The organism is Bacillus sp. JCM 19034 (assembly GCF_001310635.1).
In the GTDB taxonomy this organism is placed as follows: Bacteria; Bacillota; Bacilli; order Bacillales; family Bacillaceae_D; genus Halalkalibacter.
This window is the reverse complement of sequence record NZ_BAXR01000017.1, coordinates 1-56,433: the sequence shown is the minus strand read 5'-3', so window position 1 is coordinate 56,433 and position 56,433 is coordinate 1. Positions and strand designations below refer to the sequence as shown.

52 protein-coding genes and 3 pseudogenes are annotated in these 56,433 nt (G+C 34.3%); 8 read left to right on the top strand and 47 right to left on the bottom strand.

All coding sequences use genetic code 11. From position 1 onward, the window contains the following. The 14 genes and pseudogenes from JCM19034_RS24265 to JCM19034_RS16790 all read right to left on the bottom strand — a co-directional run. The coding region (locus tag JCM19034_RS24265; RefSeq protein ID WP_269431722.1) for a DUF2252 family protein at positions 1–419 on the bottom strand (419 nt) is incomplete at its 3' end. Between the two features lie 10 nt (positions 420–429). Beyond that, the gene (locus JCM19034_RS16845; protein WP_062051570.1) at positions 430–3,096 is read right to left on the bottom strand and encodes a leucine-rich repeat domain-containing protein; all 2,667 of its coding nucleotides are present in this window, start codon (positions 3,094–3,096) and stop codon (positions 430–432) included. Between the two features lie 643 nt (positions 3,097–3,739). Continuing rightward, the gene (locus JCM19034_RS22420) at positions 3,740–3,916 is read right to left on the bottom strand and encodes a hypothetical protein (RefSeq protein ID WP_197276434.1); all 177 of its coding nucleotides are present in this window, start codon (positions 3,914–3,916) and stop codon (positions 3,740–3,742) included. Between the two features lie 223 nt (positions 3,917–4,139). Next, positions 4,140–4,356 (bottom strand): annotated as a pseudogene (locus tag JCM19034_RS25275) (methyl-accepting chemotaxis protein); the annotation flags it as partial. Between the two features lie 549 nt (positions 4,357–4,905). After that, positions 4,906–5,286 (bottom strand): hypothetical protein, encoded by a 381-nt coding sequence (locus JCM19034_RS16835; RefSeq protein WP_062051565.1) that lies wholly within the window; start codon positions 5,284–5,286, stop codon positions 4,906–4,908. Positions 5,287–5,298: 12 nt separating this feature from the next. Further along, a complete protein-coding gene (locus JCM19034_RS16830) occupies positions 5,299–5,676 on the bottom strand; it encodes a carboxymuconolactone decarboxylase family protein (RefSeq protein ID WP_062051563.1) in 378 nt (125 codons plus the stop codon). Positions 5,677–5,699: 23 nt separating this feature from the next. Next, positions 5,700–7,352 carry a thiamine pyrophosphate-binding protein gene (locus tag JCM19034_RS16825; protein WP_062051561.1) on the bottom strand — a complete coding sequence of 551 codons (1,653 nt, stop codon included), beginning with the start codon at positions 7,350–7,352 and terminating at the stop codon, positions 5,700–5,702. A 334-nt stretch (positions 7,353–7,686) separates the two neighbouring features. Then, entirely contained in the window at positions 7,687–8,649 is a 963-nt protein-coding gene (locus tag JCM19034_RS16820; RefSeq protein WP_062051559.1) for a carbohydrate kinase, read from the bottom strand. Positions 8,650–8,771: 122 nt separating this feature from the next. After that, on the bottom strand, positions 8,772–10,193 hold the full coding sequence (locus JCM19034_RS16815) for a glycoside hydrolase family 32 protein (RefSeq protein ID WP_062051557.1): 1,422 nt from the start codon (positions 10,191–10,193) through the stop codon (positions 8,772–8,774). A 15-nt stretch (positions 10,194–10,208) separates the two neighbouring features. Further along, entirely contained in the window at positions 10,209–11,099 is an 891-nt protein-coding gene (locus JCM19034_RS16810) for a carbohydrate ABC transporter permease (RefSeq protein WP_082394157.1), read from the bottom strand. Continuing rightward, the gene (locus JCM19034_RS16805; RefSeq protein ID WP_062051555.1) at positions 11,099–11,863 is read right to left on the bottom strand and encodes a carbohydrate ABC transporter permease; all 765 of its coding nucleotides are present in this window, start codon (positions 11,861–11,863) and stop codon (positions 11,099–11,101) included. The genes JCM19034_RS16810 and JCM19034_RS16805 overlap by 1 nt, the downstream gene beginning before the upstream one ends. A gap of 187 nt (positions 11,864–12,050) precedes the next feature. Next, a complete protein-coding gene (locus JCM19034_RS16800; protein WP_062051553.1) occupies positions 12,051–13,298 on the bottom strand; it encodes an ABC transporter substrate-binding protein in 1,248 nt (415 codons plus the stop codon). 159 nt (positions 13,299–13,457) lie between these two features. After that, positions 13,458–14,606: a response regulator gene (locus tag JCM19034_RS16795; protein WP_062051551.1), complete on the bottom strand. Its 1,149-nt coding sequence runs from the start codon at positions 14,604–14,606 to the stop codon at positions 13,458–13,460. After that, complete coding sequence (locus JCM19034_RS16790) at positions 14,607–16,247, bottom strand: sensor histidine kinase (protein ID WP_062051550.1); 1,641 nt, start codon at positions 16,245–16,247, stop codon at positions 14,607–14,609. Between the two features lie 351 nt (positions 16,248–16,598). Here JCM19034_RS16790 and JCM19034_RS16785 point away from each other — a divergent pair. From JCM19034_RS16785 to JCM19034_RS16775, 3 genes and pseudogenes are all read left to right on the top strand, one after another. Further along, positions 16,599–16,975: pseudogene (locus JCM19034_RS16785) on the top strand (GrpB family protein); the annotation flags it as partial. A gap of 274 nt (positions 16,976–17,249) precedes the next feature. Continuing rightward, entirely contained in the window at positions 17,250–17,780 is a 531-nt protein-coding gene (locus JCM19034_RS16780; RefSeq protein ID WP_062051548.1) for a GNAT family N-acetyltransferase, read from the top strand. 138 nt (positions 17,781–17,918) lie between these two features. Further along, complete coding sequence (locus JCM19034_RS16775) at positions 17,919–18,635, top strand: NAD(P)H-dependent oxidoreductase (protein ID WP_062051572.1); 717 nt, start codon at positions 17,919–17,921, stop codon at positions 18,633–18,635. 293 nt (positions 18,636–18,928) lie between these two features. On the opposite strand, the gene JCM19034_RS16770 is transcribed toward JCM19034_RS16775, so the two are convergent. From JCM19034_RS16770 to JCM19034_RS16745, 7 genes are all read right to left on the bottom strand, one after another. Next, entirely contained in the window at positions 18,929–19,963 is a 1,035-nt protein-coding gene (locus tag JCM19034_RS16770; RefSeq protein WP_197276433.1) for a glycoside hydrolase family 3 N-terminal domain-containing protein, read from the bottom strand. 29 nt (positions 19,964–19,992) lie between these two features. Next, positions 19,993–20,526 carry a fibronectin type III-like domain-contianing protein gene (locus tag JCM19034_RS16765; RefSeq protein ID WP_269431721.1) on the bottom strand — a complete coding sequence of 178 codons (534 nt, stop codon included), beginning with the start codon at positions 20,524–20,526 and terminating at the stop codon, positions 19,993–19,995. A 44-nt stretch (positions 20,527–20,570) separates the two neighbouring features. Beyond that, on the bottom strand, positions 20,571–21,761 hold the full coding sequence (locus tag JCM19034_RS16760) for a glycoside hydrolase family 3 C-terminal domain-containing protein (RefSeq protein WP_062051542.1): 1,191 nt from the start codon (positions 21,759–21,761) through the stop codon (positions 20,571–20,573). Between the two features lie 392 nt (positions 21,762–22,153). After that, a complete protein-coding gene (locus JCM19034_RS16755; protein WP_231687006.1) occupies positions 22,154–23,038 on the bottom strand; it encodes an ATP-binding protein in 885 nt (294 codons plus the stop codon). A 151-nt stretch (positions 23,039–23,189) separates the two neighbouring features. Further along, entirely contained in the window at positions 23,190–23,450 is a 261-nt protein-coding gene (locus JCM19034_RS23510) for a hypothetical protein (RefSeq protein WP_231687005.1), read from the bottom strand. Then, positions 23,447–24,157 (bottom strand): LytTR family DNA-binding domain-containing protein, encoded by a 711-nt coding sequence (locus JCM19034_RS16750; protein WP_062051540.1) that lies wholly within the window; start codon positions 24,155–24,157, stop codon positions 23,447–23,449. Before JCM19034_RS16750 ends, JCM19034_RS23510 begins: the two co-directional genes overlap by 4 nt. A 702-nt stretch (positions 24,158–24,859) precedes the next feature. Beyond that, complete coding sequence (locus JCM19034_RS16745; RefSeq protein WP_197276432.1) at positions 24,860–25,093, bottom strand: hypothetical protein; 234 nt, start codon at positions 25,091–25,093, stop codon at positions 24,860–24,862. A gap of 159 nt (positions 25,094–25,252) precedes the next feature. On the opposite strand from JCM19034_RS16745, the gene JCM19034_RS16740 reads away from it, so the two are divergent. The 3 genes from JCM19034_RS16740 (at position 25,253) to JCM19034_RS16730 (ending at position 28,374) form a co-directional block, all read left to right on the top strand. Then, complete coding sequence (locus JCM19034_RS16740) at positions 25,253–26,509, top strand: sensor histidine kinase (RefSeq protein WP_062051536.1); 1,257 nt, start codon at positions 25,253–25,255, stop codon at positions 26,507–26,509. Positions 26,510–26,768: 259 nt separating this feature from the next. Further along, complete coding sequence (locus JCM19034_RS16735; RefSeq protein WP_062051534.1) at positions 26,769–27,593, top strand: VOC family protein; 825 nt, start codon at positions 26,769–26,771, stop codon at positions 27,591–27,593. Between the two features lie 19 nt (positions 27,594–27,612). Continuing rightward, positions 27,613–28,374: a MerR family transcriptional regulator gene (locus JCM19034_RS16730; protein ID WP_062051532.1), complete on the top strand. Its 762-nt coding sequence runs from the start codon at positions 27,613–27,615 to the stop codon at positions 28,372–28,374. Between the two features lie 482 nt (positions 28,375–28,856). Here the strand turns inward: JCM19034_RS16730 and JCM19034_RS16725 are convergent, their stop codons facing one another. The 26 genes and pseudogenes from JCM19034_RS16725 to JCM19034_RS16600 form a co-directional block, all read right to left on the bottom strand. Next, positions 28,857–29,411: a hypothetical protein gene (locus tag JCM19034_RS16725; protein ID WP_062051530.1), complete on the bottom strand. Its 555-nt coding sequence runs from the start codon at positions 29,409–29,411 to the stop codon at positions 28,857–28,859. 19 nt (positions 29,412–29,430) lie between these two features. After that, positions 29,431–29,862 (bottom strand): hypothetical protein, encoded by a 432-nt coding sequence (locus JCM19034_RS16720; protein ID WP_062051528.1) that lies wholly within the window; start codon positions 29,860–29,862, stop codon positions 29,431–29,433. Positions 29,863–30,134: 272 nt separating this feature from the next. Beyond that, a complete protein-coding gene (locus JCM19034_RS16710) occupies positions 30,135–31,715 on the bottom strand; it encodes an AAA family ATPase (RefSeq protein ID WP_062051524.1) in 1,581 nt (526 codons plus the stop codon). A 105-nt stretch (positions 31,716–31,820) separates the two neighbouring features. Next, positions 31,821–32,678 carry a Dam family site-specific DNA-(adenine-N6)-methyltransferase gene (locus JCM19034_RS16705; RefSeq protein WP_062051522.1) on the bottom strand — a complete coding sequence of 286 codons (858 nt, stop codon included), beginning with the start codon at positions 32,676–32,678 and terminating at the stop codon, positions 31,821–31,823. A 1,207-nt stretch (positions 32,679–33,885) separates the two neighbouring features. Then, positions 33,886–34,644: a class I SAM-dependent methyltransferase gene (locus tag JCM19034_RS16695; RefSeq protein WP_062051518.1), complete on the bottom strand. Its 759-nt coding sequence runs from the start codon at positions 34,642–34,644 to the stop codon at positions 33,886–33,888. A 374-nt stretch (positions 34,645–35,018) separates the two neighbouring features. Continuing rightward, the gene (locus JCM19034_RS16690) at positions 35,019–35,672 is read right to left on the bottom strand and encodes an ABC transporter permease (RefSeq protein WP_062051516.1); all 654 of its coding nucleotides are present in this window, start codon (positions 35,670–35,672) and stop codon (positions 35,019–35,021) included. Further along, positions 35,665–36,027, bottom strand: coding sequence for a hypothetical protein (locus tag JCM19034_RS16685; protein ID WP_062051514.1), 363 nt, complete (start codon positions 36,025–36,027; stop codon positions 35,665–35,667). Before JCM19034_RS16685 ends, JCM19034_RS16690 begins: the two co-directional genes overlap by 8 nt. 95 nt (positions 36,028–36,122) lie before the next feature. Further along, a complete protein-coding gene (locus tag JCM19034_RS16680; RefSeq protein ID WP_062051512.1) occupies positions 36,123–36,578 on the bottom strand; it encodes an ATP-binding cassette domain-containing protein in 456 nt (151 codons plus the stop codon). Between the two features lie 75 nt (positions 36,579–36,653). Then, positions 36,654–37,505, bottom strand: coding sequence for a hypothetical protein (locus JCM19034_RS16675; protein WP_156324033.1), 852 nt, complete (start codon positions 37,503–37,505; stop codon positions 36,654–36,656). Positions 37,506–37,521: 16 nt separating this feature from the next. Beyond that, positions 37,522–38,241 (bottom strand): SagB/ThcOx family dehydrogenase, encoded by a 720-nt coding sequence (locus JCM19034_RS16670; protein WP_062051508.1) that lies wholly within the window; start codon positions 38,239–38,241, stop codon positions 37,522–37,524. Beyond that, positions 38,242–38,463, bottom strand: a complete 222-nt coding sequence (locus JCM19034_RS25270) for a hypothetical protein (protein ID WP_156324035.1) — start codon at positions 38,461–38,463, stop codon at positions 38,242–38,244. After that, positions 38,445–39,044, bottom strand: a complete 600-nt coding sequence (locus JCM19034_RS16665) for a lantibiotic dehydratase C-terminal domain-containing protein (protein WP_062051506.1) — start codon at positions 39,042–39,044, stop codon at positions 38,445–38,447. Before JCM19034_RS16665 ends, JCM19034_RS25270 begins: the two co-directional genes overlap by 19 nt. A 66-nt stretch (positions 39,045–39,110) precedes the next feature. After that, positions 39,111–40,460: a hypothetical protein gene (locus JCM19034_RS16660; protein ID WP_062051503.1), complete on the bottom strand. Its 1,350-nt coding sequence runs from the start codon at positions 40,458–40,460 to the stop codon at positions 39,111–39,113. Then, a pseudogene (locus tag JCM19034_RS16655) lies at positions 40,438–41,304 on the bottom strand (YcaO-like family protein); the annotation flags it as partial. The gene JCM19034_RS16660 and the pseudogene JCM19034_RS16655, both read right to left, overlap by 23 nt. Before the next feature lie 223 nt (positions 41,305–41,527). Continuing rightward, on the bottom strand, positions 41,528–42,160 hold the full coding sequence (locus tag JCM19034_RS16650) for a hypothetical protein (protein WP_062051499.1): 633 nt from the start codon (positions 42,158–42,160) through the stop codon (positions 41,528–41,530). Then, positions 42,153–43,781, bottom strand: a complete 1,629-nt coding sequence (locus JCM19034_RS16645; protein ID WP_062051497.1) for a hypothetical protein — start codon at positions 43,779–43,781, stop codon at positions 42,153–42,155. The genes JCM19034_RS16650 and JCM19034_RS16645 overlap by 8 nt, the downstream gene beginning before the upstream one ends. A 16-nt stretch (positions 43,782–43,797) precedes the next feature. Beyond that, positions 43,798–44,580 carry a hypothetical protein gene (locus JCM19034_RS16640; RefSeq protein WP_062051495.1) on the bottom strand — a complete coding sequence of 261 codons (783 nt, stop codon included), beginning with the start codon at positions 44,578–44,580 and terminating at the stop codon, positions 43,798–43,800. Between the two features lie 74 nt (positions 44,581–44,654). Continuing rightward, positions 44,655–46,325 (bottom strand): hypothetical protein, encoded by a 1,671-nt coding sequence (locus JCM19034_RS16635; RefSeq protein ID WP_062051493.1) that lies wholly within the window; start codon positions 46,323–46,325, stop codon positions 44,655–44,657. A 128-nt stretch (positions 46,326–46,453) separates the two neighbouring features. After that, positions 46,454–46,846, bottom strand: coding sequence for a hypothetical protein (locus tag JCM19034_RS16630; protein WP_062051492.1), 393 nt, complete (start codon positions 46,844–46,846; stop codon positions 46,454–46,456). A 44-nt stretch (positions 46,847–46,890) separates the two neighbouring features. After that, positions 46,891–47,397, bottom strand: coding sequence for a hypothetical protein (locus JCM19034_RS16625; protein ID WP_062051491.1), 507 nt, complete (start codon positions 47,395–47,397; stop codon positions 46,891–46,893). 226 nt (positions 47,398–47,623) lie between these two features. Then, positions 47,624–47,839: a hypothetical protein gene (locus JCM19034_RS16620; RefSeq protein ID WP_156324032.1), complete on the bottom strand. Its 216-nt coding sequence runs from the start codon at positions 47,837–47,839 to the stop codon at positions 47,624–47,626. A gap of 536 nt (positions 47,840–48,375) precedes the next feature. After that, entirely contained in the window at positions 48,376–50,073 is a 1,698-nt protein-coding gene (locus JCM19034_RS16615; RefSeq protein ID WP_062051487.1) for a hypothetical protein, read from the bottom strand. Between the two features lie 37 nt (positions 50,074–50,110). Beyond that, complete coding sequence (locus tag JCM19034_RS21945; RefSeq protein ID WP_156324031.1) at positions 50,111–50,287, bottom strand: thiopeptide-type bacteriocin; 177 nt, start codon at positions 50,285–50,287, stop codon at positions 50,111–50,113. Between the two features lie 21 nt (positions 50,288–50,308). Continuing rightward, on the bottom strand, positions 50,309–50,776 hold the full coding sequence (locus JCM19034_RS16610; RefSeq protein WP_062051485.1) for an SDR family oxidoreductase: 468 nt from the start codon (positions 50,774–50,776) through the stop codon (positions 50,309–50,311). 32 nt (positions 50,777–50,808) lie between these two features. After that, the gene (locus JCM19034_RS16605) at positions 50,809–51,018 is read right to left on the bottom strand and encodes a hypothetical protein (RefSeq protein WP_062051484.1); all 210 of its coding nucleotides are present in this window, start codon (positions 51,016–51,018) and stop codon (positions 50,809–50,811) included. A gap of 30 nt (positions 51,019–51,048) precedes the next feature. After that, positions 51,049–52,203 carry a hypothetical protein gene (locus JCM19034_RS16600; RefSeq protein ID WP_156324030.1) on the bottom strand — a complete coding sequence of 385 codons (1,155 nt, stop codon included), beginning with the start codon at positions 52,201–52,203 and terminating at the stop codon, positions 51,049–51,051. 269 nt (positions 52,204–52,472) lie between these two features. Between JCM19034_RS16600 and JCM19034_RS16595 the strand changes: the two genes are divergently transcribed. Further along, on the top strand, positions 52,473–53,570 hold the full coding sequence (locus JCM19034_RS16595; protein WP_062051480.1) for an aspartate aminotransferase family protein: 1,098 nt from the start codon (positions 52,473–52,475) through the stop codon (positions 53,568–53,570). Between the two features lie 637 nt (positions 53,571–54,207). Further along, positions 54,208–56,433 (top strand): G5 domain-containing protein (locus tag JCM19034_RS16585; RefSeq protein WP_197276431.1); only part of this gene is annotated, 2,226 nt, incomplete at its 3' end.

The following is a 56,433-nucleotide window of genomic DNA, read 5'->3' as shown; positions in this document are numbered from 1 at the left end:
TCGTTGTTGTCTTCCTCAGTTCCATCTCCTGCGTTATTGTCTTCTTCGGTTCCTTCCTCGTTGTTTCCATCTTCTATATCTCCCGGTTCATCAAATGCTTGTTCATTATAAAGTGCTTCATATATTTGATGATCCTTAATCACTTGTGCATAGTATTTCAAAGTTATTTCTGCTAACTCCTCATCAAATGACTGTACTTCTGTACCGAAGGCTTGTAGTAAATCGGCAGCAAAAGATTCATATCCTAACACAGATGCCGCACGACTATGGGCGTATGCCGTAACTTCTGCACTAGCCTTTACAAAGTTATCGAGATCTTCTATCCCATTAAAGTCCGTTGGCCCTACTTCATCTTTAAAAGGCGAACGTTCCTTAACTAAAAATGATTGGTTATCAGTTTCTAACGTTCCCCAATGAATATCTGGGAAATTATGCAGTGCACGTACCCGCTAATAGTCCGACTAGCATGAGTAGGTATACAGAACTATCAAATAAACCAGATAACTCAACAGCTGACGGTCCTTGTGCCTTAATATCTAAAATGATATCGTCTACTCCTGATTTTGTTTCACCTTCGATTAAAACATAAAAACGATCATAGCCTAAACTGCCTAACCCCGCATTAATTCTTCGTGCTATGTCTTTAATCGTGAAGTAGTCTTTCCCAACATTTTCGATGATTTCTTCATCTAAATTCTCAACATAAGAATCCCAATGGCGTACCAGCTCATCCCATTCATCTACTGTTACTTCCGTCAGACGATTATTCGTTAAATCAAAGACACGATTTTCACCTTGCATCGTTGTCCAAGTCGCTAATTGATTATTTAACGGCTCATTACTCACTTCTTTTGCAAACTCACCAATAAATCCATCTAACTTATCCGCTGTAAAATAATGCTCTTGAACATCAACGGAACCATCGGCTACATTTGCTAGTGCCTGCCGATAATAATAACCATATGCTTCAACGATCCCAACGATCTCCTCAGCACTTACCTGTAAATTCGGTGCAGCGTCATTCAGAAGATAGAGACTTGCCCCATAGTTCAGTAAATCGAAGTAAAAAGGTGCGATTGCAGCTTCATCAAAATCATTTAATTCAAAAATAGCTTCCTTATTTCGATTACCATAAAATCCGATATTCTCAATATGAAGATCACCCGTGATCCACGTATTTGCTTGATTTAGGACTGTCCAATTTTCTGGAATGTTTACAACCTGGTTTTTGACATCAAGGAAAAATAAAGCTGCAGTCCCTCGATAAAAGGCAAAAGGGCTGGCTGCTAACTGCTCAAGCTTGCTGTCTTTTACAAAGTGATCATCAATATGCTGATTTGACCGATTGATTTCGTTCTTGATTGTTTCAATTCTCTCTAGTCCATCAAGTGGATTTAATGCTTCAAGATCAATCGTTGTTTGACCAGGTATTACAAAATCAACATCTTCAATATCATCATAATAATGAGCAATTGGTGAAAAATCGTTTATCGAGTTGCCGTCAAGATTTAGGCGAACACGTAGGTGCTCCAAATTTCGTAACGGACTAATATCGGTTATGTTATTATCACGAATATTCAAATCTTCTAAAACAACTAAATACTGAAGTGGTGAAATATCAGAAATTTCGTTTCTTCTTAATACTAGTCTTTCTATTTTCGTTAAGTTTGTTAACGGTGTTAGATCACTAACTCGGTTTGAATGTAAGTTAAGATCGGTTAATTCAGTAAGATTTGTTAATGGCGTCAAATCGGAAATGCCATTATTTCTAGCACTTAATTCTTTTAATTGAACTAAACCTTCCAAAGGCTTTATGTCTATAACGCTATTATCACGAATATCAAGTACTTCAAGTGCAACTAATTGTTTGACAGGTTCTAATGAGACAATCGAGTTAACACGTACATCGAGTTCAATTAGATTCGTTAATGTTTCGATCCCATCAAGTTTGGATATATTATTTTCTCTTAAATCAATTGATTCTAATTTCGTTAATGTTGAAAGCGGCGTTAAATCTGAAATATTATTTGAACGCATTTCTAATTCTTTCAAATTAGTTAATAGCTCAATCCCTTTTAAGCTTTCAATTCCTAAATTTCTAACATTTGTTAACTTCTCTACTTCCGTCAATGCTTCATACGTTAATTGAGAGTGACCATTCGACTTAACCATTTCATTTATCACTAGAAACAAAGCCTTATCTTCAAATAACCGTTCAATTTCAGCTGACTCACCATCTAGCTCTTCTTCATCTGTTTGGATAGGTAAAGAAAAATCAACATCTTCAATCTCATAGTAATAGTGAGCAATAGGTGAGAAATCGTTTATCGGGTTACCATCTAGGTTTAAACGAACTCGCAACTTCTCTAAATCCCGTAACGGGCTAATATCAGTAATATCATTATCGCGAATATTTAAATCCTCAAGAACGACTAAATATTGTAACGGCGAAATATCCGTTATCTTGTTGCCTCTTACAATGAGTCTTTCTATTTTCATTAAGTTCATTAAAGGTGTTAAATCGCTTACGTTGTTTGAATGGAGATTAAGCTCAACTAGGTTCGTAAGCGGTGCTAACGGTGTTAGATCAGAGATATGATTGTCTCTTGCACTTAACACTTGTAACTGAATTAAGCCTGCTAAAGGCTGCAAATCAGTAATTTGGTTGTCGCGAATATCTAGCTCAACCAAATTCGTTAACGTCTCAATTCCCTCCAGAGAGGAAAGACTATTTTCTCTTAAATCAATTGACTCCAATTTCGTTAACGTTGAAAGCGGTGTCAAACCAGAAATGTTATTTGATCGCATTTCTAGCTCTTTCAAATTGGTTAGAAGCTCTAATCCTTTTAAGCTTTCAATTCCTAAATTTCTAACCTTTGTTAGCTTCTTAACCTCCGCTAACGCTTCAAACGATAATTGAGAGTGCCCCAAAGATTTTATTTCATCTTTTATTACTTGCAGTAAAGCTTCATCTTCGAATTCCTCCTCAATGCTAGTAGCCTCATCGACGTTACCTTCTGCACCAATTTGTTGAAGCGGGATAAAATTTGAAAAAATGATAAGTACTATTAAACATACATGCATAACTCGTTTCATGGTTTTCCTCCTTATGTTCTAAACTTGTCCACACATAGTTAAAAATAGCATTTTTCACTTTTATCAAGGCTGAATTAACATAACTTTTACAATGAAATTACACTACATTCACACTAATGGTAGTTGTTTGAATTTAGTGTAATTCGAGGATTTTATTCAAATACTCTTTAAATGAGGAAGAGTTAAGCATGGGTTGTATTCAAGCAGGATTTTTGAAGATTTAGTTGGGTATATTTATTAAATTTGGTCTGGTTTTGTCAATGAGAAGGATTGATTATGTAGGAGACTTTTCTTCTTTACAAGAAGACGTAGAGCCTATGGAATACTTAAGGTAGAGGAATTGTAAGAAAGAAGAAATTTTCAGTGGATTTCTGCATAACCATTTTATCGCCTTTTGCGTATGTAGGTTTATGATAAGAGTGTTGAAATTATCGATTAGAAAATTAAAATAACTCATTTCCTTATAAAAAGCTTTGTATAAATGGCCGTCTCCTTGTTGAAAAGAGTAGCCATTTAACAAAGCTTATTACGTTCTCTAACTATGTGTAATCCTTCAATAATCTACATCATATGTAAATTTCCAAATGCATTCTTTTAAAGGTGATATATATCACAAACGTACATAGTGATCTTGTTTCTCTTATTAGTTCACCTTATCATTTAAATGATTTGCAATATCTGACAACATGTTTGCTACACCTGATACTTCTTGCATAGAAGCATTTAGCTCTTCAATAACAGCTACAATATTCTCGATATTGCCGTTTGAACTGCTCACTTCCTCTGACACTTTTTGAATGGATTGTGTCACTTGATTCATATTGTCAGTTATATCATTTATTGCTGCTTTTAAGTCTTGGATAAATTCATCGACCTCATCAATATTACTTGCAATATCGTTGAAAACGTCCTTAACTTCTTCATTTAAGTTTGCACCGTCTTTAATCGATTGTCCACCCTTTGAAATGACCTCTGTTACTTGGACTGTACTTTCTTGAATCTCTTGAATTAACCTTGTGTTTTATTCGTTGCATTATTCGTCTGTTCAGCCAATTTCCTAACCTCATCTGCAACAACAGAGAACCCTTTTCCGTGTTCTCCCGCACGAGCAGCTTCAATCGCCGCATTTAATGCTAACAAGTTTGTCTGATTAGAGATGTCTGTAATCAACGATAAAATATCGCCAACCTCATTTGTTTTTTGATCAAGCTGATTTACCACTTCAATGGATTGATTGACTTGATCGCCAATGAGCTTCATTTGATCCATAATCCTTTCAACAGCCGCATCACCATTTTTCGATTGGTTTATCGCTTGCTTAGATGTTTCAGAAACAAAATTAATGCTTTCCACTAATTCCTGTAAGCTAAAAAAGATTTGACCTGACGTTTGATTCACTTCATGGATTTCATTCGCTTGTGTTTCAGTACCAGCAGCCATTTCCTGCATCTTTGATGAGATTTCCGCTACAGCTTCACTTGTTTCTTGTGTTGTTGACATTAGTTGTACAGCTGTTGCTGCCGTCTGAGCTGAAAGTTCTTTCGTATCTTGGTCGTGATCCGATTCTTTCATTACCGTCTCATCTGTTGCCCTCACTTCCTTTAAAGCAACCGGCTGTAGCCTAATTAACAGAAAGGCCAAACCAATCGTTACGATGAGAAGTACGATAACACTTATTACAAAATAAACACTTGTAATAGAAAAAGATAAAAGTTCCAACACAATAACCATAGTCAACATAGACAATAGAGCAATTATTAACGAATATACAATGAGAAGTCGTTTCGTATTTTTCATCATTTATCTTCCTTATTTAACATCCATTTCTTCCACATCGAGGAATTTCAATGCTTCATCTAAACTCGTAAAGGCCTTAATGCTATCTTTCGTTCCAGAAGAGCGAGAAAGGCGATTGAGCTGCATTTTTAATGTCACATTCGGTGTAATGTTTGCATTTTTCTCAACGTACTTAGCTACGTCTTGCATCAGTTGTCCCCACACTTCATTTACCTCTGGTTTAGCAACCGTTTGAATTAAACTATTATCATTCAAGAACTTCTTAATTTGCGGCTTTTGTAATTGTGCTCGCACAAAGTCAGCCTGCTGCTTCGCTTCCTCGACTGTAGCTGCCATCTCTTTATACTTGAAATAAAACACATCTTTGTATTCTTTTGATTCATATGTACTCATCATGAATTCCTCCTATTTACTTGTTTCATATTGGTTTAACACTTCTTGAAATATATGTAACGCGTGAATCGCCTTTGGAAAGCCTGCATATGCACTACAATGATTAATAACCTCTAAAATTTGTGCCTGCTCAAGTCCGACATTTAGTGCCGCTCGAAAATGATAGTGCAAGCCTCTTCCTGCATCGCCTTGTGTAATCAGTGATGATAATGTCACCAGTGCTCTTTGCTTTAGATTTAAGCTGTCATCATCGTAAACATCTGCATAGCCAAATTCCAATGCAAGCCTAGCTAAGCGAGGAGAATAACTTTCCATTGTTTTCATGGCTTCAATACCTTGCTGACCCGCTAATTCCTCTATTTTCTTCCATCCTAATGCTTGCTTATCCACTTTGATCACTCCAATAAAAATAATTAACCCCTTTTCAATGTAGGTGGAACCTCGTCCTTACATGTTAAAATTTCGACAACCGCCGGACCATCCGTTTTAAGTGCTTGCTTAACGGCTATCTCCACTTCATTAATGGTTTGACATCTAGTACTTTCAATGCCTAGTGCCTCACCAAATTTTGTAGCATCAATTCCATAACTGTAAGTCGTTCCTACCGCTTTACCTAGACCATGTTTCATCCCTTTGTCCACCATATCAAGCATGCCATTGTTAAACACTACAAAGGTAATGTTCGCCTGTTGATCGACAGCAGCTGATAGCTCCATGCCATGCATCATTAAACAACCGTCACCAACAAAACAGACAATTGGTTGATCTTGCTTGACTAATGAAGCACCGATCGCTAATCCAAGGCCATGTCCCATCGCTCCAAATACATCATCAAAATAAAAGGTTCCTGGGACCATTGTGTCAAAATACTTAATACCATAAAACGTATGGCTACCATCATCACCAAAGACAACTGTATCATTTGTCAAGCATTCCCTTAGCTTTAACATAACGGTTGCAGTTGATAGCCGACTGTCTCTCGGCTCGTTCATTGCTACTAATTGTCTTGTTTTCTGTTCCTCTACCCAGTAAGAGGAGAGATCCAGTTTCTTTATTGGACAATTTGGAGCATAGTTAGCTACTAGCTGGGATAAATTTTGCTTGGCATCACCTTTAATGAACGTCGTGTCAAGTAACAACGTTTTCCCAACAAACGTTTCATCTTGATCAAATTGTATGAGGTGCTTAGGGTATAAATCAGGTACTAGGCCAGCCGTTGACATATCGGATAACCGTGTTCCAATAACAACCATTAAGTCAATGCCTTCTTTAACATACATCTCTGCCGCCGCGGTACCTCCTAAACCAAAGCTACCAAGAGATAATGGATGCTGAGTTGGAAAAGTCCCTTTGCCTCCTGGTGTGGTCATAACAGGGATCTGCCAGCTTTCTGCAAACTGCATAAGCTCTTCATAGGCCTTTGCTCGGTGCACACCTTTCCCAACTAAGATCACGGGCTTATGTGCTGTTTGCAACAATTCTTTCACTTGGCTCAAATTAGACGAAATTGTGTTATCAACTATCTCCCAATTAGGCATGTCAATGCTATCCATCTCTTGAGTTAGTACATCAAGAGGAATAGATAGGTGGACAGGCCCCATCTTACCTGTTAGTGCCTTTTGCAAAGCATGCTGCAAATAGCTCGAGAGAAGGGAAACGTCATCTACTCTAGCACTAAAAAGAGTCAGTGGTTCAAATAACTCAACGAGATTTGTTCCAAAAATACTTGAATCTTGACCAAGTGCTTTACCACTATCTTTCAAAGGTGGATGACCAGTAAGAAATAACACTGGTGCATTAAATGCCTTTGCTTGACCAGCAGCAGTTAGTAAATTGGTTCCACCTGGACCAGACGTACCGAGGGCAACACCAAGTGATTGATTTTGTAATGCATACCCCGTCGCCATGTAACCAGCCCCACATTCATGCCGAGAAAGGACGAAGTTAACCCCTTGCTTTTCCATTTCAATAATCATCGGGGTAATTGGTTTTCCAGGAACACCAAACGCCTGCTCACATCCTAATTGCTTTAAAATTTTCACTAGATTAGTAGCCAAACTAACCAATTAATCTCACCTCCTAAAATAGTCCTATGACTTATATCGACAAGATCTATAAAAATTTAATGATTTTCTCGAAAAAAGTTATTTTTTTCTATATTTATAGGACTATGAAACCGCATACATAGAGACTATTGACTATCCCCCTTGAGTTACATCTTCTACAATTTTTATACTTTCTTATTTTTCTAAAAAAAGTTCTTGTATACCTTTTGTATGAAATTTTAAAAATATAGCTACTCAATCACTTAACAAGAAATAAAGTTTTAAAAATAAAAAAACTGTAGCACTATCAGCCATTTTTTGGCAAATAGTCCTACAGTCATATCAAATAGTAACATTATACGTAATCTACATCACCCATTGTAGGGATCGCTGTAATCGATCCAACCTTCGTACATGTGAGAGCTGCCACCTTATTACTTAGTGCTGTGATTTCCGTTACTTGATCAATATTTTTGATCACTTTTTTCGGTTCATTTTCCTTTGCTAATTGATAAAGCATTGCCCCTACAAATGCGTCACCAGCACCAGTAGTGTCTATTGCTTTTACCTTAATACTTGGGATCGTCTCTTGTAATTGGCCATTGGAAATAAACGTTCCTCTACTTCCTAACGTTACTGCTACAAGCTTAGCTCCATCGTGATGAAAAGCCTCGACGCCTTCTTTGATTTCCTTTACGCCAGTAATAAGTCGCAATTCTTCCTCACTGACTTTTACGAAATCAGAATAAGCAATCGCTTTTCTTGCCAAGTTAACAAACTCACGTTGATTTTCTCGCCAAAGATCTGAGCGATAATTAGGATCAAAGGAGATAAATTGGCCTGTTAATTTGGCCTTTTTCATTGTGTTTAAATAAGTCGTTTGAAACGGGCCATTCAGTAAGGCAGTTGCAGAACCGAAGTGTAAAATTCGAGCACTTTCTATTTTCCCCTTATCTAGATCTTCTTCTGTTAAAAAGGCATCTGCTCCGCGATTAAAGACAAAATCTCGTTCCCCATTCTCCTGTAAGGATACGAAGGCTAGTGTCGTTGGATTCATATCATCAAATACGAGCATTGAGGTATCGACATGTAGCTCTTCCAACGTATGTTTCAAGAAATGGCCAAATGGGTCATTGCCAACTTTCCCACTAAACATCGCACTTCCACCTAATTTTACAATCGCTGCACAGACATTTGCCGGAGCACCACCTGGCTGTTTTTCAAACTTTGTCCCTTTTATTAAATCATTTCCAGTATCCGTACAGAAGAAGTCAATAAGTAACTCTCCAATACATACTACGTTTGAATGTGACTGCATTTTTGATCCTCCTTCTAACCCTACTAGTAATCAACCTTGAAAAGGAGAAAGAATCCTATGAAAAATCGACGTTTGCTTCCCCCATTTCAAATAAACTATTAGGTTCAGACTGTAGTAGGACATTACCTATCCATTGTAGCTTTTAACTCCCAAATCGATAATTCTTTTATTTCCTTTTCATTTCCCTCTACAGTAAATGTAATATCCTCCCCCGTAAAGTAAAATCTATTCGTCATGACTATTTTTCCATCGTCAATAAAAAGTTCGATACTTGAACGATCAATAAAAGCTCTTAACGAAATTTCATTTTCATTTGTTATATATCGTGCCTCGCAAAGGTCCTTTTCTCCTTGTAGCATTCCTTTACGGTCTGTTAAAACTTGTTTTCTATTTGAATCATATCCGACAGTGAGTGTCTCACCTTTCTCAGATGAAAGATGAAACCCTGCTGTTTTTGATTGGTCTTTGGATACTACCATCTCTACTTCTAAACAAAGGCTTTGTAGCTTCAGTTTCCTCGTATATTCTGATAGAACTTTGTTTTGGCGTAATTTTATCATTTCAGCTACTGGCTTCATAATTAGTTCGTTATTTTCAACCTTTAGTTCACGAGGGATTGTTAAAGCTCCTGCCCAGCCATCTGCTTGCTCTGGCATTTCTTTATTCCACATATTCATCCAGCCAATTAAAATTCGTCTCTTTTGATCATCAATAAACGTTTGCGGGGCATAAAAGTCTACACCATAGTCAATTTCCCCGCTATTCTGTGCTGCAAACTCCCCGGTTTCCTCATTCAACTTTCCAATCATGTATCGTGTTTTTGAACCTTCCATATTCATCGGAGAAAATATTAGTACATCTTCTTTGTCAGAAAGGGAGAAGAAATCCGGACATTCCCACATATCACCTTGTGTTCCGTCACTCTCTCTCATTACCCCAATATAATCCCAGCTTTTTAAATTTTCTGATCGATATAAAAGTGCTTTTCCGATTCCTGCTTTTCCTGACCCAACGACCATATTCCATAGTCCGTCTTGTTTCCATACTTTCGGATCACGAAAATCGGGCGATCCGTCTTCTGGAGGAGCCGCAATTACAGGATTTTCTTCTAATTTTTCAAAATGAATACCATCAGTTGATTTGGCTACACATTGAACCTCTTTTGGATCAAGCTCTTCATTATGTCCTGTATATATTAAATAAAGATCATCTCCTGAAACGACCGCACTCCCTGAAAAGCAACCACCTGCTTCATAGTCATATTCAGGAGCTAGTGCTACAGGCAAGTGCTCCCAATGGATCAAGTCTTTACTTTTGGCATGTCCCCAATGCATCGGTCCCCACTCGGATTTATACGGATAATGTTGATAAAAAGCATGATATTCACCTTTGTAAAAAACAAGTCCATTCGGGTCATTCAACCACCCAGCTGGCGGTGCTATATGGTAACCTAACCAGAACTTCGACCTTTTAGAAATATCGGCTTTCCTTCGCAACTCTTCATTTGCTTTTTCTAATGTGTAATTAGTTATTTTCTTTTTCATTTGATAACCTCCCTACTATTTAACTGCACCTTCAGATACGCCACCGATAATGTGTCTCTGTAGGAATAAATAAACGATAATAACTGGTAATAAGACCATTAAATATGAAGCAAATGCTAGATTATAATTCGCAGAATATTGAGATTCGAACACATACTGCATCAATGGTAATGTCCAATCGCTTGAGTCATTTAAAACGACCAATGGCATTAAGAAATCATTCCAAATCCAGATAATATTTAAAATGGCAATTGTAACGGTCATTGGTTTTAACATTGGAAAAATGATATGCCAAAACATCCGGAACACGCCACAACCATCAATTAAACCCGCGTCTTCTAGCTCTTTTGGAATAGATTTGAAATAAGCAACATACAGAAATACACTTTGGAATAAACTGTACGTTATATAAAGCAAGATTAATCCCCATTTATTTAACATCCCAATTGTGCTTAGTTGCTGAATAAGTGGTAGCATTAAAACTTGAAAGGGGACGAATAACCCACTTACAAAGAAATAGTACATAATCCGATAAAACAACTTATTCTGATTACGAGCAATTGAATACGAAACACTAGAACCTAGCAATATAATAAAAACAATGGAAATAGCTGTTATCGTAAAAGAATTCATAAAACCTTGGCCATAATTCGTCATCTTAATAGCTTCAATGAAGTTTGTAAAATTAAGTTTTTCTGGTAAAGCTAAAAACGATATTCTCGTCTCTTCTGGTGTTTTGAAAGCAGTAACAACCGTCAAATAAAGTGGAAACAAAATAGCAAGTCCTCCAGCTATTATGAAACCGTATAGACCAGACCTTTTTAATATGTTCCCAACTCTTTTTCTTTGACTTGATTGTGCTTTTACATTATCATCGTTTGTTATTGTGCGTTGTGGAGTACTCATTATAGCTGTACCTCCTTTTTGCGTAAGAAGAAGATCTGTATGAATGAAATGATAACGATCATTAAGAATAATAGAAGGGCAGCAGCTGTACCATAGCCAAATCTATTATTTAGAAACCCTAAATTATAAATCAAAAGAGTAACAGATTCTGTCGCAAAACCCGGCCCTCCACCAGTCATGGCAACAATATAGTCATACACCATTAAATGCTGCTTCATTGCTAAAATGAAACAGATTGTTATAGAAGGAACGATAAGTGGTAAAGTTATCGAAACAAACTTTCTAAAGCCTATCGCACCGTCTATTTCGGCTGATTCATATACCTCTTGTGGGACCGTTTGCAGTCCAGCCATATAGATAATGACTAAAATGGCTGAAGCTTGCCATACCGTAACAATTACTAGTGCCCAAAATACAGTATCTTGATTACCTAACAAATTCGTTTGTAAAACGTCAATATTTAATTTTTCTCCTAAATACGGAATGAAACTAAAATAGATTTGTTTCCATATGAAGCCTATGATTAACATGCTTAATACAGCTGGGAAAAAGTAGAGCCCTCTGAAAAAACTTTGAAACTTCACTTTGGATACAAGCACCATCGCAACACTTATTGCAATAATATTTGATAAAATCGTTGAAACTAGAGCGTACTTAAATGTAAAGCCTAATGAATTCAAAAATCTCGAGTCACTAAATATGGCCACATAATTAGAAAAGCCGACAAAATCTTTTGTACGACTAACTCCATCCCAACTTGTCATACTTAAATAAACACCACTTATGAGGGGATAGACATAAAAAATCCTAGAAGGATCAGTCCGGGTATTAATAGAAGGAAATAGCCACGACTCATACTTCTATAAATATTGTTATTCATGATGGACACCTCGGTATATTATAGTTGTAGGGTGGCTCAGGCTATTAGCGAGGAGCCACCCTTATGAGGAACTATTGACGATAACTAGCAAACATTTCTTCTATGTCTTGAAGGAATTGGTTTATATCTTGATGAATAAAGAAATTTTGTGAGTGGCTTCGGAAATCAGCTTCTGCTGCAGTTCCGCCAGCCCAATAATGGTTTGGCCAATTTGCTACTTGACCTGACTCGATCTGTGGCAACAATCCTTGTAAAATTGAATCGCTAATTTCTACACCTTCCACAGCACTAAATGAACCATCTAAATCGGCAAATGTTTGTGCCTCATCGATCAGGAATTCAACAAATTTTAACGATTCTTCCGGATATTCCGTATTTGCTGCAATTGATAACCCAACATCAACACCTGAGATTGTGATATTCTCTCCTGGGTTATTTGTTTGTGGAAACGGAAAGTAACCAAATTCATTATCAAAATTCGGATTCATCTCCCGAAGTGTTGGTAGTACCCATGCACCCATGAAATACATCGCTCCATCGCCATTAGCAAACATAGTGTTACCTTGGTCATAATCTGTACCCATATGATCATCCTGAGCATATTGGAGAACATCTAGCATTTTTTGAGCAGCTTTTTCCCAACGAGGGTCCCCTACAATTGTTTCATTACCGGCATTTAAGCTTTCCCAGTAATCTGCATCAAATTCCTGTGCAATAAAGTTTAAATTAAAGATTGATGTTTGGTCGGGGTTTTGGTTCCCCATAATAACAGGTACTTCCCCAGCCTCCTGCAATGTCTCCATAACCGTTAATAGTTCATCCCATGACTCGGGAACTTCGACTCCATGCTTTTCAAATATCTCTTTGTTATATAAAACACCATTTGCATTTAACGAAAGAGCTACTCCGTACATTCTGTCATTTTCAATATAACGGTCTTGAATCTCCTTGTTTACTTTCTCTATAAATGGTTCATCCGTAATATCTAATAGGTAGTCATTATTAGCCCGTAAAACATAATCTGCTTCTACTGGATATGTAATAAAGACATCCGGTATATCGTTTGCCGAGAAACGCGTTTTCAGAACTGTCATGCCATCCGGTACTGTATTTTGCTCAACCTTAATATTTGGGTATTCACCCTCGAACTTTTCAATTAATTCATTAAAAGTTTGGACAGCTTCAGGCTTCACTTGAAAGAATTCAATAGTAGTGACATCACTATTGTTTGAAGCGGTTTCATTTGAATCAGCATCCGAATCTCCACAGCCAGTAAGTAGTGCAATTGATAGTAAAGTTAATAAAATTATTTTTTTCATTTTTTCATTCCCCCTTAGATTCATCATACACAGAAGTAAACGTTTGCATAATGCTGTGTTCTTTCGGAAAATGTTTAATTTTTTTCGAAAACGCTTTAATACCGATAGAAAGTAACAAAAATAGCCTACGATGGATCATACCCCATGTAAGCTATTACATTACTCGTTACTATGATCTTTACGATACGCACTAGGTGTTAATCCCATTTTGCGTTTGAAAACTTGACTAAAGTATCGTTGGTCCTCGTATCCAACGAGATTGGCGATCAAATACGTTGGCTTTTTCGTATCTTCAAGTAATCTACATGCATGCTTGATTCGTACATTAGTTAGATGATCGATAAATGTTAATCCGTGGTATTTTTTAAATAACGTACTAAAATAACTTGGACTAAAGCCAAAATGCTTAGCCACACTTTCATTCGTTACATCTTTTTGGTAATGCGTTTCAATATACTCTTTTGCTTGTTTTAGCACTTCAGCACTATCATTTGTTAATTCTTGATAACTATTATAATCATTTACAGTGATCATTCTACTATCAACAAAGGAGCTTATCGACGTTAACTTAACAGCGAACTCATACGAGTGATTCAAATTTTTAAGTTTATCAGTTACAGTACCGACTAATACTATCGCTTCCGGAAACGTGTCTAATATTTTTTCTTTCGCAACTAATTCAATTTTTGACATTACATCTCTTATTGACCCAAAAACAATCACAACTCGGCTTTTATTTTGATGATACACATACATGAAAGTATCCTTTGTGTGAACGTCCTCTAAAGCTAGATCTTCGGAATTGACATTTTCGACAATCACCACACCATACTCATGAAAGTTAAAATCGTCTAACTGCTCGGATATATCTATTTTTCGAATTAATATCTCATAGATTTTTTGCTTATCCGTGGAATGAATCATTTGCTTTTCTTCTTCGATTTCTATAATTGCTTGTTGAATCACTTGATATAATTCTTCACGGTCAATAGGCTTTAGTAAATATTGATATGCTTTATATTTCAGGGCAGCACGTGCAAAGGAAAACTCATCGTATCCCGATAATACAATGATTTTATCAGATTTCCTTTCAGGAACAATCGATACTAGGAAATCAATTCCACTCATATCTGGCATCTTTATATCAGTAATAACGATATCCGGTTTATATTTATTATACAGCTCTATTGCTTCACGTCCGTTACTAGCAGTTGCTATCACTTGGCAATTTAAAGATTCCCATGCTATTGTTTTCTTCAAGCTTTCGACAATGATGTTCTCATCGTCAATTAACATTACGTTATACATCTACTGATCATCTCTTTCCTTCTTAATAGGAATGCTGATGCGGATGATTGTACCTTTGTCCGAGCTACATATCATCAGTCCACTTTTTAATCCATAGAACATACGTAGACGCTCATGTACATTAAGTACCCCATGTCCTTCACTTTTAGTATAACTATTCTTAGTTCTCAATCGCGTTAAGCTCTCCTCAGAAATCCCAGGTCCATTATCTTCAACAAAAATCAACATTCTATCTCCTAGTTTCTCAGCTCGAATCGTAATAAAGTTAAATGTTTCATGATTTATCCCATGCTCAATGCTGTTTTCTACAAGTGGCTGTAGAATTAACTTGAGAATATTGAATCCCTTAACATTTTCATTTATATCATTTTTGTAGTTAAATTGTTGACTATACCTTATTCTCTGAATTTCTAAATAGCTAGTCACATGCCTTAATTCTTCATCAACTGAAATTTCATAAGGACCCTTTAAGCTAATCCTTAGCAATTTCCCTAAATTCGTTACGAGTTTTTGAACCTCTTCTTTTTTATCCAAACTAGCTAATGCATTAACTACTTCTAACGTATTGTAAAGAAAATGCGGATTAATTTGGTGTTGTAATACTCTAAACTCGGCCAGCTGTTTTTGTTTTTGCTTTTCTTCTACTAGTTCAATCATGACCTTTAATTTACTGACCATCTCATTAAAACCATTTGAAACAGTCTGGAGTTCAGGCTCTTTAAAATTCGGCATCTGAACCTCTAAATTCTCCTCAGTAGTCTGAACCATTTTATCTCTTAGAAGAGTGAAGAAGGTAATAAGCTTTTGCGTAAGAACCCGATGGAAAAATGTAAATAAGATCAATAAACCAACAATAAGGATAATGGTAATATTTTTAATAGGTTTAATTTGAGCATTTACGCTTTCCCAGCTTTTAATCGAGATAAGCGTCCAATCATTAATAGTTGGTGAGTGAGTTAATAAAAACTCTTTCCCATCTCCACGTTGATACATACTTGACCCGGTTCCACCTTTATACTCCCCTTTCGTATATAGGGAGAAATCCTCCGATATTAGTTCGTTGCTAGCACTATAAATCACAGAACCTTTTTCATCTAAAATGACCCATTCACTATCGCTAGTTTGAGCTATTTGATCTGTTGTACGAAGCATTTCTGGTTTAATATGCAAAAATAAATACCCTGTTGTCTCAAGCGTATTCGGATTTAATATACTTCGTCCAATTGTAAACAACGTCTGATCTTGTCCAACTAAGTCTGTATTATTTATAGGTCCTATCCAATATGGAGCCCCTAGCTTCCTTTTTACTTCTTGGAAAAAGTCCATTGATTCTAATGTATCAACTGAAATGTGTGGTGAATGTATAAAAGAAAATGCTTCTTTATTTTTACTAATTAACAAAAAATCATAAGTATAAGGATAGCTAAAAAACAACCGTTTCATCGTGCTTTCCAACAATGCCTTCTCAGATACCGTCTCCCAATCGTCTTGATCTAAATAGTATTGGACTGCCTCCGAATAAATGATATATTCTGTAAATAAATCCACTTCCCCCATAATAGAATTAATATTTAAATTGATCGCCTTTTGTGTATCTAACATATGTTGACTGATTTGATCTTTTAAAATATTCGAGGACACTTCATATGAAATCCATCCTAAACAAATGAGAGGGATTAAAATAAGGCTTGCAAAAGCAACATAAAAACGTTTTTTATAGCCATTGTAACTCCTTTAACATATATTTCCTGTATTTTAACGTGTTTTTAGTATAATCAACGTCTGTAACAGCACTAAACTTAATTTGTAGTCAAATATATTAGATTTTTTGTTAGCTGTCTACTACGTTTAATTATGAGAGAATATTTTAATGAAGACAAAATGTCTAATAATGTATATTTGAGATGTTATTTTGCTCGATTTATATGATCATTAGGAGGGACTAATTTGCGAAAAGTGGAAGTATGTTCATACAATAAGAAATGGATTGACATGTTTATAGAAGAAGCTGAAAAATTAACTATTATTTTTAGAAATGAAATCGTAGATATTTATCATATTGGTAGTACCTCTGTTCCATGCTTAAAAGCAAAGCCAATAATAGACATAATGCCTGTTGTTAACGATATTAACAAAGTTGATAAATATAATGTAGAGATGCAAAAAATCGGCTATGAGCTAAAGGTGAAAATGGAATACCTGGAAGGAGATATTTTCAAAAAGGTGGGGTCAATCGCTCTCATCACATACATATCTATCAAAGCGGAAGTGATGAAACAAAACGACATCTCGCCTTTCGTGATTATTTAAGATCACATCCAGAGGAAATGAGGGAATATGGTGAAATAAAAGAGAAATTAGCACAACAATTTCCTTATGACATTCAATCGTACATAAACAGTAAAGATTATCTTGTTAAAGAAATAGAACTCAAAGCACTGGAATGGTATGAAAATGGCAATAATTCATAACCAACAGATAATAGAATAGAGATCTACCGGTGTTTTACTACATTAAATAGTAAAGCACCTTTTATTTAGCCAAAGGTACTTTTTAATTGATAAAGGATTATTTTTAGAGGTTATTTTTGTCTTAATATCGAAACAAGGATTATCGGATTAGTCTTTAATTGGAGGATACGTAATGCACATAAAAACAAAACGGTTATTGATTCGTAATTTTAAATTCAATGATTGGCAAGCTGTCTATGAATATACTTCTAATGCTCATGTGATGAAATATATACCAGAGGGTGTTTTTTCTGAAGAAAATGTAAAAGAGTTCATAAATACTAACATTGATGATACGGCTGAGAAGTTTGCTGTAGTATTAATAAATGAGAATATTGTTATTGGACACATCGTTTTTTTAAAGTATTTTGGTGAGCATACTTATGAGATTGGGTGGGTATTTAACCCGAAGTATCACACTAAAGGGTATGCTTCTGAAGCAGCACAAGCAATGGTAAAGTTCGGTTTTGAAAAAATGAAATTACATAGGATTATCGCAACGTGTCAGCCAGAGAATATCCCTTCATATCGAGTTATGGAGAAGATTGGCATGAGAAGGGAAGGCTATTTTAAAAAATGTATTCCAAAGGGAAATGAATGGTGGGATGAATATTATTACGCTATTTTAGAAGAGGAGTGGAAAAGAAATAGTATAAATGTATAGGTGATATTATTTAGAAATCCCTACTCTAAAATTCGTAACACTTAAGCGGTAAATATTGTAATAAAAGTCAATACTAAACGTAAAGCGAATCTCATGAAATTTTCAAATAAATTTGATACTATTGTTAACACAAATAAGATGTGTTCTAAAAAGCGTGACACACAAAAAGGAGGAAACATAAATGAATCGAGAAGAAAAAAACAAGAAATTCTTGATGCCTTTCATTTTAGACATGCTACGAAAGAATTTGATTCAACGAAAAAGATTTCTGATGAAGACTTCCAATTTATATTAGAAACAGCAAGATTGTCCCCAAGCTCTGTCGGGTACGAACCATGGAAATTTGTCGTTGTTCAAAACAAGGAATTACGAGAGAAGCTACGAGAAATAACTTGGGGTGCACAAGGGCAGCTCCCAACAGCAAGTCATTTTGTTATTATCCTTGCTAGAACAATTAAGGATACGAGATATGACAGTGAATATGTGGCTAACCTAATGTTAAACGTAAAACAGGTCCCAGAGGACATTTTTGAAAAGATGATCGATCGATACAAAAGCTTTCAAGAAAATGACCTTCATTTACTGGAAAGTGAACGTACGATGTTTGATTGGGCGAGCAAGCAAACATATATTGCATTAGCTAATATGATGACCGCTGCTGCCCAAATAGGCATCGATTCTTGTCCAATTGAAGGGTTTGATTATGATAAAGTACAAGCACTCCTCGGCGAAGAAGGCTTACTAGAAGATGGGCACTTAGCTGTTTCTGTTATGGTTGCATTCGGCTATCGTGCAAAAGAACCTAGACCAAAAGTGAGAAAACCGATGGAAGATATTGTGGAGTGGGTCGAGTAATAAAATTTTGGGAGACAACGTTGTATTTTCCCCTTGCTTTTTTAATTAATTAAATAAGGTCGTTAAGTTAACTAAAATCTCCTCTGCAGTTATTTAATTAGCAAAAAGGCATCTCTTTATAAAAGTTGGCAGTACTAAGGAAAGTACTGCCAATCTTGAATAATAATATATCTTTTTCTGATGTATCCTGTGCTATTATATTCTTGGTAAATTAAACCAATTCAAAATAGTTTGATGAATTTCCACATTCCCCTAAGATACAGTTATTTTTTTCTGTTTTAAAAGTCGTCTAGTTACAAATAAAATACCAGAAAGGCTAATAATCCAACTAAAATATTTGCACCTAATAACCAGTACTTCCACAATGGTGTTACAGGAACAACTTGTGAACTCGAAGACATACCATTCATGGCATGACTATTTACAATCGTATAAAGAATGTCCTTCGTAGACTTTCTTATATTATTTACAACAGTTGGAGTTAAATCCTCTTCGTCAAAAGTCCATAAACTAGAATCTGTATTCAACCAAAGATTCGTTCCCGCTTCTTGACCAGCTATTATATCTTGATACTCAAATACCGAGAAAGATGCCTGATCAGTAACAACCAATCCTTCAAATCCCCATTCATTACGAAGCGTTTCTGTCATTAATCCTTCATGTGCACCACTCCAACGAGCACCGATTCTATTCAAACTTGCCATAGCAGCACTTACATTTGCTTCTCGAACTGTAATCTCAAAAGGTTTTAAATATAATTCACGTATGGATTGTTCATTTGCAAATATAGCCCCACCGATTCGATTAGTATCTTGTTCATTTAAAGCGAAGTGCTTCACAGTTGTAAATGCCCCTTTAGATTGAGCACCAGCAACAATACTTGCACCCATTTGACCTGACAGAAAGTTATCCTCAGAGAAATACTCAAAGTTCCTTCCACCAAATGGTAACCGGTGAAGATTGACACCAGGTGCATACCATCCAGCTACATCAGAGTGTATGCTATCTTCACCAACTAACCTTCCCATCTCTTCTACTAGATCAACATTCCAGGTAGAAGCCAGTACAGTTTGAACAGGAAAAGCCATAGCCGATATTCTTCCTCCAGCAAGTCGATCGGAAATTCCAGCAGGTCCATCTCTATTAATAGTTCCTGGTAAGTTAATGGATGGAATTGGTACGGTTGCGTAACCACCCATTCTGACTAGTTCAGTCATTTCATCAAGTGTTATCTGATCTAAAAGCACATCCCAAAGCTCATCGTCATAATCAAGCCCTACGAACATAGCAACATTCAACTTTCCATAATCCTCACTAATTTTACCCATTTCAGGCATTACTGCGTCCGAACTCTCTTCTATCGAAGGATGATAAGATCAGCAAGCAGGTCATCAGATGCACTCATTGCTCCATCTGCATATGTCGAAGGCCATGTACCCGTCCAGTCACGTCTAGATAGGTATTCAAAGGATGAATCATAGTAATTGATATCTGCACTATCAAACTGGTTAACTATTTCATTTCCAGTTTCCTGTGAAACTGCGTATGTTGTTGAATCAAGATTTTCTACTGTATAACTAAACACATATTCAGCATTACCCTCATAAGTCATTCCATCTTCAGTTGATTTTCCTTTTGCTACTAATATATTATTCAATGCATCATGTGCATTTTCACCAACTGCAAAATAGTAATCTCCTGCATCCACGATGAATGTCCCGTATCCGAATGCATCATATGTTTTCATTTCCTCTTTGTCTACTACGATAGAAACTGTTTCCGACTCACCTGCTTCGAGTTCTGAAGTTTTTGCAAAGCCTACTAACTCTACAGAAGCCTTTTCTATGTTGTTTTCCTTATCATATTCAGTAAAAGGTGACTGCATATAAATTTGAACAACATCCTTACCGGAAACTGAACCTGTATTAGTTACTGTTAAGGAACTTCAAATGTGTCATCTCCCTCTGTAACACTGTAATCTGACCATTCAAATGTTGAATAAGATAGTCCATAGCCAAATGGGAATTGTACTTGTGATTCATAATCAAAATTATCAATATTTTCATTTCCAAGTACCACATCTTCATACCTAGTTTCATAGTAACGGTAGCCAATATAAATACCTTCCCCATAAACCATGTATTTATTTCCCATACTCACTTCGCTATTAGTAATATTGAAATCACCGAAATTAGCCATGGCAGGTGCACTTTTCACATCAAAAGCATACGTATCTACTAATCTCCCCGAAGGATTAACGCTTCCATTTAATATTTCGCCAATTGCATAAGCACCACTTTGCCCTAATGCCCCTATCCATAAGGCTGCATCAATATCATATTCATCTAAAAATCCAAGTTCCATTGGATTGGACGTATTTAATACAACAACAACTGTTTCAAAACTATCTAACGCAAATTGAAGCATTTCTTCTTCAGTATCATCTAGTTGAAGATAATGATATCCAGTTGAAAGTGATTCAGTTGTAAGGTCAGAGCTTTCATTTCCTGCTCGACCAATTACTACTACAGCCGCATCGTTGTAATCTTCTAAACTACTCATTACGTCATCTGTATAATCACTCAAAGGAACTTCATTTACAGCGTAATCTCCTTCTCCATATAGGTCTGGTAATTCCTTCCTGTAAGAAGATCCAGCACCTGTATCATAGAACTCCCAAAGTGTCTCGTTAACGTTGAATCCAGAACTATTGAGTACAGTTAATAAGTCTGGTGCCTTACTCGTATCAACTGACCCAGAACCCCCACCTCCATATATTAGATCAACAGAATTTTGACCTAACACACTAATTCTGTCTCCGGCAGATAATGGCAATGTATCGTTTTCATTTTTTAACAGTACAGCACCTTCTTCTACAATCTTCTGACCTACTTGTGCGGAGTATTCATGTACCTCATCTGAAGATTGATAATCACTTTTGTAATACTCACTATTAATAGTGTCAGCATCGTCAGAATCAACTATTTCACTGTTTGAATGTCCCAAATAGGTTGTTATAATTTGTGAATACTTATCAGCATAATAATTACCTACAGCAAGTCCCACTAACAATAGAAAACTAATTACGTATATGGTAATGGCAACCGGTTTTGATAAATTTTTCATTGTTGTTTTCATTCCTTTCTATTCATAAAAACTAAAGAAAACTAAACTACATTTTATTTATGGTCTTTACTCCTTAACTTAAGTACTATCGTACCCCCTATCATTAATTTGAGGAACTACATCATTAGACTTCAACCAATTACAACTGGAATTCTTAAGCAATTGATTTCGTTTTGTAGTAGCTATGTAAAGGCATTCATTTCAAAGCATAATTCTTCCTCATTTACGATGAAAAAATTTTAACATACATATTAACTAATACATTTCACGTGCATAAACGGTAGTTATTTTTACATGTACTGCATTAAAAAGAATAACTGCTTGGATAAATCCACATATCCAAGCAGTTTCATTTAAATCAATTTATATAAGCGTTTAACCTTTATTAATTACTATGGAATTACTATCTTTAATTCAAACCAATTGTTATTAAGACCAACTTTAACGACACCATTATACTTCTGAACCGTATAGCGAATACTTTTTAATCCATAGCCATGATAAAATTTATCCTTCTTGGTCGTGGCCGGTAGATCACCTTCAAGCTTCAAATCACCTTCAAAATAATTTTCAAAACGAATCATCACAAACTCTTTTTGTGTAAATAAGGAAACATGGATTAATCTTTTTTCTTCATTTTTAATTTTCATTTCATGCTCTATTGCATTATCTAACGCATTGCCGAAAATTGTACAGATATCTACTACATCCATATTATTAAGTAACGTTCCATCCGCTACACACGTTAAAGTAATTCCGTTCTTAATACAATACATCTGTTTACTGGCTAACAACGTATCCAATACATGATGGCCTGTTTTATTTTGTGCCTCAAAAGCTTTAATCCCATCTTCCATTTCATTTAAATAAGTGTTTCTTTTTTCAGGGTCCTCTTCTGCTCTAAGGGCAATGATTTGATTCTTTAAATCATGGTATTTATAGTTAATTAACTCAATACTTTCTTTTGATTGTTGATATTGTGAGTATTGATTTTGAAGTATTTTTTGCATTGCTTCTAGCTCATGTCTAATCCGTAACTCATTTAGTTGGATATGGTAAGCATATAATATCGCATATCCCCCTAAATCAACTAACGTGCGAATATTTAATATTTCTTGTGAGTAATGCCCACTAAAGGGGGTTCTAGTCGTTACGAAGCTTAGATTACTAATAAAAAATACAGCTGCCCCAATTACAACTGTAGACCACAACTCTCGCTGTCGAATGTTTAATTTTCCTTCATCCGGGATGTGACGTTTTTCCAATAACCAAATCACAAAAAAACAAGACCCATACATGATGACTAATAAAAAGATTTCTAATACAGTATGCTATTTTCGCCACGCCAGAGATAAAAATGTACTTGCCATTGAAATGATGCAATTAATTCAGCAACGACAAAAGCCTTCACACTAAAATACCCGGCTTCTATAGCGTGATATCACAACATATATAAATCAATAGAAACATCATTCCAACAGCGACTAACATACTCGGTACCCAAAAAACGATCGGTAAATCTCTAGTTACAACTAAGAAAACAGCTTGTAAAATGAAAACCCCGCCTATAAATGCAAAAAACCTCCACCCGTTTAATCTTCTTTTTAAAATTGAGATATAAACGATGCAAGCGAGCCATTCTGCAAACGCTGTATATATCCTGGGTATTTCTGGAAAAAACTCACTCATTTAATAACATCCCCCCAATAATCAGCTAAAGCTTCCAAAAAAGCTTTTCTTTTAGTACGGCTGATTGGGAGCTTGATTCCCTTCACAACAGCATTACTATCATTCATCCCACTTACATGCTCCAAATTAATCAGGTAGCCCTTATGTCCACGGAAAAAATGGTAATTTTTTAATTCCCTTTCTAATTCCTTCATCGCTCCAGAAGACATTAACTCTCCTTCTTTCGTATAAAAGATAAGCTTATGCCCTAGACTTTCAATATAATAAACATCAGAAAGCTCTAATCTTGTTATCCCACCTTTTAATCTTATCGTTAAATATTTGGTTTCTCTCTTCTTCATACGTTCATAAGCTCTATTTAACCGTTCTGAAAATGAAAAATACGTAATTGGTTTTAAAACGTAATCCAATGCATCGACAGCATAGCCTTGAATCGCGTATTGTGCCATATTCGTAATAAAAATAATAACTACTTTAGAATCTATTTTCCTTATTTCCTCTGCTGCTGACATACCATCTATAAAGGGCAGTTGGATATCCATTAAAATAATATCAAATTGTGCTTTATACTTTCCAATAAACTCATCGCCATCTGAATAGGTCTCTATCTCAATCTTCACATCTTTTTCTTGTTGAAAGCGGCGAAGAAATTCAATTAATTGTTCTTGATAGCGAAGTTCATCCTCTACAATTGCAATACGTATCATTTAAATATGCCTCCTTCCATTACACTAATAAACCTATGTAATAGGTTTATTAGTGGGGAAATTATAAAGCTTATTTGCTACTATCTATCTCTTTCGAACTTTTAAACATACCTTATTAGCATAATATGAGGCGTAATTAATAAGTTTGTACCTTCTTAAAAATATCACTGTTTGTAACACCTATTCCTCGTTTTTCAAAAGGTTTGTCAAACTTAGAATAGACAAGTCACAGCTAAGATAAATAAAAACCACCATTCTTCCAATAGACACCATTATATTAGGAACAAAAAACTGCATAGGAACATCACTGTTGATAATTTCCATATGAATAAATAATAATGCTAAAAAAAGCAATTGAATTAAATAAAATCGAATCCCTTTTCTTCTTTTTCTCTTGTTTAGCACTCATCTATTACACTAGTCTAACTTCAGCTTAGCAATAATTATCATTTATTTTATCATAGTTGTTTTAAGTATATGTTGGTATTTGTTGATTGAAATAGTACTTTGCGGGTTATTTAGATCTTTTATATGGTTCCAATGCTCAATAAATCAATACTTGCTATCGTCCGTTTTTATGTTTATACTACCTTGCATCCTATTCATCTTTTGTAGAACCCACAAAAGATAGAGGTTGAAATATAGAATATACGAAAACTTACAACTTAGACGTTTATTTTCTATAATAGAATCTCTTTCCAATTAACATATAAACCCTAAATTAATCTGCAAGTTTTTTTCTACATCTAAGAAAGCTACAATACTTGATAATACCCATGTTACAGCAAAGAGCATAATCCCCTTAACAGCTTGGCTTCCTGCCTCAAATGCCGCTTCATTACCTAGTTCAAGATTGGAACCAAAAATATAACCAAAAGACTCTAACCGCATTTCGATAAACGTTACACCCGCAAATAAGGTTTGAGTATTGGTCACATCACTGTAAAGTTACATTTAATTATTTTAACTATTTACTTTAATATAGAATGCCCCAGACTGAAACTAATTTGTTAGAATAATATATGAGTAGTTATAAAGTTATCTATTAAGTTCAATATTAACAATTAAATTCAAATTATGAACAGGCGGAATTCTATGTTTGGTTTACAAGAACTATTATTAAATTTCCTATTCTTAATTCTATTCTTACTTTTTACACCAATTATTATTGAATTAAATATTAAAAAAATTCCAAATCAACAGAAAATATGGATTTATAATATTTCAACATCATTAGCCATCTTCAGTTGCATGGCCTTTCCAATACCAGTGGAGGACGGTTATATTTTTGATTTACGGTTAGTAGCACTAACAATTGGTGGATTGTATGGTGGGGCTCATTCGATTCTTCTACTAGGTGGAGCCATTATTATATACCGTTTTATCATTGGTGGGTTAGGTGCATTTGCTACATTAATCGTTGTAACGCTATTAACTTTTTCATTATTGACAATGCATAAATCTTTTAATAAAGCTACACGAACGAAAAAAGTAATGATAGGAACGACTCTTTCACTATCGGCCGGTGTTCTTGCGTTATTAAATTCCATTTTTATATTTGAGATGCCTTTCAGTGCATTTACTATTTCCTTTTATCTCTTGATTACAATTTGTTCCACATCTTTATTAATTTATCTATATGAAGCTTTTAATGAAAGTATAGTTATAAGTAAGCGTGTATTAAAAGCAGAGAAAATGGAAGTTGTCAGTCACCTCGCATCTTCTGTTTCACATGAGGTTAGAAATCCATTAACGGTTGTAAAAGGCTTCTTGCAATTAATGGTTCAAAATGATTTAACCGAGAGCCAAAGAAAAGAATATTTGAGAATTGCTATTGATGAGGTTGATCGTGCAAATGAAATTATTATTGATTATTTAACTTTTGCAAAGCCTGCTCCTGAAAATGAAAGAACATTGAACATAAAAGAAGAGATACAACACACCCTAAATCTCATTGCACCATTAGCTAATATGAGAAGGATTGAAATAGAAACAGATGTAACTAATTTGTATACTAAGGGTGAAGAACAGCATTTTAAGCAATGTTTATTAAACATTACAAAAAATTGTATTGAAGCGATGCCCGACACAGGAAAGCTTAAAATAAAAGCAGGGGTAAAGAACGATGATATTATGATAGTGATATCTGACAATGGTAAAGGCATGACGAAGGAACAATTATTACGATTAGGAGAACCTTATTTTACGACAAAAGGAAGGGAAGGTACAGGTCTTGGCATGCTAGTAGCAATAAAAGTAATTGAAGCCATGCAAGGAGAATTAAATGTGAAAAGTGAAGTCGATAAAGGGACAAGTTTTTACATCCGCCTACCTATGCTTCAAATGAAATGATGTTAATGACAATTTCATACAATTTATAGCCACTATCGTACACTAGTTTGTTTGAGTGCTTTATCAAAAGGGATGATAGAATCGTTATCAGCCCTTTTTTGTCTAGTACATAGCTTCTGCTTCAAGATTCTTCATCATCGAACTACATATAGGTCAAAGTAAACCTGTAATTTTTTTAACAATTTCCTTATTTCATGTTGACATTAAACTATGTTTAACCTTTATGATTAAGTTATCAAAGGATTAAGGGGTGTTTTCGATGTATCGATGGGACGGAGGATTTATAATGGTTGAGCCTGATCATTTTGACAATGCTGTGGATTGGTATGAAGAGCTGTTGGGCTGGAGGTGCTTAGATAAAATCACTTCCTGGGTAGGAAGAAAGGCGTTTATGAAAATGCCGCGGTCTGGGGTTATTACCATTAAGTCATTTGAAGGGGAGTATGATCATTTCCAGTCACCAAATAATGAGGGGAACGTTCGGCTCGGTTTTGCCACGTACGACCTTGATGAGACATTACGCTATTTTGCAGATAAACATGTGCCGTTTACCGAAATAAAAACACTGCCGAACGGGCAACGATATTGTGATATAATCGCATTTGAAAATACGAAACTAACTATTGCAGAGGAAGCTAGAGGAGAGGATGAAACGGAGTATCCTCCGTCCGGAATTGTTGGATTTGGTTCAGTAAGTACAATTATCCATGTAAAAGACCCTAAATTATCAGCAGCATGGTATGAAAAACATCTCGGTTTTGACATAGAAAAGGTTGATGAGAAAAAAGGCTATGCACATCTTCAAACAGAGGATGCGTTTTATAGGAATGTTTTAGAGCAAAGCTTTTGGGATAATATTTGGCTGTTACAAACGGACAAACCTCTTGATAAGCCGAACGATAATAAGGTTAGAACCTATTATGATATTCGTCCAGAGGTATTTTTTAAGGAGTATAACAAATTAATAAAAAACGGAGTCAAGCCGTCGGAAATTGCTGGCGATCCAATTAACGACTGGGGTGGATTCCATATATACGATCCTGATCATAATCGTATTAACGTTTGGTCCTACATCGCTAAATAATATGACTTAGGTGGTACATATGCATTTCACGATCCAGGAATTTTCGAGTAGAACAGGACTACCTCCAAGTAAACTTCGATTTTATGATAGAAAAGGTTTGTTAAAACCGTCAACTCGTTTAGAGAACGGTTATAGAGCTTATACACCTGAACAAATTCATCTTGCCAAAATGATCGATTCATTGAGGCAAGCCAACATAGCCATTAAAGACATAAAGTGTTATTGTGATGCAACCGATGAAGAAAAAAAGGCAATGTTACAACAATGGAAAAAGGATTTAGATAAAAGATTCGAAGCCATAAAGGCAGCACGAAAATATGTAGGAGGAATACGTGCGAATAACACGCAAACGCTATTACTATCAAAGTGGGAAAAGGAAAAAATACTCGTCTGGCAGAGGGTGGAAGCAAAACGAAACCCACATCCATTCAAGCAATATTTCCACATAGCGAAAGAACACTTAAATGGACGAGTAGTTTCTGACCATGTTTATGTAAAAACAGAAGCAATTACTTCGAATAGTATTATTGGAGAAATCGGATTCGAAGTTGATCACCATTTTACTTTAGAGGAAAACCATCTCGATCATATCCGCCTTGAACGAGTTCCTCCTACTTTATTTGCAGTTTTGGAAAACTGTCGTGCGGATGATGCCTTTTTATGTTTTTCTTATATACAAATCGTCATCCGCTACGGCTTTGTGCCAGCTGATTATAAGCTCGAACGATACGCAAGTATAGATGAAGACATGTATGATTTTCTTATACCGATTGTAAAATGACGGTGCTCTTCGTTCGGATTTGCTAAGGGTGACAATAACGGGAAAAACCATTGAGGTTTTTACAGATAGCAGCCGTTTTTCGAATGACTATGCTAGCTAACGCTGTTCCATTCTATACGATGAATCAGTTAGTCAGTGTGGGCGACGGCACTGATTTCGATTAGTTACTCAGGAAACGCTAGCTCTGTCACGCAATGAGGCTGCCAGCTGTCATTGTCAGGAAGTGGAAAATGGTTATCTCCTAGCAGAAAACCAGCCTGTTCGTTTTAACGAACTGAAGCGAAAACACGTTTACCTATCTTGGAAGGGTTATGTGAATGGGGAGCGAAAAACCAACGAAAAACCAAACTCCTTAAATCTGGCGTTTCGTAATCGCTACCCATAAGAGGAACTACCGAAATGGTAAATTGCTAAGATGTATATTCATCATTACAGCCACGATGTTCTAACGTTATTGTCTTTGGATTTGACATTCAAGTTTATTAAAGAGTTATATAATTTTGCATTACATTAAGCGTATTAAAATAGTATGCCATAATAATAAATTGTGTCTCATTTAGATTATATTCAGTATTTAAATCAAAATGAACTTCACTATACTCTTCATATTCAGTTGGCAAAATTAATGCGTTATATGTTTCTGGTTCATTTACTATATTTCCATTATCATCTCTATGTGATCCGTAATGCTTTAATAAAAAATAATAAGCTATTTGTTTGTAATCTAAACCCACTAACTTCTGATAATATTTCGCATCAAAAATATATCTTTTATTATTTGCAACTAAATAATAATCTGGTTCAATACTGTAACTTCGTTCACCTCTAACATCTGGATAAAATATATTTTTTTCAAATTTATTATTTTTTAAGTGATCTGACCATTCTATTGCTAAATTATTATTTAATCCACTAAATTTAGTTCTTAAATACTCTTTCACCATACTTTCCCAAACCAAATGAAAAGAATATATTTTTAATTGATAATTCCCACCTATATTTTTATCCTTTTCAAAAAAGGAAATTAATGTATCCACTAACCGTTGATGAATATTTTTAAATAAAGTTCTTTTTTACTTTTTTTAATTTAGATATAACCAAGGACTTGTTTGAAAAGTCAATATCCTTTGTATCTAAATTGGTCCTAACTCCTTCTAAAAATAAAGAAAACCTCTCTAAGGTGGAATCAATGACATACGCCATACATTTACTTATAAATACATGTTGCTCTTTATTTTCTTTGATAACTAAGGGTAAAAACAGTAGATTGTTATTATTAATTATTTTAGGTGATTTATTTATCGTATCTTTCCAAGAGATCCTACCATTGAAGCCCAGTTTTTTGATTTCCTTTTCATTTGTGAATAACCCGTATTTCTGATAATAACTGTATATCTCGAAATAATCTAAAAAGGGATAATCCGAATTCAACTCACTTCTTATGCCTACAAATTTATCATTTCTAATATCAGCAGTTTTTTTATACATTGAAACAAGACTCCAATATATTTACTTAACTCAAATTTCCTTTTCACCATTTGCTTCAAGTCGTTGATTTTGAAAGAATGCTTTGGAAAACTAATCAAAACCCCTTCATCCGAATAGATAAAACCAACAAAGTTATATCGTTCACCATCTTTAGTTAACATAAAATCTTTAGGTTCTAAAGCGTGTGAGAATACATTTTTAATGAACGGATCGACCTGTTCCCCGTCTTGCACAACATAATAGTTATTATTGTACATAGAATATTACCCTTTCTATGAGTCAATTTTTTCTAAAGTTTGATATTCGTTTATGAACTCACTAGAAAAAATATTTTCTTTTTCCGATATTTTTATATAGGCCTCACCAAAACTACTAATTTCTTGACTGAAAATTGATGTACTTGCATAGGCAACGGCTTCAACATCATCATATAGATATTGCAACAATTTCCCTTTTATTTGGTTAAAATTAAACGTTTCGTCACCGCTTCTGAACTTTATAAAGAATTGGCCCAATTGCTTATCCTCTTTTAAACCTAAACCGCCATTCTCAACCTTTTTAGTAATAAACCTATTAAGAGCTCTATAAAAAGTAATCCAGTCAAACACTTGCTCTTCTTCGTCATTATACTTTAGACTGAAACGATAATTGTTTAAAGGTTGGTCTGAATCACTAAGAGCAATCGTGTTTGCATTTATATATTCAAACTCAAATCTCCTTTTAAACGCTGTATCCATTACAAAAACATTTTGATCATTTGTATTTACAGTTCCAATTAAAAATAAGTTTTTAGGTATATAAATTTGTCTATCGTCATTAAATATATATTTAGAGATCAGGTCATTGTTTATCTTATATTCACTTTCTCCTGTTACAGGGTCTCTATCTAGCAATTGAAATAAGTCTCCGAACACTGCAGCAACATTTGCTCGTGACATCTCCTCTAATATTAAAAAGACTGGTTGACTATCTCTAACTCCTTCAGATAAAGCATATGTAAGTGCCTTAGTGAAAATATTAGGAACAAAATTATATTCAATTTTTGTTTCATCGGAATCGTTACCTATTGACCTCACTTCTGGCATTACTTGTCCAACAAAATCATAATATGTGAATTCTGGGTGTAGTGTTGTTCGAAAGACGTTTGGATGACTGCTCTTTTCATCGAACTCAGGGATCCCATTTTCTCTAATAAATTTTTGAATTCCATACGATTTCCCTGTTCCTGGTGCTCCAAAATATATTTTGTTTAATCCAACATTAATCAAAGTAGCTTCAGTTTCTCGATTATCAACATTATCAGGTACATCATGTACTTGATGAATCAATCGGCTATCAAAAAAGCTCAGATATTGTCTGAAATTTTCAAAACCGTCAACTGTTTGTTTAAATATAGTTGCTTGGATTATACTCCTTGCACTATGTTGAGATTTGTTTAATTTCTTATAATTAATGGTATGATTATCCTCAATATAATCATATATGCTTCTGATATCTATTCTACCTGCGGCATTGCTCCAATCACTTTCTAAAGATACAATGTAATTATATGGCTCAATATTATTGAATTTCAGTGCAACTTCATCATGTTTACAGTGGACCAAACAGAAAAACCTTTCATTATTATCCAAAGATTCATTCATTTTCTCAAGAATTCTTTTAGTAAATACTCTAATTTGAGGTTTAGTACGATCACTTCCGGTTAGGCTTGTTGTTAATAATAAAATGTTTACTTCTTCATCAAGAATATGAACCCTAAATTCTGCCTTACTATTATCTTGGTGGGTTTTCTCGTATGAAAATTCACTTAATTCATTTTCTATTTGATTGATTGCATCATTAAAAGTTCTCATTTAATATCCTCCATGAATAAGAATTAGATATTACTAGAGTATCATAAATGGTTAAATATAAAAAAAGCATGGAACAAAAATACATCCCATGGCATACAAAAAAAATCAAATTGTATAATTAGTAATAATTAAATGTTCAGATTCTGATCTAAAACGATTCCTAATATTAACAGCATAAGATTTCTGGTATCTTTCGCGAATAAATGGCCGATATAATTCCTCTATTAAAGGCGTTGAACCAATAATTAATAATGCGTTACCCGTTAAGTTCCTAAAATCCAAAGCTAATCTTCTATGGTGTTCTTCATCGAAATCTCCGGTAAATTCAATATTTCCATAATCACTAAAAGTTGTATCATATGGAGGGTCTAGAAACATAAAATCATTCTCTGTCATTTCATTAAATAGGTTTGAATAATCTTTATTATTTATTTCTGCTCTTTGCAATAATTCACTATGACCTCTTGTTAATAATTGCGTATTAAAATTTTTATATCTTCCATAAGGAACATTAAATTCACCTTTGTTATTGTAACGTATCATTCCAGAATAAGAAGTTTTATTTATAAAGTAATATAAAGCTGCATCACTATATCGCTGTGGTATTAAATGATTATACATATCCCTTAATTCATAATAAAATGGTTCATTATCGTCTTCAACCCTTAGTTCGGGGGTTTCAAGTTTTCTTTCTTCATAAATTTTCCGGTTTGCTTCATATATTTGTTGAATTTCACTTAACTCATTTCGGAGTGTATCGTAATCCTCACTTACCGAACGGTAAAAATTTATCAATCTACTGTTTACATCATTTATCTTCGCTCTTTGTGGTTCTAAATAAAAATATACAGAACCTCCCCCAAAAAAAGGTTCATAGTAAGTCTTGAAATCCTGAGGAATATAGTGGTTGAAAAACTGTATTTCTTTTGACTTTCCTCCACGATATTTTAGTATTGGTTTCATTTACAACAATCTTCCTTCCAATGCTTTCATTGCCTAGATATAGTAGTAATCTTAATCTAATTTAGTGAAAAATATATTCTATCATTCTTTTCCTATTAATTAAATATATTCTTATTCCTTCATAGTCAAATGATGTTTTAGGTACACAGTCCATTTCTCGCCTTTATAATACTTCTTTTTCCGCCCCGGCCCCGGAACTTACCTTGTTTTTTGGCAATTTCAATCTCTTCTCTCTGAGCGGTACTGTTACGTTCCCTTTCCTCATCTATCATCCATGATAAAAGAGTAAGTACAAGATCGGAAACTTATTGTCTACACCATCCAGCTCTTTATGCTACCTTGTAGATAAAATTGGCATATTAAGTACAACAATATCAATCCTCTCATCAATAAGTGCCTGCCATTCATCTTTAATTTCCTTTTTATTCCGACCAAATCTATTTAAATTGAACAACCAACACATCACAATTGCATGTATCAATACTAGCATATTTCTATTTGTTTAATCACGGTGTATTCAAAAAGCACAAAAATATCCCACAAACATTTCTGTAGGGATCACGTTCCTTAAATATCTCTTTTGGTAATTGAATGATGATAGTTTCAATATTATTTGAGTTAATTTCCTTCATTCATCTCTAATCAATTAAAACTCTATCACCTTGGGCCTCTATATACTTGTTTAAGCAAAGTATCTTTAATATGTATTTTGCTAATAACGTTTATAGAATATCAATCATTATTACGATAACCTGTCATTCTATATACTAAAGGAAACAAAAATGCCCATATAATGAAGGTACCTATAACCGAGTTTACTATATCAATCCAATGGATATAGCCGCGATACAAAAAACTAAGGACACAGGTTATTATTCCTACAACGAACGATGCTACAATTGCATTTCTAATATATCTGTTCATAATAAACACCACTTTATCCATTTTTTGTTGAAGACTATTCAGATTGAACTAACAATAAACTCTAAAGCACCTTTGAAAAAGGTAATATTCCCATTTAATTTAAACACAGAGCAATGTGCTAAGCCGTCCCCTTCTCTTCTACGGGTGCTCCTTTCCTTGCTTCCGCACGACGAGTGAACATTATCTACTAAAATATATTCCTCCTCTGTAATGAAATGAAGATCCACGAATGAAGATTCCCTTTTCAGTAGTTCAGTCACTCTCCATTCCTTCCACATTGCATTCACTCTCTCGTCGCTATAACAAATACCCGATCTTCCCTCTCTGGCTCATCAATGATATGTTCTAAGTTGTTCATATGAGCAAACTTCACATTCGAAAAGCCTGTATCATAAAGGTATTGCTTCACATTCTCCATCTTATAGATCGTATTATAGATAACCTCATCATATTTAAAATAACTTTCGGAAGCTTCACCGTTATCATCTTTATAGAATCCATAATATCTTGTAAAAGCCTTATTTCTGGCTGGTTCAAACATATTTTGGGCTATACTGAATAACATCTCTTCTTCCCTAATAAAAGTACCGGATTTGGAAAGGCCTTTCTCCGTGTTGAGGTCAAAAATGAATGTTCCTCCTGTTTCTAAATGCTCAAATACCCTTCGAAAGCAATCAATTAAGCTTTCGTCACCGTCTAAATGATTTAATGCATCATAAGTAGAGACGATATGAGGATACTTGTTATTCAAAGAAAAACTTCTAGCATCATCACAATAAAATGCTGCTTGTTCCCCTTTAATAAAAGGTTGGTTGAGCTTTTTGGCATAATAAAGCATGTCTTCTGAGAGATCAATACCAGTAACTTTATAGTCTTTTGTTAGAAAGTAATAGGCTAATTGGCCAGTTCCGCAACATAAATCTAGGATTTCCTTCTTTTTATTTTTGTTTGAAAGGTATTTGTAAATTCTTGGGGCAACTTGAACAGCGAAGTGAATCAAATGTGTACTATAAATATATGCAAAATTTTTGCCGTAATTCATAATAATTCCCCCAGTGTATTTTTTCGTGCCATGAGAGATATCCCTTCCTCAAAGGAAAAGCGAGTATCATCCGTCCATTTGACAGGATTAGATGCCTTTGGAACAAGATATATGAATCCAATAAAATATCGTAAACACAAATCCTGTTTCCAAAGGTCACACCACTCTCTAATTTTTACCAATATAAAGAATTCTTACTAAGTATAGTTGGAAGGTTTTCCTCAAGGTGAGAGTAGTTGCAAACAATAGATACGGAAACAGGAAAACAATACTAAGCTAACGCCCTTCTCCGCTTAATAAATCCTGCAATAATAATGAATACTGCAGTCAATATAACTAGAATGCTTAACTCCTGAATATATGATAGGACACCTTCATTTTCTGTCCATACCCCTCTCATTGCCATCAACGTAATAAATGGGGTTCACATACTCTACTAAAGTGCGCAAGAAGTCTGGAAACATTTCTGGTGGAAATGTTAATCCTCCCAAAAACATTTGATAGTTAAATAAAATTAAAGCGATTGATTGATAGGTTGCACTTTTACTCGTTACTGCTGTAACTAGATATGCAATTGCAAACTGAAATAAATTAATGACAGTAAGTACTAGAATAACAGATAGAACATTATCATATGGGATAGGAACATCCGTTGCAATGATAGCCGTAATGATTAAGATTAGTATCGCTGCTACTTGGAAAATCAGAGTTGCAATAAATATTCCAAATGAAATCGTCACATTATTTAAGCCTAGAAGTCTATATTTTAAAAGATTTCCTTGTTCCTCATAACTTGCTAAATATTGTCCATAAATAACGATGACTGCATTGATAATAATGATCGGAATAAATGCAGGGAGTAGGTAGTCTACTATTGTAAATTCCGTATTATCAACACCAATGTCTACAAATACATTACTAAAAATAATAAACATCAATACAGGCATTAGAAACCCAATCGCCATTGTCTTATAATTTCTCAGAAGTAACTTTGATTGATATTTAGAAAATATAAAAGTTTTATTCATGTGTAATTTCACCCTTTTCATTAATGACATACCCTAAGTTTTTCAAAAATGCATCTTCAAACGAGTAATCACTAATATAAATATTCGTTCCATTTTGCCTTTTAATTTTTTCTAATATTTCTGCTTCCTCTTCTGCTTGATATTCAATTACATATCGGTCATCTTGTTTTGTAATGTTATCAAAACCTAACTCCTGTTCTATTGTATTCTCCTGTAGGTTAGGAACTAAGTTTGGTACTACAAAGCTAATAGATTTTTTATTGCCAAATGTTTGTTCTATTATTTCCTTGACATTGCCAGTTAAAGATACTTCCCCCTTTTCCAGAATGACAACTTGGTCAGCTAAATACTCCACTTCATCTAAAAAGTGACTTGTTAGAATAATCGTTGTGCCATACTTATGATTTACGTTTTTAATTAAGCTCCATACCTTTCTCCTTGCTACAGTATCTAAGCCTGTTGTAATCTCATCAAAATGATTACTTTAGGTTTGTTTATGAGCGTTAATAATACAGATAATTTCTGCCTTTCACCACCAGAAAGGCTGTTGATGTTTGCCTTCTTGAAAGGTAACAAGTCAAATTCATTTAATAAATCATCTATATCCACATCACTATTTTGCAGTTGTTTATATAGGTTACATATCTCATACACTCTTGCACCTTCCTCGAAAACAGAGGATTGCATTTGCAAACTTACATTTTTATATAATTCTTTCTCCGCAAAATCATAGTCGATTTTTCCGGAGTATTTGGTTAATTTCATCATACACTTAATAAGGGTTGTCTTACCTGCACCATTATGCCCTAGTATGGCAAGTATTTTCCCCTTATCAACATTAAATTGAATATTCTTTAAAACAGATACATCTCCGTACTTTTTTGATACATTTTGTATGTTAATCATTTAGAAGCTCCCTCCAAACTCTCATTTTATTCTGTGAGTATTAATCCAGCATCTTTCATAACACCAACATCCCACTTACTTTGTTTTTAAACTTTCTTCAAAACAAGTACAATAAGTAGTTTTATAGATGTTGGTTACTGAAACAGATAATTCTGGAATAGCCAGCTGGTAACATTTCCTAATGGGGATTCCCACATCCATTCCCAAATATTTATGTATATCATTTAGACTGAAATACACGGAATTCACTAGAAAATTTAAAATAAAGTTTCTATAAAATATAGGATAGCCAGCTTCAAAATCCCTTTCTCTTACATTCTCTTTTTTCCCGTAGCAGGTAAGACATATGGTTGTACCTGGTATAAGTAGTGGACCAACCCTTAAATTTTCTAGAGAGTACACTAAATATTTATTACTCTTAACATCATGAATATATGACAGCTCTTTTTCACTAATGAGAAAAATACTTCTGGGATCGTATGAGCTTGCCACTTCATCTCTTGCAATTGACTGAATTTGAGTTAATCCTTCTTTTTGGAAGTATGATTTAAGCTCTTTATCTTCTCCTACTATATAAATGGATTGCTCATAGAATGTCTTAACATACTCTCTTAGTATTGAATGCTCTACACCACTCTTATTAGCAGCCAACAAAACACCACGAATATTCATTTCTCTTCGGAAATCCTCTACATTTTCTGTTATCAAGGTAATATCCTTTAATTGTTTACTGATCGTAACAATGAGCTTTTCTTCAATGGACAGCTCATCCTTATTTACAGGAAGTTGAAATCCATTTAAGAATGTATGTACAAATAACTCTTTATCCATGCTTGTACTAATTTTTATTGAACGGTGGATATCCTCAAAAAGATGCGATATTATAAAATCTTCTTCATTCAGAAAAACGGTATATTCTGCTTTCAAGATTAAGTACAACATCTCACCCCACAACTATGGCATAATGTAAATCATATTGTTTGCCGATTATTTCTTTAAATCGAAGTTCGTTATATCCACCAACACATACAGAATTATACTCATTATCAAAGCTGAAAAGGGATATGTTTTGAGCCATGTGTCCCATTTCCAAGCACAGTAATCGATAAGCAATTTCACCATATTTTTCTTCTATTAATTGATAATCACTCACTAAGAAAAGTTTAATGGGGAAATCCGCTAATTTTCCATCATCAATGACTTTTCCAATACTGTGGTCTGGATCCTCCACATACTTCTCTAACGCATGTTTATAGGGATTGTAACGATACACATATTTGTGTTGTTCTTGTTTGATTGAAATAAATACGGTTGTCGCATAAGTTGCACCAGGGGATGGATAACTAAACAATTGGTATCCATCCTCTGTACTTCCCGAAATTCCTACACAGAATTTTAGAAGATTAGAAATAAAATTGTCGTCCACCTTGTTCCCACTGACCTCTCTAATTGTACGCCGTGACACGAGCAGCTTTTCTAATGGGGTCTTTGCCTTTGGTTGTTCCAAAGGAATTGCATCAAGTAATTCCCACTCGCGTTCGTTCCTTACTGGTTTAATTCGAATGGAATGATAATGCTCTGACATCATGGCATTATTATGATATAGCTTTCTGAGTGTACTTCTATCTCCAGTCAAATCCCATAGTAGACTATTGCTTTTCAACTATTTCACCTCTGCTCCTACATAATTAGCAATAAATGATGCTAGGCTATGTTCAATGGAAGGAATAATCCCAAGTCTGTTATTTGTCATGTGAACGTGTGAAATAAGTATTGAAGTACTCTTATGAATATCATTTGCTTTTATACTTTGGAAATATTTCTTGTATACAGCATGCTGTTCTAGATTACGTTGCTTTAAGTCATTTAACCGTTGCTTAAATATAGCTCATAACGCTCTAACGTGTAGCCATCCTGATGATAGACTTTCCAGAAATCCGCATACTTTTGATAGATATCTTCCTTTTCATCAATATGCTGAAAGGATAAATAGATAAGATCCAAACCTGCAATGATTCTTTTGCCAAATGGTAATTGATTTAACTGGTTAGCCATCACACTGCTTTCATAGAAAACATCTTCAGATTTACACATCCCTTCTATACCGCCATAACGATTATATTCAGGTTCATACTGAAACTCAGCTACGGATCCATGCTCACACCAGTACGTTTCGGTAATATTTTCATTTTCTAACATTTCCGCTTGATAGAAGTGGTCATAGTTGATTAGGTTTATAGGATGATGGGTGATAAAACGGGTAATGGATGCTTCAAAACGATCTTTTATGATCTGATAGTCTTGTTCCTTACATTTAAATCTTAATCGTACATGTGGACCACCTAACCAATAACGAATAAAAAAGTAGCTCTCCATATCCTCTCGAATAACATCTTGGAAATCTGTTTTCATGTAATCATCTATTGCTTTAAAGTCATGGATAAAACCATGTAGTGAATACCACATTTATATTCTCCTTATTCTTTATCCTCATATATAAATACCTTTCTGGCGGTGCTTTTCATTTATGGATTATCTAATAAAATAACTCAGCTGTTGAATGGGTGTGTTACAGACAACCCCGATAAAGTTGATATCAAATTGCTCGTCTAATTTTAAAAGTTCCTTTAAATAGTAGTCATTATGATTTTTCATTGGCCTAAATGCATAACCAACTGAAGAAGAATATAGAGCAACTAGCTGCATCATCTCAGAAGAAGTAATAAGTTGATTTTTAAGACCATTCTTTCCTAACCTCTCTCTATTCGAGAAACAGATAAAAACTATGGTATAGGAGTTCATGTCGAAAAACTTATGGTCGTTATGCATCACTCTTCGGTAATCAATTTCCACATGAGATGTCGTGAAATCTGACCAATATATATAGTCTCCTCTATCATTTTTTAATAGAAAGCAATATTCTATGCCATTACTAGTAAATAAATCCTTGGATTTCTTTAAGTAATGAAGGACCTCTTCTGGTTTGAATGAATCAAATCTTTCTCCTGTATTGTGATTCCCTATCGTTGTATGTGCAGAATTCCTCAGTAACTTTGAAGATAATTGAAAAAACGGCATATTATCTGTTTTCTTATAATGATGGCTGTCCATTTTATTAGTACCATTATAATGAGATAACAGTTCTTTTAAGTATGTCGTCGTGGATAGCTCATTATGTGTAATGGATAGCCGCTTATCATATCCAGTTACATAGCTCTTCATTGCACTAGATTGATCCTCTTCGTACTGTGAGGGTATTTCTAAACAAAAGGAAATATAGCTATAGCGTGGGTCAATGTTGATATGATCATATACATAGTTACTATTAATCTCATGATGTTGAAGGAAATCTATATTTTTATTCACTAAAACATTTTTCACATTATATAAGAGGTGCCCGGCATCCAATAACGACGCATAAAGCGAAAATTCACTATAAAACCTTGCTAGATTTAATACATCACTTACACCAAAAATGTATAGTTTGTCCTTATCAAAAACTCCCTCATCTATTACTGTTTCCGAAACAAGCAGTAGCTGATTATCGTATAAATGATAATAGTAAAACCTCCCCTTAATTAGAAATAATAGTTTCGCACTGTGTAAGCTTCTCACAGAAGGGGAGTTATTATGATCGTGATAATAACTTAAAACATCGTATCTCTTTATTTTTATTGTGTGTTCTATGATGTCACCAACTAATTGGGAGTGGTTTCTAATATCCGCCTCCCCTGTATCGTCTTTACAAATGTAGTCATGACTAAATGGCATTAAAATAACTAAAGAATTATTTTCAGTATTCTTATAGCGATCAGCCGAATAACTGCGATAATAATCCATCTCTAGGTGGGTTATAGAATTACGGAAAAGGATGTGGCTCAACGTTCATCACCTCCGTGTTGCCATTGAGATCATTTAACTGAACGGCTTGTCTTATTCTTTCAACATTAATATTCTGGTACTTATAACCAAAAGCAATATTTTGCATGGTTGGAATAACCATTTTTACACAATTGAAACCTAGATTTTTCAAGGTAACGCTAGACAAATTAGCTTGATATATATCATGATAACTAGAGAGTTTATTTATAATCGTGTGAAAGAGCTCTCCTTGTGTTGAATACTTATTTAAGTAGGTGGATCGATTTTCTCTCATCTCCTTAGCACCTACCACTCGGTCAGTATGTATCGCAAAATTAAAGGCAAATCTCATCTTTGGAGAGGAATACAAATATAAATGATCCTCTAGCATGTTTATTTTCTTATAATCTTTGATGAAATCTTCAGGTATAATGCCTTTATCTTTATATAGTAGTTTTTGATAACCAACAAACGATCGGATCGAGGTTGATACCTCCACTAGGGCAGACTCGATTGCCTTCTCTGGATCAATATCTGTCCCAGCTGACGTATAAAAGGCAATCTTATCCTCCCCTTCCATCGCCTCATCCAATTCCACTAATACCCAGAAAGAAGGGACTTCACTTTCAAGAGTGATATCAAATATATGGACGTGATATCCTAAGGACCGTAAATAGGCAATGATTAAATTAATGTTTTTATTTCCAAGTGTTGTGATCCCTTCTACCTTAAGAGGACTAGATTTTGAGTACCAATGAACTAAAAATGAGTCCCGTTCAATCACTTCGAATAATCCACCAATGGATGCTTCTATTAAACTAGAACCTAGTGCGATACCATTTGAACTGTCTAAGACATATCTTTTATTATTAGGCTCTTCGTAGAATCATGAGTTGAAAAATATATAATTTCCTCTGGAACTAACACGTACCTATCTGTTTGAATGAATAGATGTTTCGCCAAAAATCTTTGTGTCTAAGGTATAATTATCAATTAGAAGATTCTCATCATTAAACAACGTTTCTGGAAGATGATTAAACTGCCTCAGCGATACATATTCCTCCATATGTTCCATAAGATCTCGTTCACTAGCATAAAAAAGAACTAAATGAAGTAGGGGCAATCCCATGGAATCTTTCTAGTCCTTCTAAGATAGCTGTAAAGAATGATCCTTTATAGGTTTCTTTTCTTCCATGTGCATCGAATTTTCTTTTCCCTAAAGTCACATATAAACTAATTAGTGGCATACAATCCGAAACGTTTCTGCTATGCGTTTCAAACAAACCAAATATGGGATGTAAAAAACTATCCATCTCCTTTTGAAAGACCTTTATTGTCTCTTCAAATGAGCGTTCTCTATATCCACTATTCATCCGATCATTCTTAGGTATAATTGCATTTTCCTCAAGCCATTCTATTGTTTCTGTTTCACCACAAACCTTACATTGAGGATACTTGACCATAATTAATTTAGTAATCTCTTTTGTTAAAAGATTATATGCATAGTAGTAATGTCCATCCCCTTGTTCTACCTCAAGCTTCAGTTCTTCAATCATGTCACGGTCAATTAAATCAGCTTCAAAGCGATACATTTGATGGATGAGACCTTTATCTTCTATCCTTTTTCTTACACATTCAATACAACCTAACGGATGCTTTTCATATGCAACAACAATATATTGATTGATATCGTGAGTAGCTACGACAGTATCTTTAGACAATAGTTTCTTGATAAGTCCTCACCTCTAACTCTCGAACAATCAAATTCGATTCATTCAATTTTTCTTCATACTTCCATGCACTCTCGTTAGGAGACAATCTAGCATGTTTAAATAAAGTCAGGCCATTTTCAATAAAATCTTTTTCAATGATCTCTTCAAAATTAGCCATGTCTCCACTGATCATCTGAAAGATCTCCTTTTTTTCTTCAGCATTCACAGGTTTTAATATAGTTGTCATTGTTTTTTCTGGATTAAGGGTCACTAACAAATAGTTAATTGCCAACTCAGCCCCCTTATCAGCTAGTCGAATTGTTCTCTTACCATCTGTATACAATTGGTCATTTTCGCGATCATATAAATAAACAGTATACGAATTAGAGTTAAGGTATTTCTTGACACAGAATTCAGGTTTAAAGCTTGCTACATTTAAATATTCATTGAATTTTCCAGTAAGAAATACCTCATTCTTCAACTTATATATTAAAAAAGGTTCGTCTATATATTCTAATAGTAATAACACTTTATCTAGGTAATAAGATTCTCTCGTGGAAACAAGCCAATCCATATGGGTACTTTCTTTGTTCAAGTAATAGGCTAGCCCTTTTTTTATTGATTCCATTGCTGTATCAATGTAGTCTAAACCGGCATACACAAATGTTTCTTTAGTTACTTGATTTGTTAACGAGTACGTAGCATAACCTATCTGGAAAAGGTCCGTATAGCTGTCATTTTTCCATCCAGATACAGTAAGCGGTATATTCGAGGCAGCACTAATAAAAGATTCAAAATGACCAACATAATCTAAACTCCCTTTTGCGATTACTGGAGTTGGAAAAGAAAAGTCATCAACCGTTTCCATATAATTATCTTCCATTAGATCATATTCATAAAACTTTCCTGCTTTATTGACGGAAAAAGCCACCTTGGATATACCGACAATTGATTTTATCAAGTACAGCATTGTATAGTATGGCGCTACTTTATATAGAAGGGATTCGCGAGAAATGGTGTTTTTATTATCGCTAGAAGGTATATCCCTTTCTATTCTTTCATATTTCTGAACTCCAGCTAACCTTTCCTCTGATAATGCTAGCACTATATGATTTTGATGCTCGAATTCCTCATTTGTGCTGATTACCCAATCATTATTCGTAAGTTCTCCGTCCCATTCTTTATAAGTTTTTAGATCGTTGTCCTTTAATAATCCTCTTAATAAAGGAAGTTTTTGCTCAGCTTCTGGGGTAATATGGACTACAGCTTCATCTACTAAACGGCAACTATGGAGTATATCTTTATTTGCTGGTAAATATTGCGATAGTACTCTAAACCAACTTTTTTTAAAATAGCATGATAAATAATAAGAAGTAGGATAAATAAAAACGGATCCAGTTTTATATAAAACCTTTATTAATTTCATGACAATCGTTCTATCTTCATAGACCTTTAACAAGTCACTGATTAGTACCTCGCTTTTGCAGGTACTTAATATATCTATCAGTAGCTCATATTGTTCTTGTGACGTCGCAATAGAAACTTCTTTGTGATAGGTTTTAATAATACTTTTATCTTCATCAAAGTAAACCATCGTATTTTGCCGATTTAAGATCAACATATCATCCATTTTATACTTCACCCTTCTAGTAAATTTCATAGCTTAGTTCTTTCGCGTAGGAACCTGTATTACTCAAGTATTCTTCCATGAAGAAATGTTCATATTTTGAAGGATAAAATCTTTCAGCAACTTCCTTTTCAAAAACCTTAACAGATAATGGATTTTCTATATTAATATAAAGAGGTTTGAATTTAAAAAGCTCCTCTTCTAATTGTGAACTTCGATCGATAACGACAAAGAATTCTTTGTTAAGTTTTAAGCCTAAGAAGACCATATTCAATCGTCTGTAATACTCAAAATCACTTTCTTTCTCTTTTCGTAATAAATGCTCTTTGATATAAGTTAAGCGAATTCTCTTTCTGGTTAATATGATATTGTCGTACGTTATCCTAGGAATGTATTCTGACTTTACCATTTCACCTATTTTGTAATACATGGCTCCAGGTGTAAACAACTGTAAGAGCATAGCAATATAGCCTGGCATATATGTTGGTGTTAAAGATCCTCTAAAGCATATTTTTGCCTCTAAACCATTACTATCAATAAACTTGAATTGATTATTATTTACTTTCACTTGAAAGTCTTCCACTTTAAAAAGGGATTCATTGTCCTCCATTGAAAATCTACGAGTTCCCACTCCTAGTGTATAGCACTCTCGACGAAGCCTATGTTCTTTGACGTTACCATTAAATCCGTATGTATCTGTTAATTCATAGTAATTATTTTCATCGTAAAATTCCCTGATAAAGTTCTGGTAATCTTCGCTTTCATTTAAGTAATCCTTAAAATAATTCATAAATCGAGCCAAGTACCTTTCTTGCCCTTCATATAATGAATTTATAATTAAGTTTTCTCCGTTTATTTGTGCGAAGACACCGGTGCTTATACCTTTCGTCTTTCTAACCTCCGAAGGTATTTTTCAATATAAGCATCAATCAACTCTTTTATATTCACAAAATCAGATGTACATTTTTCACAAATTGAATTTAAATCTTCAATAAAATTGTGCTTGAGTTGGTCCAGTTCCCTTAATTCTTCTGAGTTAAACTGCTCAGATGCGATATACGCTGGATTTTCCCAATATTTAGTCATATCCTTGGATAACCCAAACAACACAGAGAAAAAATCACTGTCCATTTCTAAATAATTTTGCTTCCCTAATTTATTCAGTCGAGCTGCAAACTCATAGCACATTCGCACACTCGTATCAAAGATGAGTGAGAATGTTTGTATTTGTTTTAAAGGTGTTAAAAATTTATTTACACTCTCTTTGTCTATGTACTCCACATCTAAATAATATCCATCCTCATAGAAAACCTGATTAGGAGGAAATTTAATCTTTGTTTTCAATTCTATGTCTTTTAGCACTGTACTTAGTTCTTTAAAATGCTCATGTTTTTCATGTATATCCTCTGCTGCGGAGACTCGCTTGGACAATTCGTATATCTCATTAAGGTACGCTATTAATTCAGCGTAGCTTTCTTCCTCCAATAGTTTAACTAACTTCCCCTTAATATCCTCAAAAAAGGCATCATAATTCCTTTCATTAAATCCAATTGCAGGTATTAACAATCCAACTTTTAAGTAATGACGAATGATTATATGTACCTTTGTCTTTGGTATATCTTTCCCTAAAGTAGAATGAAATTCTTCAAAGGAGATATAATTTTCCATATGTTTCTCGTTAAAAAGATCTACGAGTGACTTTGGAATTTTCAGTTTACCTAAACGCTCTTCTGACAGAAATACTTTCGTCCTTGTTGACTCCTTTTTTGAAAGGAACTCAATATAATTTTGGCCATTTTCTGTTGTAATTGAAAAAGGAGGGACCGTATAGTTCGTTCTTTCAATAAAAAAATCAGAATGATATAAATAGAAGAACGTTAATCTATACACAAAGGTATAATTTAAAGAAATCGATTTACGATAGCTTGTAGATTCTAAATGTTTATGAGATAACTCTACCCTTCCAACATTTGTAATGTTACTAAAGGGGCTTGTCTTTAAAGCTGATCGTGTGATGAAATTATATAAGGTACTTTCTAACTTACGATGTTTACTTTTATGATGTTCTAGTGGAGTGTTTAAATACGATGTTAGCTTCGAATAAATTTGTGGATTTATCATATGTAATCCAGTTGATATAAACGGATTTTTCCCTAAGATGTCTTTAAAACGCTGCCTCACTTCTGCCATGTTCTTTTCATACATGGCTTCTGCACTTTCTAGCAAATGGAGATAATGATAATATAATTCTTTAAATCTGCTTATTTCCTCTCGCAATGTTCCTTGAACACGTTCTTCTAGTTTCCTTGAATCCATCACAAACTTATTATATTTATTTTTTCTCAAATATCTTATGGAGTTTAGCAAAACAGAATCATTGCTTTGTTTAAGTAGGTCATTCAAGCTGACAATCATCCTGTTTCGAGAGCTATTTAATAATTGTTCGATGTCATGGCACTCTTGAAGCACACTCGTATCGAATTCATGTTTTATAGCATTTTTTGCTAGCGTATTTTCCCTTTTTAGTACAAACGGATTTACCTTCATACTTGCACCTCCAATCCCCTATTGGATTTTATAGAGGACTTCACCGTTATAATATTCTTCGTAGTATTTGACCACTGAATAGGCAAAGAATTGTTTCTCTGCCATACTTTTTTCAAATAGCGGAAGGCTTAAATAAAATAAGTTAACGATGTCCCTAAATACAAGCATTTTTTAGAGTGGAGAAATTGCTCTAGTTCACCTGTATCACCATGACGCAATAATTCACTATGGAATTCATTTTTTAATGGAGAAAGTTCTCTTTTCAGTAATTCAAGCTGCGTCTTTAATCCCACTCCTTCTTCCGGATCATCATAATTTTCTAATGTAAAGCAATCGTTCATTTCCTTTACTATCGCTGTCCACAGTTTTTCCCATTCCTGGATCAAATCTTTTAAAGCATCATTTAAGATAATTTCATTATTTCCAAATAGCTCTAGCCTTTTCTTCTCGAAGCGATCTTTAATGCTACTATTTAAACCTCTTGCTTCTATATTGGATAGAAACCCTTGTGCATGTGACAAAAATGTTAGATGACCTCTTTGGGGACCTTCTTCATATAATGTTGCTATAAAACGAAATTGATATAGAAAAAATGAGCCCTTTCTATCGAGGATAGATTTTGATATGTATCCATCATTTTCAAGTAAATCTCATTTAATTTACATCTATACGTATCAAAGGCTTTCCGGTGCTGTCTGGAATTATAAATTCCACTCTTTCTAGGTCTACTTATCACTTCACCGTGCTCATATAATAAATTCACATCCACATTTTCACGGTATTCTACTTCAACTAATGTCTTTTGCTTTTCTTTATATAGAGCCTGTTTTTCTTCTAGATATCCTTTATCTAGTGGATTTGCTTCTATATATTCTTTTACAAATCCCTTTATTTCATCTACAAAAAACCTTTCTTCAGAATTTTTTAGGAAAACGATTAATGTATTTGGTCCATGTTGCCAATCATTGTCAAGATAATACCCATCCTTTAAATTCCTAAGACTCGTGTTTTTAGTTATTTCTAATATTAACGGCATTTTACTTTTCTCATAATTGTAAATACTTATCGGCATGTAAATGCACTCCCTTCTAGTTCTCTATATCATACAAATCTTCGCACGAAGTCTACTCTTTAAAATTCCCATTCTGAGTTGGCTTTCACTAGCGTCCATTTCCTTTCACCACAGGTATAAGTACGATGCAGGCAAAATTTTGCATGGAAGTCTGTTATTTTCTATTGTTGTTTTACGCTACAGAAATGTTGATTGCCGTGGGTATTCCATCCTAAAGGCACTTAAACTATAGTAGGCTTGGAACCTTCTTATAATTTAGATAGTTTAATTCTAGGAGCTTTTCAATTGTCTTCTTATATAAACTATCAGCACGCTCATTATGAAGTTGAAATTTCTCCATCAATTCTTCCTTTATCGACTCGCCAGATATGCCCTTTAATAAACCCTCAAACACGAGTGCAGCAGCTACATTAATTTTTACAATTTTGAAGCTTCTGCTCAACAATAAAGGGGGTGTCCTGTAATATAATTAAGTAAAGGTGGCCTTCTAGGGAGTTCATGCTAGGATTACTATCACCTGAAATTAGGTGTGATTTTAATGATGTAGAGACCTTAAGGTCATCAATGGTCGCCTTCTTAAAAATTGGAACAGCTTGTACTAAAGATCTAATGATGTTAGTTGCATTCACATACTCATCGATATTCGGTTGTCTTCTTCTCAATTCACAATACTGCTCTCTATCCATAAAATCAGGTAACATTGCACATTTAGAACAGCTATTATTCACTGGACAGGTATTGCACCCACGAATCTCTTTTTCTTCATCAGTAAGTTGAAAGGCCTTTCCAACTACATTGATATAGGAGTCTGAGGAACTGCCGATCGCTTTACTACAGCCTCCACAAGGATAATCTGTTGTTTGTTATCCAGACTAAATCGATGCAGTTTTGTTATGGTACAGTGTTCAGGACCACCCCAGCGGCAACCATCCATGAGGAAACTGGAAATTTCATATGGATGACGAAATGACCCAGTCCTTAAAAAGTGATCCACGTCTTGTAAAAACAGAGTAGGTCCTCTTTCTTTTCTATAAATAAAAAGTTATTGTCCTCTAATAAATTTACAGCCTTTGCTTTTTTGTATGGTGCTTTTAAGATGTTAATATGTGCAGTATGATGATGATCATCTATTTGTAGTTTATCTATATAATCTTCTTCGGTTTTATATACTTGATGATAGTGCGGTAGAAACGTCCCTTCTTGCATTGCTCCCACTTTATTTCGTTCATAGATATCATCTCTTTCCCGAATATACCCATCATCTTTGCTGTAAAGAATATTTTCCTTATGAACCGTTCTGCTTTGATTAGAGTGATAAATGATTGCACTATTTATCCCCAGAAATTTCCCTAAATCTCGGTAGATCACTGGGTCTAAGAATTGTTCTTCTACAGCGATGTGCTTACTACTGCCTCCTTTAAAGTGGTAGGGATAAAAGCCAGTCAAATAGGAGGTATGACCATTTACAAGGGCACTCTCTGGCCTCGAATCAGTTTGATAAAGATGTAAATAATTATTCATATAAGAGGAATACTCGTATTTTATTTCAATTTGGTTTGATATTAGCCTACCTTCAATTGGGGGACTAAGGTTTACCTTGATAGTAGATAGTCCTATTTTCTCTCTTTCATTTAAGTATTGCTTTAACATTATATGCTCTACATTTCCATTTTCTAGTGAAAAATTAATATTAAATATAATACTCAGTTTATTAGAAGCTAGTGTATTATGAATCTTTTCTATACTAGCGATTGCTTCTTCATCACTTAGATCATGTACGAGAATCTCAAGATGATTAAATTGATTATGTATGAGTTTATGAAGTATTTGATTTGACAGATTTCTTAAGCTTACTTTCCCTGCAAATGAAAATGAATAACTTTCTGGATCTATCAAATCCATGAGAGTATCGAATAATTCTACCTGCTCTAGCATGTCTTGATCTAAAAAGGGAATCGTACCTTCAACACCGTAAGATTGAAACATTCGAAAATCTTCCCTAAGCTGCTTTACGTTATTTTGTGCTACATCAAGTCCTAAAGTTTTATCAAAGCAAGATGTATTTAATCTAACACCGTAATAATTAACTAATCTCGCTTGTATAGATCCATTCTTATATGGAGAGTATATATAGTGAGTAGGTATATTACTGTATACAGAATCCCTATCTATGTTTATGATCTCCACTATTTTATTAAAGGTATTAGCAGCAATACTTTCAGTAAATATGAAGATGTCATGTTTATCTCTTATCGAATTTCTTGTATCATCATTTATAGGAATGACCCCAACCCAAATGATTATATATTTAGAGTTAATCCGTTTTAACCTTTGTGAAACCATCTGAGTAATGTGATCATTTTTTTCATCTATATAAAATATATATATGTTATTATCTAAAGTAGTGAGATCATCCAATAGATCTTCAAATAACTTAAGGTTTTGTTCCAAATATTGTTCTGTATGTATCTTTTTATCAACTAAGTAATTACGTAAATAAGCTAAATCAAAATGGTGATCTGCTGTTATTAAACCATTTCTATCTTTTTTAAAATAAGCAAGTATTGCAAGCGAGTTTTGTCTGATCATAAGACCCACAACCTTTAGTCTCTTGTCAATTTTTAATTGATTAAATAGAGATTTTAGAAGGGTTGCGCTAACCCAAATTAATAACACAACCCCTTCTAAAATACACTACATCTTAGAAGTGATATCATGTTGTAGCAGAGCAAGTTGAGCTAGACCCACATGTAGAGCAGTTGCTACCAAATGCTGAACCACTTGTAGCAGCTGTTTCTGGAAGAGCAGTTGCTTCATTGATGTCAATAAATTCTAACTCTTCGATATCTGCAAATAGTTGGTCAATGTTTTCATTAACAGCTTTAGACATTTTTTTCACCTCCTTATAAAATTAAATAATGGTATATCCATAATCTATAACAATGTTTTGTCCTCTTATTGCATCGCTTTTTTCAGACATTAAAAATTCGATAACATTTGAGACTTCTTTTGGTGTTACTAGCTTCTTATATGGAATTCTATTTACCATCTCCGCACCAGGAAAGCTATCAAAGTATGCTTTATTCTCTTCTGTTACTACATAGGTAGGTGAAACACAATTTACCTTCATATCTTTATTAGAGTAATTTGCAAAATCAATGGTAAGATTTTTTACTAGTTGAATAATAGCTGCCTTTGATGGACCATAATCAATTCGATCTTCATGACCTACAATCCCATTTTGAGAAGCCACACATACGATTGATACTTTCTCCGAAAACAAGCTATACATTCGTTTTAGAAAAAGAACTATTCCAAATACATTTATCTCAAATGTTTCCTTCAAAGAATCTGTTGTAGCTGTAAAAAAACTCCTCATATAATTAACCCCAGCTAAATAAATGACACCATCTATACTCCTCTTTTTTCATTCAACATTTGATAGATTTTATTTACCCCAGCTTCTGATGTAATATCATAAGAAAATTTAAGTGATTTATTGTCTTCAGAAAATTCTTCTTTGAAAGATTTATCAATAAGTATTTGAAAGTCATCTTTAAACATACTAGTAACAGCTCGTCCGATAGTTCCTTCTGAGCCTATAATTACAATGTTTCTCAATATGCACACCTCATCGGTTCTATTAAGCTCCTATGATATCTTTTTAATAAATTCATAAAAGGTACCCTTAAAAGACTCTAGCTTATTAGGTATGTATCTTTGCAAATCCAACGAATCCATTTTTTCCTTTAAATAAAATTCTAGTAAAAGCAGAAATGCGTTATTGACTTTGTAGTTCTTATTTTTATAAATATCATATACATAACATGCTTCACCTATCACTAAACCGATGAGGTTAAAGTTCTTATGTTTGGTCAAACAATCTTTAATAAAATAAGCGTTATAAGGCGTAATCATATACATACGCTTTTCTTTCAGTATGGCTGAAATATTGAGTACCATTGGATATACTCTCAACAAAGGTGTCATGATTTTCGTGTTTTTAAAGCTTAAATAGTTAACCAATTCATAGAAATCAGCCTTAAATTTATTCGTAATCAGATGTTTTTTATGGTAGTCCCTATATATCCCATCGTTATAATAGAATAATCGATTATTTCTATCTATGTTCATGATGGATGTATAATCTAACATCCCTTTTGTGTATTGTGGATTGAATACCTCACCAGTTGTTTTAAAAGCATGGATGAAAGTTAAGACCTCTTGTTCATTTCTGTAAATTAGATTCATGGATTTTACTGTTTCTTTCATTCTTTGGAAGTTTATCAAGATTGGAAATAATTCTGAACCGGTATCAATCATCGACTTATCATAAAAAACAACTGCATTGATAATACAATTTTTCATAACACTGTTATCGATATGTTCGAACAGTTCTGCACTCTCAACATATAAGTGTTTGATACGATTTTCTTGGATGTTTAAAGGATAATGACCAGTTAACATGAGCTGTAGCTCATTTTTTATGGAGGATGTTTCCTGACTAAAATGCTTTTGATGATTCATTTTAATAGAAGACATATTTCTGATGAAGTTAGGATACAATTGCTTATTGCCAATTTGTATGTCTAATTGCGAGTTTAATAAATGAAATCGGATGTTGTAATTACTGTTTAAGAACCTCACAAATCGATAGATTCTTTCACCATCACATATCACAATATATTCAGTAATGTGATAAAACTTTAGAAAAGAATAAAAATCATTCACTGTGTTTAAATTAAAGTCAAAAAGTTCGAGTGACTTTAGTTCCGATAGGTTTGATCCTATCAAATGCTTTGTCATATGGAACATTCCATGCCTATACTCATGTACATATCCCACTGCTAACAATTACAAACACCACCTTTATTAAATGTAGTGTTATTTCCAATAACAACCTACCATATATTCACATCTATGTAAACACCTAATTACTAGTTTTTTTTGTTAGGTAGTTTTTATCAACCATCCCATTTATTATTAGACTTGAACTTTCTCTTTCTCTTCCTTAAAATACAATATTAGCTATATCTGTACTCTTTATTAACTACACTAATTAGGAGGTGTTGGAATTGCGTACGAGAAATATGCTATACCCTTATGTTCACCCCTTAAACCCTATATCCAATGGATCAGATTTGCTTCAGATCGTACGGGGAGAAGGAATACGTCTAGAGGATGCACATGGTAAAAAATATATTGATGGAATAAGTGGTTTATGGAATGTTTCACTAGGGTATGGTAATCCTAAAATAAGTGAGGCAATCATACATCAGCTTGATCAAATTCCCTATGTTAATCCTATCCAGCATAGTAATCCTACCACTGTAAAGTTTGCAGAGTTATTAATCGACGCCGCTCCAGACAATATAGTAAATGTTGTCTACACCTGCTCTGGTTCAGAAGCCACAGAATTAGCAATAAAAATTGCCCGCAATTATAATCAACATAAAGGAAAGCCACATAAAAACAAAATAGCCTCATTAGACTTATCCTATCATGGAAGCTATTACGGATCTATGAGCATGAGTGGTGTAGATCGTGAGGTTATAGAGGAATATGGTCCTAATTTACCAGGCATGCTTTTTTTACCTACACCAGTCCATAGAAAGTCTTTCATTGAAGAAAGAGGTAGGATTGAGCAGGAATTAACTAGTATTTTTGATAGGGAAGGAGAGAATATTGCAGCCGTCGTCATCGAAACAGTTCTAGGCTCTGGTGGGTCAATCCCCCTTCCACCCGAATATGTATATATGCTGAGAGATTATTGCAAGAAACATCAAATCCTCCTCGTAGTAGATGAAGTGGCCACAGGATTTGGTAGAACTGGTAAGATGTTCGGGTTTGAACACTTTCAAATTGAACCAGATATCATTTGCCTGTCTAAAGGAATAAATAATGGCTACTTGCCGCTAGGGGCTACTTTAATTAGCAACGAAATCTTCGTTACTTTTCAAAGACATCATGCAGTTATTGAGCATCTTTCCACACAGAACGGTAACCCATTAGCTTGTGCAGCAGGCATTGTCTCACTGCAGGAAATAAACAACGAAAAATTACTAGATCATGTTACCAATATGGGAGAATACCTGTGCACAGAGATTCACGACATGCTTCATAAGCATAAAAATTTTCCGAAGTTCGTGGTAAAGGCTGATGATAGGTATTGAACTTGTAAAAAATAAAAGCTCCTATGAATGCCTAAGTTATGAAAACATCACGGATCTTGTCCATACTTTTACTCAAAAAGGATTAATTGTCTATCCATTTTTTAACGAACCTCGCACAACGGGAATCCATTTATTTCCCCCGTTTATAATAACCATGGAAGAGACTAAGGAAATATTACACATTATTAAAAAAGTATTTGATCGCACAATCTATTAAACTCCTTTTTAAGGATACTTTTCATTTGATAGGAAAGTCTTAGAGTGTGCTCAAATTTACCTTTTTCATTACTTAAGGCTAGTTATGTCCCAGCCTCTATTATTACCCTCATCTACATATCGTACGGTTCACCTTGACAGTCTAAGTGCGATTATTGTGCAAGCCATTAAGTCATAGGAGGTAAGGGTTTTAGCATTGACAAGGAAGATAAGCACTTATGTTTTTAACCGATCATGTATGACAGAAACTTATGTGTAAATCGATTTTAAAGGTAGTGTAATTTAACAAAATCAATTAGGAAGGAATATGTAACTATAATAATGATTTCTATATTCGAGTAATTTGTTTAAATTTTTCCATTTTCATAGTAATATATTAACAGTAAGATAATTTAATAGTTAAAAAGAGGGAGGCATTTTGTTGGATATTACTTATGTCACAAAAAAGAAATGGTTAATTTTATTCTTTGCTTTTGTTTTGATTTTGCAAATGTTTGCATTGCCAAGTAATAATTTAGCAGCTGGAGATTCAACTCCACCTATATTAGAAAGTGTAGAGATTAGCCCCAAAGAAGTAAATGTTGGCGATACGATTAAAATATCAGCTAACATAAGTGATGATCTCTCAGGAGTGCGTTCTGCTCTTGTTGCGTTTAAGTCACCTTCTGAAGAAAGAACTCAATCTATTCACTTAAGAGAAAATGAGGATACAGGTTATTGGGAAGGTAGCTATGTTGTCCAGGACTATGATGAATCTGGGGAATGGAAGTTATGGTATATCGCTGTTAGTGATAATGCTGGAAATAGTAAAAACTATCAACCAACTGAAATTGAAACTAATCTAAATTTTATTATTAATAATTCTAATGGTGATAGTACTCCACCTGTATTAGAAAATGTAGAGATTAGCGCCCAAGAACTAAATGCTGGAGATACGATTCAAATAACTGCTAATATAAGTGATGATCTCTCAGGAGTGCGTTCTGCTCTTGTTGCGTTTAAGTCACCTTCTGAAGAACGAACTCAATCTATTCACTTAAGAGAAAATGAGGATACAGGTTATTGGGAAGGTAGCTATGTTGTCCAGGACTATGATGAATCTGGGGAATGGAAGTTATGGTATATCGCTGTTAGTGATAATGCTGGAAATAGTAAAAACTATCAACCAACTGAAATTGAAACCAATATAAATTTTATTATCAATAATTCTAATGGGGATAGTACTCCACCTGTATTAGAAAGTGTAGAGATTAGCCCCAAAGAAGTAAATGTTGGAGATATGATTAAAATAACTGCTAACATAAGTGATGATCTCTCAAAAGTGCGTTCTGCTCTTGTTGCGTTTAAGTCACCTTCTGAAGAACGAACTCAATCTATTCACTTAAGAGAAAATGAGGATACAGGTTATTGGGAAGGTAGCTATGTTGTCCAGGACTATGATGAATCTGGGGAATGGAAGTTATGGTATATCGCTGTTAGTGATAATACTGGAAATAGTAAAAACTATCAACCAACTGAAATTGAAACTAATCTAAATTTTATCATTAATAATTCTAATGGTGATAGCTCAGAAGAGGAAAACGGGACAGATCCTGAAGAAGGTAATGATTCTGAAGGTGAGAGTGACTCTGATACTGAAGAAGGCAAAGATTCAGAGAATGATAATAACGAAGAGTTACCATATCAAATTGTCATTTCTAATGAAACTTGGTCCAATAAAATAATTGATAAAGATGTTTTCATAGGACCTGAAGCTATTTTATCTATTAACGGCAATGTAACAGTTAATGGAAATATATACGTGTATGGTGCACTAAGAAGTTTTGGTGGATTGTCGTTAAATGGAACATTACATGCCCAACAGATGAATTTCGGTAATGGCGGAACCTTGTATCAAGGATCGGCAAATATAGGTGGTTCTAATAGTATCTCATCTGTTAAAGTTTCTAGCGAAGCATACGATGTACCTTTAGATGTAGTGTATGAAATTTTAGAACAAAATGATGATTTGCTTATTCAAGGAAAAACCTTACCATTTTTAGACGTTTATATTGATGGTAAAGAAGTAGATGTTATGGAAAATGGAACTTTTTCAATACAATTATCAAAATATAATAATACTGTATCAATAGTGATTAGAGATCTATTTGATAAAGATGTAGTAAAATATTTAAATTTAGGTCTTGAGGAAGTAATTACAGAAGAAGAAATAGAAGAGATACCTTATGAAACGATCAAGAAAGAAGACCCAACCTTAAATAAAGGTGAAGAAGTTGTAGAACAAGAAGGAGTTCCTGGTAAAAAGGTTATTACGTATGAGGTAACTTATGTAAATGGTGAGGAAACCCAACGTGTGGTTACATCCGAAGTGATAACAAATATGCCAGTGGACAAAATTATTAAGATCGGAACAAAGGTTGATGAATCAAACGAAGATTCTGAAGGCGAAAGTGGTACAAACCCTGAGGACGGAGACGATTCTGAAGGCGAAAGTGGCACAGACCCTGAAGACGGAGGCGGTTCTGAAGGTGAAAATGGCACAGACCCTGAAGACGGAGACGGTTCTGAAGGTGAAAATGGCATAGACCTGAAGACGGAGACGGTTCTGAAAGGTGAAAATGGCACAGACCATGAAGACGGAGACGGT

Bases quoted from the DNA above. Each gene is read 5' to 3' on its own strand.
- JCM19034_RS16845 (WP_062051570.1), bottom strand. From the start codon at position 3,096: ATGAAACGAGTTATGCATGTATGTTTAATAGTACTTATCATTTTTTCA.
- JCM19034_RS22420 (WP_197276434.1), bottom strand. From the start codon at position 3,916: ATGAATCAAGTGACACAATCCATTCAAAAAGTGTCAGAGGAAGTGAGC.
- JCM19034_RS16835 (WP_062051565.1), bottom strand. From the start codon at position 5,286: ATGAGTACATATGAATCAAAAGAATACAAAGATGTGTTTTATTTCAAG.
- JCM19034_RS16820 (WP_062051559.1), bottom strand. From the start codon at position 8,649: ATGCAGTCACATTCAAACGTAGTATGTATTGGAGAGTTACTTATTGAC.
- JCM19034_RS16815 (WP_062051557.1), bottom strand. From the start codon at position 10,193: ATGAAAAAGAAAATAACTAATTACACATTAGAAAAAGCAAATGAAGAG.
- JCM19034_RS16810 (WP_082394157.1), bottom strand. From the start codon at position 11,099: ATGAGTACTCCACAACGCACAATAACAAACGATGATAATGTAAAAGCA.
- JCM19034_RS16805 (WP_062051555.1), bottom strand. From the start codon at position 11,863: ATGACAAGTTGGGATGGAGTTAGTCGTACAAAAGATTTTGTCGGCTTT.
- JCM19034_RS16800 (WP_062051553.1), bottom strand. From the start codon at position 13,298: ATGAAAAAAATAATTTTATTAACTTTACTATCAATTGCACTACTTACT.
- JCM19034_RS16795 (WP_062051551.1), bottom strand. From the start codon at position 14,606: ATGTATAACGTAATGTTAATTGACGATGAGAACATCATTGTCGAAAGC.
- JCM19034_RS16780 (WP_062051548.1), top strand. From the start codon at position 17,250: ATGCACATAAAAACAAAACGGTTATTGATTCGTAATTTTAAATTCAAT.
- JCM19034_RS16775 (WP_062051572.1), top strand. From the start codon at position 17,919: ATGTGTTCTAAAAAGCGTGACACACAAAAAGGAGGAAACATAAATGAA.
- JCM19034_RS16770 (WP_197276433.1), bottom strand. From the start codon at position 19,963: ATGGGTAAAATTAGTGAGGATTATGGAAAGTTGAATGTTGCTATGTTC.
- JCM19034_RS16760 (WP_062051542.1), bottom strand. From the start codon at position 21,761: ATGAAAAATTTATCAAAACCGGTTGCCATTACCATATACGTAATTAGT.
- JCM19034_RS23510 (WP_231687005.1), bottom strand. From the start codon at position 23,450: ATGAGTGAGTTTTTTCCAGAAATACCCAGGATATATACAGCGTTTGCA.
- JCM19034_RS16750 (WP_062051540.1), bottom strand. From the start codon at position 24,157: ATGATACGTATTGCAATTGTAGAGGATGAACTTCGCTATCAAGAACAA.
- JCM19034_RS16740 (WP_062051536.1), top strand. From the start codon at position 25,253: ATGTTTGGTTTACAAGAACTATTATTAAATTTCCTATTCTTAATTCTA.
- JCM19034_RS16735 (WP_062051534.1), top strand. From the start codon at position 26,769: ATGTATCGATGGGACGGAGGATTTATAATGGTTGAGCCTGATCATTTT.
- JCM19034_RS16730 (WP_062051532.1), top strand. From the start codon at position 27,613: ATGCATTTCACGATCCAGGAATTTTCGAGTAGAACAGGACTACCTCCA.
- JCM19034_RS16720 (WP_062051528.1), bottom strand. From the start codon at position 29,862: ATGTATAAAAAAACTGCTGATATTAGAAATGATAAATTTGTAGGCATA.
- JCM19034_RS16710 (WP_062051524.1), bottom strand. From the start codon at position 31,715: ATGAGAACTTTTAATGATGCAATCAATCAAATAGAAAATGAATTAAGT.
- JCM19034_RS16705 (WP_062051522.1), bottom strand. From the start codon at position 32,678: ATGAAACCAATACTAAAATATCGTGGAGGAAAGTCAAAAGAAATACAG.
- JCM19034_RS16695 (WP_062051518.1), bottom strand. From the start codon at position 34,644: ATGAATTACGGCAAAAATTTTGCATATATTTATAGTACACATTTGATT.
- JCM19034_RS16690 (WP_062051516.1), bottom strand. From the start codon at position 35,672: ATGAATAAAACTTTTATATTTTCTAAATATCAATCAAAGTTACTTCTG.
- JCM19034_RS16680 (WP_062051512.1), bottom strand. From the start codon at position 36,578: ATGATTAACATACAAAATGTATCAAAAAAGTACGGAGATGTATCTGTT.
- JCM19034_RS16665 (WP_062051506.1), bottom strand. From the start codon at position 39,044: ATGTGGTATTCACTACATGGTTTTATCCATGACTTTAAAGCAATAGAT.
- JCM19034_RS16645 (WP_062051497.1), bottom strand. From the start codon at position 43,781: ATGGATGATATGTTGATCTTAAATCGGCAAAATACGATGGTTTACTTT.
- JCM19034_RS16635 (WP_062051493.1), bottom strand. From the start codon at position 46,325: ATGAAGGTAAATCCGTTTGTACTAAAAAGGGAAAATACGCTAGCAAAA.
- JCM19034_RS16625 (WP_062051491.1), bottom strand. From the start codon at position 47,397: ATGCCGATAAGTATTTACAATTATGAGAAAAGTAAAATGCCGTTAATA.
- JCM19034_RS21945 (WP_156324031.1), bottom strand. From the start codon at position 50,287: ATGTCTAAAGCTGTTAATGAAAACATTGACCAACTATTTGCAGATATC.
- JCM19034_RS16610 (WP_062051485.1), bottom strand. From the start codon at position 50,776: ATGAGGAGTTTTTTTACAGCTACAACAGATTCTTTGAAGGAAACATTT.
- JCM19034_RS16600 (WP_156324030.1), bottom strand. From the start codon at position 52,203: ATGACAAAGCATTTGATAGGATCAAACCTATCGGAACTAAAGTCACTC.